Here is a 57671-nt window from a genome sequence, read left to right on the forward strand (position 1 = left end):
ACCCTACTTATATGATTTTATTGACTCTCAGGCGTTAACGCATTGGGTGCGTGTAGCGGCTGGACTAGATTCTATGATTTTGGGTGAACCTCAGATTTTTGGACAAATCAAAAAGTCAGTCAATCAGGCAAAAGCAGAGGGTTACCTTACCAATCATTTAAATTGGGTAGTTGAGCAGGTTTTTGCGGCGGCTAAGAGTGTGCGTAATGACACTGATGTTGGTACACAGGCAATCTCTCTTGGGTTTGCCGCTGCAAAACTGGTCACGCAAATATTTGATGATCCAACCGAGACTACTCTGTTAGTTATTGCTGCGGGCGAAATGAATCGTTTGGTTACTCAGCACATTGCAGAGCTTGGGGTGCGTCGCATTTTGATATGCAATCGCACACCTGAGCGGGCGCAACGGCTTGCTGCAGAGTTAAAACATCCTAATTTACAGATTGAAGTTCATCCACTATCTGAGTTATCAGAATTACTGCCTCATGCTGATATTGTCAGTAGCTGTAGTGGTAGCATGAACGTATTGATTGACAAAAAAATGACAAAACGTGCGCTAAAAATGCGCCGTTATAAGCCGATGTTAATGGTTGATTTGGCGGTACCTCGGGATATCGATTCAAGCGTTGGTAAGCTTGATGATGTTTATCTATACTCTATTGATGATTTGCAACATGTTATTGCAGGCAACTTGGAAAAACGTCGACAGGCAGCTGTTGAAGCTGAGCTATTGGTTAGTCACTTGGTGGTTGAGATTGAGCGACGCTATCAGGTACGCAAAGTGGGGCACGATATTTATGACTATCGTATGTTGGCGGAACAAAAAGCAGCAGATGTACTTGCTAAATCATTACATCGTTTGCATACCACTGAAGAGCCGGTTGAAGATGTAATGGCAGAACTAACACGTAGCTTGACACAAATGCTCTCTCATCCACCTTCCACCTTAATGCGTAAAGCAGCACGTGATGGTAACCCTGAGTTACTAGAAATGGTCATTTCAGGTTTAAAAGAGGCGTACCGTAGTAAGTAGGTTATATTAGGTCGTATATAATATAGCGTATAGCGGGCCAACATAAACAAGATACTTATAAAAAAAAGCACTTATAAAAAAAGCACTTATAAAGGCGTCTGACTTTATAAGTGCTTTTTTATGTCATTTAGACTGGCAGTCCGCGCTTATTATCCTTTAACTCAATCAAACTTAATAAGTGGAGTCGTTAGATCATTGGCAGTAATAGTTTTAACACGTTGATGGTTTCAACTGTATTTATTTATGAACTATATTGACAAATTAGGTGTTCTTTATGAGCAGTCATCAAAAGCTTGGGTTTAATAGAGCTGAAATAAAGTGCGGAATGACGTTTGGCTCTAAAGCTATCGTAGCAGCCATACCAAAAGCACCGCCCCATAAGTGAGCTAAATGATTGATATTGGAATTGCCTTTGTGATTGGCATAAACACTATAGCCAACATAAGCAATAGCAAAAACAATGGCAGGGATCGGGATAACCCCAAATATCAGAAGCGTACTCCAAGGTTTAATTAAAATAAAAGCAAAAAGTACAGCGGAGACACCTCCAGATGCTCCTAGACTTCGATAACGAGGATTGTCTTTATTCTGTAAATAACTCGGAATTATGGCGACGATAATTGCCAAAAGATACATAACAACAAAACCAAATCCGCCTAAATACTGGTTAAAAAAACTCTCCATAAATATACCAAAGGAGAACAGCGTAAACATATTAAACAGTAGATGGAAGCTGTCAGCATGAATAAACCCGTGCGATAAAAATCGGTACCATTGGCCCTTATTAACTTCTGGCGGATAAAAGATCAGTTTGTTTAACAAGGTTTTATTTTGCCATGCTAATAGACTGATAATAACGGTAATGACGACGATAATAGTTGTATGGTTATTTAATAAACGTTCCAATTAACTTCCCCAGTAATGGTTTAATTTGTATTATTCATGTATTTGTAACAAGGGTTAACTGACTATTAACCTAAATGTAACGGAGTAGATTTTAATTTCAGGTATTGTAATTCATAAGAATGATGAATAGATACTTAGTACTGAAAGTTTTAAGTAAATTGCTGACTTGTTTATAAGTGATCTTATAAAAAACTATTTGCTTATTTATTGATTTTACCATGTATATATGATATATGCTGGCATTGGTTTTATGATTAAGCAGCGTTCCAATTATTAATGATATAAGCAACTTATTAATGAGATATTTGTCATTGATTACTGCTTTATTAATAATAACTGGTTAGTTTACAACAGTATAATTTATCGTCATCATATATTTTTAATCAATTTAGGAGAATTTTTTATGGATGTTATCGGTCATTTAATACGAACCGTTACCCCTGCTGTTTTAGGTAATAATCGAGATCCAAAGAGCGAAAGTTTGCTTGAACAGTTTTACGCTATATTCGCAGCAAAATTAGCAGATGATGATTCATATAGTCATATTTCGACCCAAGAAGTATCTAATGACGACCTTGGACTATTTGATCGTGTTTGGACCGATGAGGCTCATAAAAACAGTATTACCCATGAACTTGCAGCGGCTAATAATGTTGAAGAGTCGTCAGTTAAAGGCTTAATTGCAACAGCAGCACCTCTGGTTCTTAACGAGTTAAAAACCTTAGCGGGTGCGACAACAGTACCACAGTTTTTAAGAAATAATCTATCTACATACCGTGACCTTATACCAGCTTGGGCAGCAGCAATCCTGCCCGCGGGTTATCTGGCAGGTCATCTTGACGAAGTAACCCCTGTTACAGGCGTTGATCCTACAGCTGCTCATGTTCAGACTGGCGAACGTATTTCTAATACTACAAGTACGGCACCCCTTCATCGTGAAGAAAAGAAAGAAAGTGGATTTTTAAAAGCGCTATTACCGATTATTGGTTTAATCATTTTAGGCGCACTGGCTTGGGCACTGTTAAAGGGATGTCAAGATAATCCGCAACCTGTAGCAGCACCAGCAGATACGGTTGAACAGTCAGCTGAAGAGGATGTTGCTGGCGAAACTTTATTAGAGCCAGCAGCCCTAACCCTTGCAACAGGAGAAGGCAGTGATCTGTATGCTTGCCGTATTAATGCAGGGAACGATGGGCTAGCGACTTCAGTCACGGATGCCGTTAAAAATGTGTTTGCTACTGAAGCGGATAAATGTCGTGCTGATATCAATGATGACTATGCTACTGATATGCCAGCTGCTGCTCATTTAGATAAAATCCTGCCTCTAGTTAAAAACACCCCTAACGCAAATGTCGTTATTAAAGGTAATGAAATCAGAGTAGATGCCCCAGATGCAACACAGCTAGATAAGCTTGTTTCAGATTTACAAGCCGCTGCGCCAGATATGAACGTGGTAGCAGAAGGCCCACTTAACTTAGACAATGAAATTCAATCTAGTATTGATGCGGCTACTGCTGCTATGGATAGACTAGGCGATAATCCAGATCCTAGAGATGTTGCTCGCGCTCTAAGCTTACAGGTAATCAACTTTGAAGTAGATAAAGCAATTATTCCTGATGTGAATAAAGCGGTTTTAGACCGTGCAGTTGATGTTATGAAGCAAGTACCTGAAATGAAATTGATGATTTTGGGTCATACAGATAGCCAAGCATCTGACGCCTATAACAATGAGTTATCACAGCGCCGTGCTCAAGCAGTGAAAGATTACCTTGTATCAAAAGGGGCCGATGAGTCTAAGTTGATGATCAAAGGTATGGGCGAGGCAGACCCAATTGCAACCAATGAAACTGAGCAAGGTCGTTTCCGTAACCGTCGTATCGAATTTAAAGTATATGATGAAACTATGGAGGCAGATAATGCCATTTTAGTCGCTGAAGACTCTAATGTTAAAGCTGATCCAGACATGAAGCCTCTTGATGCGAATAATAATGATGGTATGCCTGATCCAGACATGAATCCATTAGATGCTGATAATGACGATATTATGCCAGATCAAGATGATCCTTCTAAAACTCAATAATCTTTTAGAATTTAACAATCAGTAAATCATTGATCTTAAAAGTTAGTGGTTTAAAACTAACTGATAAATAATAAGATTAATTTGGAACCGCCTAACGCATGTTAGGCGGTTTTTTATGATAGTGACCCAACGATCAACTTGCTATTATTGAAATGATTTGAAGAAGAGACCTAAAAGTGATTTTAAAAGTGTTTTAAAGGAGTATAAAAGAGACTAAATCTTGATATTAAGCTTACAACAGTTACTTGGCAAACACAGATCGCTCAATCTACTATCTTGGGTAGTAGCGCAACCGTGCTTGATACTGAAATCTTTTAGACAACTTTGACTATACGGTATGAGACTTACTTAGTGGGTAGCAGGAACAATTTCCATTATTTTCATAAGGCAAGTTTTGATAAGGCAAGTTCAAAATTAACGACTATAGCTAGTAGGATCTTTTAATGGGTCATAGTTGCCATTGTCGTTAAAAAAAGCCTTGGTCACGTTTGCTTTTGATTTTTCCCAATATTCAAATTGTGAGCAGGTTTTCTCTAAGCTACCTAACCACTTTGGTATACCACTACGCATAGTGCCAAGACGGGTTTGATTGGGTTTGGGTAGGTCTTTTGCAGTTTGAATTGCGAGTAGCGCAGATTCTCTGTCATTACATACCAAAGCCATATCACATCCCGCAGTAAGCGCTGCAACAACCCTATCACCTACATCGCCTGCAACTTGCGCAGCCTTCATGGATAAATCATCTGAGAATAAGACCCCATCGAAGCCAAGTCGCTTACGAGCGATATCTTGTAGCCATATTTTTGAAAATCCCGCTGGTTTATTGTCTACTTTGTTAAAAATAACATGAGCAGGCATTAACGCATCTAACCAAGGCATACATTGAATAAAGGGCTGTAAGTCAACCGTTTCGATTTGTTCAAAACTCCGCTCATCGATAGCATCCGCTACATGAGAATCTGCAGCTGTAGCGCCATGGCCAGGGAAATGTTTTCCTGTCGTTGCCATACCTGCCGCTTTCATGCCCCGCATAAACTGCATAGATAAAGCCACTACGCCCTCAGTACGTTGATGAAAACTACGATCGCCAATTACCTGACTAATATTATCTATATCCAACACTGGAGCAAAGCTAATATCGATACCAACAGCCATAACTTCTGCCGCCATTAAATAACCACAGTCGTATGCTAAACTTAACGCCCTACAAGGATCCTTATTAAATAGGCTACCTAATTTACCCATTGCAGGAAGCGGGGTAAACCCTTGACGAAGTCTGGCAACTCGCCCCCCTTCTTGATCGACACCTATTATAATATGGCTGTCAATTTGGCGAATGTTATCGCACAATGCACGTATTTGTTCGGGCGTCTCAACATTTCGAGAAAACAAAATAATGCCGCCAACTTCAGGGTTTTTTAATACAGATCTGTCATCACTGCTTAAACAAATGCTTGCCACATCAATCATTATTGAGCCGAACATACTTATTACCTTTTGTATTTTAATCGATTAGCATACGCTATTTAGGAATAATGCTAATAGCTGATTTTAGTTAGTAAACCCGTTATCTTGAATTTAATAAATTTATAGTTTTACGTTTTTCTGAGTCAAATTTAACAACTATTTAAATCTATTGGGTTATTATTACAATAAAAGTTGCTAAGACCAAATGATATAACATTTGGTAAGAATGCTAATACAGTTTAAGACAGTCAATCTTCAAGTGTTATGCTAATATCTTCGCATAGTTGAGTGTTTATATAAAAAATAAGAGAGCTTTTCATGAATTTTAAACCATCACAATTGGTATTAAGTGTAGCTGCAATTGGTGTGGCAGGTATTGTCTTTTCTCAAAGTTACTCTATTGCTGCGGCTGCAGACTATGCCGAGTTTGTGGCCACCCCTGAGCAAAAACAAACCACTCGTCAAGTTGCTGCGCTGCTTGATAGAGGGCATTACTCTAATATCAGACTCGATGAAGAGATGGGTCGCAAAATCTTAAATATGTATTTTGATCGGTTAGATCCGAATCATACACTGTTTTTGCAATCTGATATTGATGAGATGACCGGACGTTATGGTGCTTCATTCGCTAGGTTATTGAAGCAAGGGGATTTGAGTGCTGCTCAGCAGGTATTTAATCGCTATCGTCAACGCTCAAAAGAGTTTTATCAGTTTTCTGATGCTTTTTTGAAAGAAGACATTAATTTAAATCGTAAAGATTATATTGTGGTAGATAGAGAAGAAGCGCCTAGATTTAAAACGAAAGATGAGCAGCGTAGTTACTGGGAGCGTCAACTGGCATTTCAGGTCATTAACCTGACCTTAGGTCAAGAAGAAGACAAAGCCCGTGATGAGCTTTATTTAAAAAACCCAGAGTTAACTCGCGGTAATGATTTAGTGCTGGGAGAAGATAGAACACCAAGTGAGATACTTTTAAATCGCTTAAACCGTCAGAAAGAGCAGATGGAGCGAATCAAAAGTGATGAAATCATGGAGTCTATATTAAATACGGCTACTTTAACCTATGACCCTCATAGTAATTATTATGCGCCTGTACAATCAGTGGAGATGAAAGTACAGTCTAGCTTGCAGCTTGAAGGCATTGGTGTATCTATCCGACCATATCGTAAAAATCCTGATTATACCCAGATTGTTACTTTAGTTGATGGCGGTCCAGCAGCGAAATCCGGTCAGATCCAGCCAAATGATCTTATTATCGGAGTGTCAAAAGATGGCGAAACAATGCAAGACGTTGTGGGTTGGTCAACGCGGGAAGTGGTTGCTCTTATTCGTGGTAAACGTGGGACCGATGTGACAGTTAAGGTAAAGCAGCCTAATAGCCCTGAATCTGCTGCTCGCAATGTGGTCATTACTCGTGATGTGATAGAGCAGGAAGACTCTGGCGTAGATCATCGTATTATTACACTGAAGCCTGATGGCAGTGATACAGAAAAACGCATTGGGGTACTTGAGATTCCAAGCTTTTATTTAAACTATCAAGCACGTCGTAATGGTCAGAATTATCGTAGTGTCAGCATTGATACTCAAAATGCACTTCAGGTTCTAAACAAACAACATATTGATGGTTTGGTAGTCGACTTACGGAATAACCCAGGTGGCTCGCTTGATGAAGTTGCCAAAATGCTGGGACTGTTCATTAAAGAAGGACCACTGGTTCAGATCCGTGATAATCGTGGTAATGTTCAGGTTTATCAAGATGAAGATGGTGGGAAACAATTATACACAGGCAATATGGTGGTTATTACCAACTTAGCTTCGGCATCTGCCTCTGAGATTTTTGCTGCGGCTATTCAAGATTATGGTCGTGGTTTAGTGGTAGGTAGCAGTACAACGGGTAAGGGCACCGCACAAATTCAGCTTGATAATTTAGCCCTTGGTTCTGCAACGCTGACACAGCGTAAATTTTATCGTATTACAGGAGGTAGTACTCAAAATAAAGGGGTTATACCTGATGTAAAGCTGGTAAATATTTATGAGGGAGCAGAGTTTAGTGAAAGTGATCAAAAAAATGCAATGGCATGGGATACTATAAAAACAGCGCCTTATAAGCCTGAAGGTAAGTTTACAAGTGAGACTTTAGCGACGTTAAATGATCAGTCATCTATACGTCAGACTACGAATCCTCAGTTTGTCTATTTAAATAGACTTAACCAAATACGTAACATGGAAGATGATAAGAAACCTATTCAACTAAATATTGATAATCGACGAGCGTATCAAAAAGAAATCGAGAATAAAACCCTGCAAGCTGAAAACGCACGTCGTATTGCTACAGGCGAAAAACCATACCCCAATTGGATAGCTTATCAGGCAGCAGTGGAAGCACGTTTTGAAGAAAGAAGCCGTTTAAAAGATAGTGAACGTCCTCAACTTCCAGAAAATGAAGCCTATGTTGTTGAAGCTGCGAAAATTATGTTAGCCGCTGATACGTTAAACTCAAAAAAAAATAAATAATTTCAATGTTAAATTCAGTTGAGGTAATATAAATAAAGGTAATGGCAATAGCATCTTGTTGTGTAAGCATATGCTTACACAACAAGACGCTATTGCCACTACTAATACTGCAGATAATTTGAGACTATAGCTCTACGGCATCAAGGATGATGACTCAAGGATTGAGCGCTCAGTAACGTGAGTACCGTATTATGGATAACTACTATTTGAACATTTATGTTAACTTACTGTTAACATGAGCGTTTGAAATAGCGGTCATGAGTACCAGATCTAGTATGATTTGGTGCGATGATAATTAGCAAGGATGTTAGTTCTAAGTTTTAATAACCTAGAACTGGTTTTAAGCAAGCCGAGCAGGATGCTCATTTATCATTTAATAATCTAGGATGGAATATTAAATGATAAGTAATTAGGATGATTAAAACAAAAGCCGTATGATTTAGATCATACGGCTTTGTTGTGTTTAGATAAACTGTGGGAGAGGTAACAAATTCATTTATTACCCCATGCAATGCAGGACAGAATTGGTATACTTATAGCAATTATAACTAAGCACGTATATAACTAAGCACCTATATAACTGATAGAAGTGCAATACAGTGATTAGCAATTTAATAAGTATATTAAAAATTAAAGACTACTCAATATTAATTAAAATTAGCCCTAAGGTTTAATCATATTTAAGATAACCATCAGTATGCTTTCAGTATGTCTATACAATATAAACGTTAATTAGACTAATAAACAGTTATAGGTCGTGTTTAGCGCGCCACTCACGAACTTCTTGTTCAACTTTATCTTTCGCTAAACCATAGCGTTCCTGAACTTTCCCGACCAATTTATCGAAACTACCTTCGATGTGAGATAAGTCATCTTCTGTCAGTTCAGCCCATTGCTGTTTAACGCTACCTTTAAGCTGGTTCCAGTCGCCTTTAATAGTTTCTTTGTTCATAGTAACTCTCTTCTTATGATCAGTAGAATTTGTTGTTATCAATATAAACATCAATATTGACTAGGCAAAGTCAGTTAAAGTTAATTAACACATTATTAATTAGATATTAATTAAATTAATTTATGCCTTAATTAATAATTGCATAATCTTTTATGCGATTATTATTATATAGACTATTGAATCAATTAACACTTCAATCTGTATGCTTCATGTTTGAGATAAGCTATAAATATTAGTGTTTTGGTAAAAATTAAAATCGAGTACAATCGCCTAGTTACCTTTGTAAGCATGGACTTACATATTTTATAATTTTACCTGTTATAGAATAATATTTGCTTTAAGAGTAGAGCACTTTTAAGAGTAGAACACTATAGGTAAAAGGATGACATTGCAAAATCACAGCAAGATAGCCTTCAAAAGATAAGGCTTGAGCCTTAATCAAACCATTGAGAAGGATGTTAGAGAATACCGATAAAAAAGGCGACTAGAACTGTGTAAAATAATAGGCAGGGACAATAACGGTAAATACTACTAAGTAGTAAAAGAGCGCTACTTACATAGGTCATTTATTTGCATACGTTATTTAAGAACCTGTCTTCACAACCTATAATTGGCTATTCTCGCTTAAAATAAGCCACTACTTCGTTAAAATTAGGATTAAATTCACGATTAAATAGAGTGACGATTCAACCCGAGCTTTTAACTTAATGATGCCTCGTATCGACTCAGTTTATTCTAAAAATTTCCTAACTTTGGCTTATGAATATATCTAATATTAAAGATAGCTTTAGAATATTATCAGGCTACCTTTAATTTTAATGATCTAAGTTTTAACGACCTAAGTTTTAATGCTCGGAATTTCCTGACTTAGCTATTACGTCCGACACTTACCTGTAAGGCTGATGGGAGATCTAAAACGTTCAGTTCACTTTCCGCTATGTGTTCGGGGCGAGCAACGACCAATGCTTCATATCCTGAGTCATCTTGATTGGCAACGGCATTAACTACTTGTATTTTATCTAAGGTGTTACCTGCGTTAGGTGTTTTTCCTTCTCCTTGGACTCGATGTAAAAAAGCTTTGGGGGCTGCCTTAAAGTAAATACGGGCAATCACTTCTTGTCCAAGGTAACAACCTTTGTCGTAATGCACGCCCCCACGTTGATGTAGACGCAGCTCTTGTGGCTGAAACATGCCTTGTGTGGCCTTGGTAATCCAATAGTTGCCTGTCGCTATGCTTTGACTCATCCAAGCCGATATATTTGATTCAGCTTCATTGGGCGTGAAAGTAGCTACTTCCTCTTTAACATAGGGGTAAATGTTCTCTGGCTCAGAGGTGGTAAATTTTGAAAATGCCCCAAATTTTTTTAGATGGCCTTGCAGGTCGGCCAAACAGTCCTCACTGATCACGACCATAAACTGTGTATCATCAATTTTCTTTACCCAGACGCCAAACTCTATCCGCCCTTTTAAATTAGCAATTGCTGTGGCTTGATATCTTGAATCGAGTTTATTGATATTAGCAGTAAGTTGGGATTGTAAAAAAGTGGCGACATCTGCACCTTGTAAAGTTATTTGTTTAAAAGTTGGTATGTTCATAGTTAGATATCCTAGTTTATTGTTTATTATTATGGTTATTAGCGTCGATTGTCAGTCCATATTGTATATAAAGATATTTGTTTGAGTAAAATACATATTTTCTAAATACACTCTACCTAAAAATGATAAAGGTATTGAGCGTAGTTAAGCAAAGTATTACCAATTAATATACAATACAAGCCAAAATTAACTCAACACTATTAGCGAGGATAAGATGAGCTTACCTAATTGCCCAAGCTGTGATTCAGATTTAACCTATGAAGATGGGGCATTATATGTTTGCCCAATGTGTGCACATGAATGGACAACTTCTGAAGCAGAAGAAGCTGAAGATGCAGCGCCAATTATCCGTGATGCCGTTGGTAATGAACTACAAGATGGCGATGCGGTAACCGTTATTAAAGATTTAAAGGTAAAAGGCTCATCCACCCCTCTTAAAGTAGGTACTAAAGCTAAAAGCATTCGCCTACTATATGATGCGCCTGACGATCACGATATAGATTGCAAGATTGATGGTTTTGGTCAAATGAAGTTGAAGTCATCAGTCGTTAAAAAGGCTTAGAGCCTTTATTCATAAGCTAAACTCAGAGAGTTTTAAGAATAAAATGAATCAATACAAGGCACTATTAAGTTAAAAGTTGGGGTTGAGTAGTCACTCTATTTAATCCTAATTTTAACGAAGTAGGGGTTTGCTTTAGGCGATAATAGCCAATGATAGGTCGTGAATACAGGTGCGAAGATCCAAGACAGTTAGGATTTATTGATTACTATTAATGCATAACTACTAACTAAATGAAACTATAAAAAACTACCATAAGTTAGCAATATCAGTCAATTATAGCGATACGGGAATTAAGTTTAGTAGCGTTCTAGCTTACGTTTACTCTTAAGGCTTAGGTAAAGCTAAGGCGAGATTTATAGCAGGTAATCATGAATCGACGGTTATACCTTTATAGAAATTATTAGATTCATAGAACCATCAATGGTACTAGATTGGTTGTCATTCAAGTATCAGCATCAATTTAGTAGAGTGTACATAGCCTAGCAGCATAGGGTATTTGCCCGTAAAATACACCTAGCCCAACCCCAGTGGGTCCATAATTGGTCAGCCCAATAGTTGAAGCGGGTACAACAGCAATGCTATTTATGCCTGTTTTTTTCTTAAGTAGATTGACGAATTGGTCATCTAAGCTTTTTTGGCCACTACTTAGTACATAGGCAAATGAGTCAACTCTTTGTACAATATCGCCTAATTCGTGAATAATATACTCTAGCGCTCTATTCAAATTGCGGGCTTTACTGACCGGAATGACTTGACCCTCTTGGGTGGCTTGTAAAATAGGCTTAATTCCTAATAAATTATTAAAAAAATCTCCAGATACATAGGGTTGATAGTTTGTTGAGTTCCGATTGAAACTTGCTAAATCTTCAACCGCAAATAACATCTGGTAGCTAGCACGCAGCTCATCCAAACGGTCTACAATCCTAGGCATACTATGGCCTTGATTCATTAAAGACTCTGCTTCTAACGCAAAGAGTGATTCGCAGCTGCCTAAGTCTTTGCAGTCATAGACCGTTATCGCCATGCTATCTTGAAAGCTTTGAGATACTTTTTTTATAAGGTTATAGCTATTACACATTGCTGAGGATAGGGTTGTAACAAAAACCTCTTTAACATTAGCACTCTGTAATTTGGTCAAAATTTCAGCAACTTCAATAGCAGGTGCGGATGCTATATATATAGGCGACTTACTTACTTCTTGCATCATATACTGCAAGGATTTAGTATTAATATTTTTGCCATCCACAAATTCCACATTATTGATATATATTCTTAGTTGAATGGTTTGAATATCACTCCGAATATTAAGATTATCAAGTCCAGTGGAAGAGGTGCTTAAAACGATGCGACTCATATAAGGGGTTCCGCTGCTTAGTAATAAGTATGTTAATCACATCTTTAACTAATAACTAAAGTTCTTACAGTGTATAAAAAATAATTATATATCATCCTAGTATATTTTAGTATGCCACCGATATTATCTAGATAATATTAATGGTTCATAGTCTAAGCTTGATTTTATCAAATGGATACTATCCGTCATCATTATTCAGTAATTTATTTTAGGTAATTGATGAGTAAGTTATCTTAGTTTCCCTTAAAACACAATAGTATCAATAGTCAATTATTTTTCATGACATTACTTGATTTAACATAATGCAATTTTAGAAATGTGATGACTTAGTCTTTAAAGGGTACTATATACTTTGCTCAATCTTGCTATAATAAATTAAAGGCTGAAAAGCTTTGAAGTTTTATTTATAACTGGAGGTGGATAATGTCTAGCAAATCAAAGAAAATTGAACACATTGATGATGACTATATTACAGATGAAAAAGGTATTGAAAAATACGAAACAAAAAAGAAAAAGTCTGGTGCTAATATAGCGACTAAAGAAGCTATTGATGACGTATTATTGAAAGATTTGAAAGAGGGTAATATCGATGGCATGTCGGAACATCTGCAATCGCTTATCGAAGATGCCTCTGCGGATGATTTAATTAAGCTTAAGAATTTATTTGCGAAACACGCCCTTGCTAACCATGTTAAAACAGGTTCTAAAAAAGATGACGAGTTGTCAGATAATTGGCGTGAAGGAGGATATCCTTATAAAAATCGTTTGTCACGTAAAAACTATGAAAAGCAAAAATATCATTTACAAGTTGAACTGTTAAAACTGCAAAAGTGGGTTCGACAGAACGATCAGAAAGTGGTTATTATTTTTGAAGGTCGAGACGCAGCGGGTAAGGGGGGTTCAATCAAGCGATTCATGGAACACTTAAACCCACGGAGTGCCCGAGTTATTGCCCTTGAAAAGCCTACTGAGCGTGAAATGGGTCAGTGGTACTTTCAGCGTTACGTACAGCACTTACCTACATCGGGTGAGATGGTGTTTTTCGACCGTTCTTGGTATAACCGTGCCGGTGTTGAACGTGTTATGGGCTTCTGTACTGATGAACAGTATGAGGTGTTTATGAAGCAAGTACCAGATTTCGAAAAACATCTTATCGAATCAGGCATTCACTTAATTAAGTTCTGGTTTTCAGTTAGTCGTGATGAACAGCGTCGCCGATTCAAGCAACGTGAAGCCCATCCTTTAAAACAGTGGAAATTATCACCCATTGATATGGCCTCATTGGATAAGTGGGATGATTATACCTTAGCTAAAGAAGCAATGTTTTATAACACAGATACTGCCGAATCGCCTTGGATTGTGATTAAATCCGACTGTAAAAAGCGGGCTCGTTTGAATGCCATGCGTTATGTTTTAAATAAGCTGTCGTACGATGGTAAAGATATGAAACAAGTGGGTAAACCAGACCCATTAATCGTTGGTCGTGCTGGTGCATTGTATGAGCTAGGCGAGAAAGATGATTTAGCGGTTGCTTAAATAGATGTATTTCACATACCTTATAAAATACCGCCTAATTTGAACCAAACCCCATAAGTTGGACACAACTTATGAGGTGTTTTTATGCGAATGCTAACGGATTTTGACGTCATATAACCTGGAGTCATAAGCCTACTTTGATAGTGTTTTTCTTAATGATACGCCTTTCGCAGTCATTAGATTTAATAATAGTTCCCTGATTTAATGTGTAAAAACACCTTCTTTTAACCTTAAGATATCTACGCTACCCATATCCCAATCTTGATGGCTGACAATTACTAAAATATCATCTTTTTGATGTTTTTGTATATTCTGCCACACCTGATTCTGAGTTTTATTATCGAGGCCAGCAAAAGGCTCATCGAGTAGTAAGACACGGCGTGGTTTTAACAAAAGCCTCGCTAGAGCGATACGCCTTGCCTGACCACCTGAAATAGCAGCGCCATACTCACCGAGAGGCGTATCTAAACCTTGCGGCTGTGCCTGCCGCCAATTTGCTAATCCCACTTTTTCTAACGCTTCAACAAGTTCATTATCAGTGGCATCAGACTTACCTAGACGTAGATTAGCGGCTAAGCTTTGGTCAAAAATATCAAGCTGTTGACCCAAATAACCAAGTTGATCTTGCCACTCATAATCCTGCCATAGGGCACCATTTAAGAGGACTCTACCAGAAAGAACAGGCAGTTCGCACGCTAACATGTGTAGCAATGTAGATTTACCACAGCCAGATGGCCCTTTAATAATAAGAGGTGTGCCTGAGACAATATCAATATTCACATCTTGAGCACCCACCAAAGCATTAGGGATTTTCGCATAGACATGTTTTAACTCAGCATACGATTTACCTTTGGGTAATGGTGTCAATGGATTATTACTCCCTTTTTGTTCAGGTTGATTCACAAGCTGCTGGGCTTCATTACTCTCTGGAGAGCCGGAACTAGGTGTTAAAAGAGCGTTTAAGCGGTTTTTAGCGGCAATACTATTACCGAGTGATAAATAGTGCTGACCTAATGGTACAACGACTTCTTGAATACCTAATAAACCAAGGGTAACAGCGAGTACTAAGGGGACATCAATCGTTGAAGGATCTAGTTGACTTTGCGACTGTTTAGCGGCCGTAAATAACACCACCATTAAGCTTATATAAAACAGCCACTGGATGCCTAACATATAAAATGAGCGTCTTTTTTGTGCCTGCCACTCAAGCTCTTGTAAAGCAATATCTCGATCGGTATAGGGCTTGGTTTGGGCCTGCCATTGTTGCCATAGTAGTAACTGTGTGATGATAGATAACGGTGCGAGAAGTTTATGGCGGCGAGATTCAGATATTGCTACCATCTGTTGGGCTTGATTAATACCCAAAATAGTGCCAAGTAGAGGCAATATCAAAGCGAATGCCAATAAAGAGAAAATAATAAGTTTTACTGGCAAAGGTAGTGGCAATACTATACCAATAAATAATGCTAATAAGACAACAGTAAGAGTGCTAATTAACCAAGGCGAAACGACACGCAAAATAAATTGATCAAGTTTATCAATATCACTGACTAATCTATGCATATATTGTGAGGCATGTAGTGCATGACGTTGTTGGGATAGGGGTAGAGCAGCCATTTGATTAAAAAAGCGCAGCCTAAGTGTTTTCAATAAGTCAAATACTGCATGATGAGATACCATAAGTTCACCATAGCGGCCAGCAGTTCGAGCGATTGCTAGCATACGAATAATACCAGCAGGCAACATGTAATTAAACGTATGTGAACCTACTGCAACCATGCCTGCTAGAGCGGCACTAGTAATGAACCATCCAGAAACCATTAATAGGGCTATCATAGAGAGGGTAAAAACGAGACCTAAAATCCACGAAAACACCCATAAATCCAGTGATGGTTTAAACATATCCCGTAAGCGAAATACGGGCTGGATGCCTTGATAGCGGTTGTTTTTTATAGTCTCATTAGATTGGTTCATCTAACTACTCCAGAATTTGACAACGCTAGGGTAGCAGAGGTGTTCTGAACCGTAGGCTGACCATCAATAGACGAGGGCATAGACAACTTAACGACTTTATCAATCCAGTCTAATTGCTCAACTGCATGCGTGACCCAAATGACGGTTTTATTTCTGCTAACGTGCTCTAATAAACGATTAATATGTTGTGCGGTATCTGGATCTAAATGCTCTGTGGGTTCATCAAGCAGCCAAAGGCTATCGTCACGTAGTAAAAGCTGGGCAATACCTAAGCGTTGTTGTTGCCCCCCTGATAAGCCTTGTCCCCTATCGCCAAGTTGGGTATCCATACCGTCTGGCAACCGTTGAATTAATTGCCATAACCCTACCACTTCAAGCGCATTAATTAATTCTTGTTCCGTTGCATTGGGGTTTGCTAAGAGCAGGTTATCACGTATGGTTATGGGCATAAGTGCTACTTGCTGAGCGAGATACCCCACATTTTGACGTATCATATCAGTATCAATAGCTTGGTAAGGGAAACTTTGAGTACTATCAGAACTTACTAAGTAAATGTCTCCCTCATATTTAACAAATCCCATTAGTGCTTGTAATAAGCTAGACTTACCGCTACCACTATCGCCGACCAAAGCCACTCTCTCGCCTGCTTTAATATCTAAGCTGACAGGCGCTAAGCGGGTTCTGTAAATGGGTAAGTCACTAACGTTTTTGTTTGATTCTGCCTTATGACTGTCATCTGCTGCTGTTAATATGGAACTATGAATACTTAGATGACGCAGTTGTAGTCCGAATGCTTTAGAAACATCAATGGTGTTAGACGTCTCGTCTTGATTAGCGGCTTTATGGTTGACAATGCTAACTGTGGACGTGCCGTTACTATCTATTTGGGACGATTTAGCTAACTGAGCTTGTTCGGCGGCAGTAATTATTGGTAGTAAGCTCTGCACAGCACCTTCTGCTTGTGCTTTTGCATGATAATCTGCCCCTAACTGGCGCAGCGGTAAGTAGAATTCAGGCGCCAGTAATAATATAAATAAAGCAGAAAAATAGTGAACAGGTATGTGACCTTTATCCCAAGGTAAAATACCTATCAATCCAAAGCCAAGATAAACCGCTACCAAAGCAATACTCAGTGCTGCTAATAGCTCGAGTACAGCGCCATTTAAAAACGCAATTTTTAGTACATCCATAGTACGGCGCCGATAGTCTTCACTGCTCACTGCAAGGTTGAGACTTGCTGTTTCAGTCGCTTGTAATCTTTTTAGGGTGGGCATACCGCGTACCCAGTCTAAAAAGCGCCCGCTTAACTGGGCTAGAGCGGTAAATTGATCTGCACTTTTACGTGCGGTTAAATGTCCGATTAAAATCATGAAAATAGGGACTAATGGTGCTGTCATCAGCAGTAGTATTGCAGCCAATAAACTTTGAGAGGCTACTGCGATTAATAAAATAAGGGGCGTGCTTGTAGCCACCTTTTTTTGTACGCTGAAGCTACTTATAAATCCATCTAGCGCATCGGTTTGGTCGATTATTTGGCTAGATAAACTGCCATCGCTACCAAAGTGTTTTAAATTGGGGCCGAGAGCTGCCATAGTTGTTAATAGAGACTCTCGCAACTGGCTACGTAATTTAAGGCTAGCACGGCTACTGATTAACTGTCGTCCGCTATTAAGTAAAGGGCGCATCGTAAAACAAAATATAAGCCCTAGAAACCAGTAGTTAGAGACATCAGTTGATAAAGGAAAAGCATTGAAGTAGTTGGTAAGCCATGTACTAAAAATGCGAGCAAGCAAATAAGCCTGCCATACAAATAAGAGTGTGCTGACTACGGTAAGTAACCAAGCTAAATTGAGTGGACGACTGACCGTAGAGACAAGTTGCTTTAAAAACCGTTTTTCGGCGTTTGAGAGAGTTGCCATAAGGTTGTCTATCGCAAAGGATTGGCTACATATGTAGCAAGAGTTTTTTATGTGTTATTGATTATAGAGACATACCTACTATTTTCAACAATGATTCGTACGATATTTGATGCGTCAAGTGGCGTTACTCATTCAAGTTTTAGATTGTCTAACTAGGTGTATTTAATCTTGATTATCAATCTTGCTTTATTTACCACTCAATAGTGACTGATTAGTGTTCATTAATTTTTTATCTTCTTCTCAATATCGGCAGTAAACTGTTTGTTCATACACCCTATCACTAAGGTTATAAGCGGTTATAAGCGACATGGGCACAATTGCTTAACTTAATGGATAAGCGTTAGCCCATATGAAGGTTTTAAATAGTTGAACAGGTTAGCTTTTTAGTTCTTGAGTTAGGGTATGGCAAATAATATACTAATATGTATATTATCCGTTAAATGTATATTAGTCTATTCTCACTATATAAATAAGCATCTTATTAAATTGTGAGGTGTTGATAGAGTCATTTATTATTGGCTTCTTTAAAAATAGGGTGGTTTAGGGTGTAAATATGCCAGCAGCATATATATTTATTGCCGAAAATAATCACTTTTAAAGTCGTTAAATCTTATGGGTATCTAGGGCTTACAGTAGGGTTGAAAGTTAGATCATATAGTTAGTTAGAGGGATGATGGCTTTACGACACAAGGGGCATGTAAAAGTTATTTTCTTTATTCAACTAAGTATTGTTTAACCATCTATTAGGCCCTTCTTTTTAGGAGGTTTAGTATGATTACTGAACATCTAGTAGATATATCCCGCTTGCAGTTTGCGGTAACTGCACTTTACCACTTTTTATTTGTACCTTTAACCTTGGGCATGGTTTGGATTCTGGTTATCATGGAGTCTGTGTATGTCTCTACGGGTAATCAAATATGGAAAGATATGACCAAATACTGGGGAAAGCTCTTTGGTATTAACTTTGCATTAGGGGTAACAACGGGTATCACCATGGAGTTCCAGTTTGGTACTAACTGGGCTTATTATTCACACTATGTGGGCGATATTTTTGGCGCACCTCTGGCAATTGAAGGTCTCATGGCATTCTTTTTAGAGTCTACCATGGTGGGTCTTTTCTTTTTTGGTTGGGACAGACTTTCACGAGCCCAGCATCTTGTGGTAACTATGTTAATGGCGTTAGGTACCAATTTATCAGCTCTATGGATTTTGATTGCCAATGGTTGGATGCAAAGTCCTGTTGGTGCAGCGTTTAACTACCAAACCATGCGAATGGAAATGGTCAGCTTCACTGAGATCCTATTTAATCCAGACGCTCAAAATAAATTTGTGCATACGGTATCGGCGGGCTATGTGGCTGCCTCCATGTTTGTTCTATCAATTTCCGCACTTTACTTGCTGAAAAAACGAGATGTAGCATTTGCAAAGCGTAGCTTTCAAGTTGCTTCAGCATTCGGTATTGCCTCAATTCTAAGTGTCATTGTATTGGGAGACGAATCGGGTTATTCAATCGGCGCTGCACAGCAGACTAAAATGGCAACTATTGAAGCGATGTGGCACACCGAGCCAGCCCCAGCGGCGTTTAACTTAGTTGCCGGTATTAATGAGGCAGAAGGGAAAAACGATTGGCAAATCCAAATACCGTATGCAATGGGTATTATAGGTACCCGCTCTTTTGATAAAGAGATTCCGGGTATTCATGACATTAAAGAAGTTAATCGGGAGCGTATTCAACATGGTATAGCTGCAGTCGGGCTACTTGAACAACTGCGTGAAAACCCTAAAGATGAGACGTTAAAGGCACAGTTTGAAGTCGTAAAAGATGATCTGGGCTTTGGGTTATTGCTCAAGAAATATACCGAAGATGTGTCACAAGCAACCCCTGAAATGATTCAAAAAGCGGTGGACGATACGATTCCTTCAGTGCTGCCTATGTTCTGGTCTTTTCGCGGTATGGTAGGCCTAGGCTTCTTAATGCTCGCTCTATTCATAGTCAGTATGTGGTCTACCGTTAAGGGTACTTTTGCTGAGAAAAAATGGTTATTAAGATGGGCAGTGATTATGCTACCTGCCCCTTGGATTGCCATTGAACTAGGCTGGTTTGTAGCGGAATATGGGCGTCAACCTTGGACTATCTATGGTGTGCTACCTACTCACTTATCAGTGACAAACTTTAGTGTGGCTAATGTCTATGGGTCACTGGCTGGGTTTGTCGGTTTCTATACGATTCTACTTATCATTGAAGTTTACTTAATGGTTAAGTATGTAAAGCTAGGGCCAGCAAGTTTAGGTACCGGCCGTTATGATGGTGAGACACCACGTGATGTTACTCCTGTTAGTGTTAAAGAGGAGATCGACCATGCTGTTTGATTATGAAACCCTGAAAATAATTTGGTGGTTACTTGTTGGCGCATTACTTATCGGCTTTGCTATTATGGATGGGCACGATATGGGTGTGTGTTCTCTGCTCCCTTTTGTCGGTAAGAATGATGATGAACGTCGTGTCATTGTCAATACAATAGGTCCTCATTGGGAAGGTAACCAAGTCTGGTTTATCACTGCTGGTGGTGCCCTATTTGCAGCTTGGCCAATGGTATATGCATTGGCATTTAGTGGCTTTTATTGGGCAATGATGGCGGTACTGTGGGCATTATTTTTCCGACCAGTTGGCTTTAAATATCGCAATTTGATTAAAGACCAACGGTGGCGTAACGCATGGGACTGGGGTCTGTTTGTTGGCTCATTCGTTCCAGCAGTGGTGTTCGGTGTGGCGTTTGGTAACCTATTTTTAGGGGTGCCGTTTAGTTTTGATAATACGATGCGGTCAACCTATACCGGTACGTTCTGGAATTTATTAAATCCATTCGCTATCCTCTGTGGTCTGGTTAGCGCCACTATGCTTATTATGCAGGGGGGTACTTTTCTGGCTCATCGAACTGAAAATGGAATTCAAGCACGCACAAAGAAATACACCATGATCACTGCGGTAGCGATGGTGGTATTATTTGTTGCAGCAGGTTTCTGGATCCAGTCTATTGATGGCTACGCTATTGTATCGCAAATTGATCCCGCTGCTCAGCCGAACCCACTAACCAAAGAAGTGGTGCTGCAATCTGGTGCATGGATGGCAAACTTTGAGACGTACCCTTGGGCATGGGCATTCCCAGTACTGGGTGTAGTGATGCCGTTGATAACAGTAGCGTTATTAAAAGTAGGCAAAACCTTAACCGCCTTTGTCACTTCAAGCGTTGCTGTTCTTGGTGTCATTATGACAGCGGGTATTGCTTTGTTTCCATTTATTATGCCGTCATCAACCTATCCAAGTGCCAGCTTAACTATTTGGGATAGTGTGTCTAGTCATCTTACTTTGATGATTATGTTATATGTGGTGGTTCTATTACTCCCGCTCGTCGTTTTTTATACTGGCTGGGCCTATAGTGTGATGCGCGGTAAAGTTACCGTTGCTTATATACGTGAAAATGATCATACCGCATATTAATACCAAACCAAAAGCTAAAGGAGCTTGGTCAAACTCGTTTAGCCTTAATTTTGGCCATTGGTATAACTAAATTTAAATATAAGATTAAATGGAGAACACTATATGTGGTACTTTGCTTGGATATTAGGATTAGGTTTTGCCGTCCTCCTTGCCATTGTTAACGCTATATGGCTGGAAAACGAGCAAGGTCGTCTGGATTCTGTTAAGGCCGAAAGGGAACGTAGAAAAAACCTGAATCATGACTAATGATTGTCATTCAATTACCGTGAAATTTTTGATAAATGATAAATAGATAAAAAGTGAGCTCTTAAGGGCTCACTTTTTTTTGGTATGATATTGGTAGCAGACCTTAGTAATAGCTGTTGGTATTGAAGGTTAACATAATATATAGTCATGACATTTAAAGCCTGTGACAGTAGTAGCCTATTTAAATGTATGACATCGACACATCTCTCGATGGCCTATAACAGCATTAAATTCAATTAACGAAAGCTACCACATTGTGAATGAGATTAACCCATTTAATTAATAAAAAGAGTTTTGATATGAGTACTAAAAACGAACAATTATTTTTACAAGCCAAAAAACACATTCCAGGTGGGGTTAATTCGCCAGTTCGTGCTTTTTCAGGTGTGGGCGGCACACCTATCTTTATACACAAAGCCGCCGGTAGCAAAATTTATGATACTGAAGATAACCCTTATATTGACTATGTTGGCTCGTGGGGTCCAATGATTTTGGGGCACGCACATCCAAAAGTGATTAATGCTGTTAAAGCCGCTGCCGAGGACGGCTTGAGCTTTGGTACACCGACGCCGTTTGAGACGACAATCGCTGATATTATTTGCAATATTGTGCCGAGTGTTGATCTCATTCGTATGACCAACTCAGGTACGGAAGCGACTATGAGTGCCATCCGTTTGGCACGTGGATATACCGGCCGAGATAAAATTGTTAAGTTTGAAGGCTGTTATCATGGCCACTCAGATAGCCTATTGGTTAAGGCAGGCTCTGGTATGTTAGATATTGGCGAGCCGACATCAAAAGGGGTGCCCGCTGACTTTGCAAAACATACCATTACCCTGCCTTATAATAATCCCCAAGCCATCATAGAGTGCTTTGAGAAGTGGGGCGATGAGATAGCCTGTGTTATCGTTGAGCCAATCGCGGGTAATATGAACATGGTTATTCCAACGCAAGAGTTTCATAATACCTTACGTGCAGAGTGTACTAAAGGCGGGGCGGTACTTATATTTGATGAGGTAATGACCGGGTTTAGAGTAGGGTTAGGTGGTGCACAAGCTCACTTCGGTATTGATCCTGACTTAACCTGTTTTGGTAAGATTATTGGGGCAGGTTTGCCCGTCGGTGCATTTGGGGGTAAAAAAGATATCATGGAATGTATTGCCCCCATGGGCGGTGTATATCAAGCGGGCACGCTATCAGGCAATCCACTTGCTATGCGAGCTGGTATTGCCATGTTCGAGGACTTAACAGCGGATGGCTTTTACGATACAGTTGCTCAAAAGGTAGATTATTTAGTAGATGGCATTCAATCCGCAGCCGATAAACAGGGTATCAATTTACGTACCAATAAGCTTGGTGGTATGTTTGGGGTATTCTTTGTTAAAGATAGCAATACAGGTACGCCGCAAAATTTTAACGATGTTACCGCTTGCGATATGAATAAATTTAACACCTTTTTCCATGGTATGTTAGAGCGAGGCATTTATTTAGCGCCATCCGCTTATGAGGCCGGTTTTATGTCATCTAAACATTCAACTGAGGATTTAGACATTAGCATAAAAGCGGCTGATGATGTATTTACTGAAATGGCTAAAAGCTAACACTATTTCAACGTACTGAGTCATTAAAAGGCCATCCAAATTTTGGATGGCCTTTTTGCGGTTGTTAATAAATCATGACGGCATATTATCTGTGAATAAACATGACAGGGTAATAAATAGTGGGGCAAATCTAATAATATGATAAATCCAGTTGGATTTTATCTATATCAAGTTTTATTCTTATCAGTTTTTATTGTTCAATGTTAAGCTGAAAATTAAATTATCGTAAATTTAATACCGGTAAAGCTTCAACAACCTCCCAAAATTTAATTAAATTATAATTAGTCTCCAATTGCGTCTAAGTTACCTTGCCACTTTTTAGCATAAGTGATTTAATATTAGTGTCGTCCATTACCGTTAAATCTTTTGAACATAAAGTACCTAAAATTTTTTTAAAAAGTCTTTGAAAGAGTCTCTCACTCATCTTATCGTCCCCTTATTTTTACGCATTAGAGGTATCTTATTTTCACATGTCTACTAATTTTCTCGCTAATAATGAACTCATGGCCGCTATTGATATTGGCTCAAACAGTTTCCACCTTGCGATTGCTCGCTTAGATCATGGAGAAGTACGCAAAGTTGCGTCGATGTCTGAAAAGGTGCAACTAGCGGCAGGTCTAGATGAGAATGACATATTAGATGAAGACGCTCAGCAGCGTGGACTTGACTGTCTGACTAGATTTATGGGGCGTTTGGAGTCTGTATCCCCAGATAGACTGCGTATTGTTGCTACGAATGCGCTGCGTCAGGCCAAAAATTCTAAAGACTTTATTAGCCGTGCTAACAAAATCCTGCCAAAACCGATAGAGATTATTGCTGGGCGCGAAGAAGCCCGTTTAATTTACTTAGGGGTATCACATACGAATGCCAGTAGTGATAAGCGATTAGTCATTGATATTGGTGGTGGTTCAACCGAATTTATTATTGGTCAAGAGTTCGAGCCGATATTAACTGAAAGTTTGCAAATGGGCTGTGTTGCTTATACTAAGAAATACTTCGATGAGGGTGAGATTAATGAAAAGCAGTTTGATAAAGCCGTGGTTGCTGCTCGTAAAGAAATTCTAGCGATCAGTAGTGCCTACCAAAAAACAGGTTGGACGAGTGTGGTAGGTTCAAGTGGGACTATCAAAGCGGTGCGTAATGTGTTGGTATCCCAAGGTCTTACAGATGATCAAGAACGAATTACGTATCAAGGTGTAAAATCTTTACAACACCAACTGATTAAGTGTGGACATATTGATAATATCAATTTAGAAGGGGTTAAAGAGCATCGTAAAGCAGTTTTCCCCGCTGGCGTTGCGGTACTGCGTGCTACTATGAAAGTAATGGGAATAGATAAAATAACCTATTCAGATGGCGCTTTACGAGAAGGTGTCATGTATGACATGCTTGGTAGGTTTGCCAGTGAAGATGTCCGAGACAGAAGTGTCCAGGCTTTAATAGAACGTTATTCCGTTGATAAGATACAAGCAAAACGAGTTGTGAAAACTTGCCACCAGCTATTTCAGCAAGTTCAGCATCGTTTAGGACTTAATAATGAAGATGCCGATTTATTACGGCGTGCTGCTTATTTACATGAAATAGGATTGGCTATTAGCCATAGCGGTTATCATCGTCATAGTGCCTATTTACTTGAGCATTCCGATGTACCAGGTTTTTCACAAGTCGATCAGATGCGCATGGCTCAACTGGTGCTTAATCATCGACGCAAGCTAAAAGCAGAGATGTTTGATCAGGCCCAGATGATCGGGGGGAGTAGCTTAGTTAATTTATGTTTATTATTACGCCTCGCTGTTTTAGCACACCACAGCCGTAGTGATAATGATCAAGATTTACTCTCTCTTTCTATAAAAGATAATGACCGATGGCAAATATGCCTTAATGCTTCTAGTGACTCTCGTCCATTAATATTTGCTGATTTAAATGAAGAAGTCGATCAGTTTAAGAGATGGGGGATTGATCTTATAGTTAATACCGAGAATGATGGTGGCTAGTTTACGCACTGGCTAAGACACATAAATTAATCAATAAATCACTCATCAACAGGATGAATGATATATAATAAGTTTACAACTGTTCGCCAAGATTTAGAAAGAACCTAAAGTTGGCAGAGAGAAAAAAGGAAAATATAAGGATATATAATGAGTGTTGTTTGGGAAAGTGTTGGTTTAGCAAGACATACAAAGCGTCCTTTATTTATGGACTATGCTAGCCAGATATTTACAGAATTTGATGAATTGCACGGCGATAGAGCATTTGCTGACGATAGGGCTGTTATTGGTGGTTTAGCGAGATTTAATGGCGAGCCTGTCGTAATTATTGGACAACATCGGGGGCGTAGTACTCGTGAGCGTATTGCCCATAACTTTGGCATGGCATATCCAGAGGGTTACCGTAAAGCAATTCGATTAGTGAAGCTTGCTGAACGCTTTAATTTACCAGTTATGACTTTTATCGATACGCAGGGGGCTTATCCTGGTGTTGGGGCAGAAGAGCGTGGTCAAGCGCAGGCGATTGCAGAGAGTATTGCTACCTTTAGTAGCCTGAAAACGCCTATCATTGTCACGATTATTGGTGAAGGTGGCTCTGGCGGTGCACTGGCGATAGGCGTTGGCGATAAAGTAAATATGCTTCAAAATAGTATTTATTCTGTTATATCGCCAGAAGGCTGTGCTTCCATCTTATGGAAGACTGCTGAAAAAGCGTCTGAAGCATCTGATGCGTTGAAATTGAATGCAAGCAACTTGTATCAACTTGGATTGATCGATGCGGTCATTGAAGAAGGTAAGGGCGCTCATATTGACGCTAAACCCATAATGGATAAGCTTAAAAATCTATTAACAGAGCAACTAGCAGAATTAAAAGCATTGACTATTGATGAGTTAGTCGAGCAGCGTTACCAACGTTTAAAAGGCTTTGATTCCCTAGTAAGTCTGTAAGTTTTGCCTCGCTAGGCTTAACTGCGAAACTATTTTATTAAACTATATTCTTTATGAAGACAGGTTTTGAGCCTGTCTTTTTTAATGGCGAATGTAGCAACTTATCTATCTATTCTATAAATAATCCTTTCTTATAAACGTTCCTGTTTTATACCCGTATATAATTAGAACTTATTTAAATGTATTCAAATTGCTAATAGAACTGACATTGATTGGTAGTTTGACCTATACTAAATATAATTTCTGACTAAATATATATATTCATTCATGATTGAAATGAGAAGTGTATTGGGTAGTGTTCATCCCTAAACTGCCTATCAATTGCTCGATTATACCTGCTTCTAAATATGATATACCGATGAGGTTTACCATGCGTAAAATACCTGTTTATAATCATCCTGCTGCTGGCTGGTCTGCTTTAGTAGAATGTGCTGGTGTGTTGATGGATTACAAAGCCTTTCTACGTGGTAGCTATAGTGTTTTAAGCAGTAATCAACCTGAAGGCGGCTTTGATTGCCCTGGTTGCGCATGGCCAGATCATAAAACACCCAAAATGATTGATGTCTGTGAATCGGGAATCAAGGTACTTGCAAGTGAGACCATGAGTACGTGTGCAGATTCCGCATTTTTTGCTAAGCACCGTGTCAAAGAACTGCAAACATGGTCAGGTTATCAGCTAGATCAGGCAGGTCGCCTATCACAGCCTATGCGCTATGATGCCGAGCAAGATAAGTATGTGGCTATATCATGGGAAGATGCTTTTTCATGTATCGCACAGCAGTTAAACAGTTTGGGCTCGCCAAATGAGGCGCTGTTTTATACGTCGGGTCGAGTGACCAATGAGCCGGCATTTATGTATCAACTGTTTGTGCGTCTATTTGGTACCAATAACCTACCTGACTGCTCTAATATGTGTCACGAGCCAACCTCGGTAATGCTGTCTAAGCAAATAGGGGTAGGTAAGGCCACTGTCGTTCTGGAAGATTTTGAGAAGGCAAAACTCATTTTAATGTTTGGTCAGAATCCAGCAACCAATCACCCGCGTATGCTTGAGATGTTAGCGTATGCTCATGAACAAGGGTGCCGAATCATTTCAATTAACCCAATGCGCGAGCAGGGGTTACGCCGCTTTAGAAACCCGCAAAAAGTAACCCATATGGTGGCGGGAGGCAGTGATGAGATGGTGGATGAGGTGGTACAAATCCAAATTGGGGGTGACACTGCGTTGCTTACCGGCATGGCAAAGTGGCTTATTGAAAATAACAAAATCAACCAAGATTTTATTGATAAGCAGACAGCAGGCTTTAACGAGTTTAGCCAGTGGATACAAGCACAGAGTTGGGATGATATCGAACTAGGATGTGGTATTAAACAAGCTGATATCATTAGTGTGGCTCGCTTAGTAGCTGATAGTCCAGCTACTATTTGTACGTGGGGAATGGGTATTACCCAGCATGTGCAAGGTGAAGACAATGTGGCAATGATTACGAACCTGTTACTGCTTATGGGAATGATAGGTATAGAAGGTGCTGGTGCCTCACCGGTACGCGGACATTCTAATGTACAGGGCGATCGTACTATGGGGATTCACGAGAGTCCCGCCCAAACACTATTAGATAGCTTGGAGCGTATTTTCAAGTCGCCCATGCCCCAAGAACCTGGCTATGATGTTGTCAAAGGTGCTCAGGCAATGACGCAAGGTAAGATAAAAGCCTTTATTGCTATGGGTGGGAACTACTCAGTTGCCGCACCAGATAACAAAGCAATTCAGCAGGCGCTCGCTAATAATCAGCTGAACGTGTTTGTGGCCACTAAACTCAATGAGACCATGCTGTATCCAGGTGTAAATAATATTATATTGCCTTGTTTGAGTCGTACTGAACGCTTTAGCACAGTTAATGGGAATCAGTTTGCCACAATTGAAGACTCTATGTGCCAGATTGTGCCGACGCAGGGGCGATTATCCCCTATTAGTGACTCCCTTAAATCTGAAGCACAGATTGTCGCTGGAATTGCGATGCATTTATTCGGAGAAGATAGCGTTATTGACTGGAAAGCACTGAGTGAGGATTACGATCTGGTGCGTGATTATATTGCCCAGACTATCGATGGGTTTGAAAATTTTAATATGCGTATACGAGAAAACAAGCGTGGATTTCATTTGTATCATCCTGCCCGCCATTATGAATGGCATACAGAGAGTGGTAAAGCGCAGTTCGAAGTGCCCCTGTATCCTATCACTTATGTGGCTAAAGAGATGCATAATAAAACAGTGGCATACACTCAGAAGTCATTACCTCAACACGAAGTTGAGAATCAAGGCTCGCAGCAATCCATTTGGCAATTTACCAGTGTCCGTAGTCACACCCAGTTTAATACCACTATCTTTGGTCATGAAGACCGTTACCGGCAGACCAAACGCCGAGATGTACTATTTATGCATCCTGATGAGATGAGTAGAATGGGTTGGAGTGAAGGCGATAAAATCAAGGTCATCCGTGAGGATAGCCAAGGTAAAAGGCGTACCCTAGGGCCATTAATATTGACTAAAATGGATATCGCAGCCAATGCGGTCGCTGCCTACTACCCAGAATGTAATGACTTAATGGACTTAGACAGCCATGCACCTGAGTCGCATATTCCTTCCTATAAATCGGTAACCGTTGAGCTACAGCACATTACGGAGGCAGCGTCTGCTTAGCCAGCTTCTTGACCGAAAGTTTTCATAACAAGGTTAGCGTCAATGTAGGTCGTAAGCCGCTTCATGCCTATGTGCTTAATGGTCGTACGCTTCATGACTATGTTTCTTGCACCACACATTTCCAAACATTGGCGCCCCACAATTACCCTATACAACGGTATTTCGATAGCAGACAATGCGATGATAGTTGACAGTGTAAAATCACATCCTATAAAAAAGAGTGTTGATGAAGAGCTTGCATTAGATGCTGCTCATAAACAGGTGCCTCTTGCTCGTCAGCACATGACGCAGCGAGATTTTTATCGCTTAACTGAGTTAAAGCAAGCGAGATCGGCTCAGTTAAATGTCAGCTTTACCCCTGAAAGTCTGGCAGTAGAAGCGGCAATAGCCATTGTGATCAATGGTATCCATTATGCGGTGCTTATGGCAAGTCCTAGTGAGCTTGAGTATCTGGCTATTGGGTTTTTATTCAGTGAAGGTCTGATTGAACATAGCCATGAGCTGCTAGATTGGGAAATTACCCAGCTAACGCCCTCTTCAAGCTTGCAAGACTTTACCAGTCGAAGCTTTGATGAGCCGGCGACATTTGCGGCTCTGGTGCAACAATTACAGTATTATGATGCCTATGTGGTTCAGCTAACCTTAAGCCAGCGCCGTCATCAGCGTATTCAAGCACAGCGCCGTCAACTTGCTGGGCGTACTGGTTGTGGTATGTGTGGTATCACAGGGCTGAAGCAAGCTCTACCCGATTTAAGTGCATATCAGCACGATTTTGCCTCTAAGCCTAATTTAGATGAACTGCTCAGACTGCGTGACCAGATAACCAAGGCTCAGCAGACGCACCAGCTCACTGGCGCTGTTCATGCAGCAGCGACTTTATATAAAGATGAGCTGCAAATTTTTGAAGATGTGGGCCGCCATAATGCACTGGATAAGTTGATTGGCTGGCAGCTATGTCATCAGGCTGAGCTTGACTGCGTGGTCATGACCTCAAGGCTGTCGATTGAACTGGTTCAAAAAGCAGTCCGTTGTCGATTACCTTGGTTAGTGGGTATGTCGGCGCCTACCAGTACAGCGGTACGAGTAGCACAGCAATATGGTCTTGGATTAGCAGGATTCTTAAGGGATAATAGAGTAACTTATTATTCTGGAAGCTTTGTTCCTAGAGAGCTATAGTTCTCATTAGTTGTCTTTTTAGCACACCTGCTAATTTCTTAAACGCTTCTTTAATAGTCCTTATTTATGATTGCCTTTGCAGCCCCTTTAATATCAGCCTTAATAACAAGTCTCAATCAGCATCGACAACAGCTAAACGGCAAGCGTATTTGGCTGGCGTGTAGTGGTGGACGTGACTCATTGAGCTTAGCAATGCTGTGTCGTCAGTTATTTGATGAAGGTCGATTGCCTTTTCTACCCCAGCTATTACATGTAAACCATGGTATGCAAGAATCAAATGTAGCATGGGCAAAGCAGGTAAAAGACTGGGCAGATAATAACCACATGTCTTGCCATCTATTAACCATTCACAGCGATATTAAAACTGAGCAATCTGCTCGGCAAGCTCGTTATGAGGCTATGATAAATGCGATGAATTCGGATGATGTGCTTATGTTAGGTCATCACATGGATGACCAAGTCGAGACTGTATTAATGCGCCTATTTAATGGGGCAGGGGTAAATGGCCTTAGCGGCATGGCTGACTTCTCTATTAAACGTTTCATGTTAAATGAAGATCATACTGATATAAAAAAATGTGCATCCGATAAAGCCATCCATTTATGGCGGCCTTGGTTGACGGTAAATAGGTCGCAGATTACCGCTTATGCTAAAGCCAGTAGACTACTCTATATAGATGACCCAACTAATGTGGTTAACTTAACTAGCGAGACTAATCATTCAAAGGCTAATTATTCAGAGTTTGGTGCCACTTTAAATGTAAATGATAGGGCATGGCTACGTAGTGTACTGATGCCGATTGTTACTGAACGTTATCCGCGGGCTGTTGAAGCTATATTTAGAACCAGCCAGCATATGCGTGATGCTAGTCATATTATTGATGAGCAGATTGAAATAGAATTAAACCGCTTATCCATAAACCCTCAAAGTATTCATACCCTTACCGATATGCAGTCGGTCATTGATATCAATAAACTGCACAAATTATCGTCTGCTATGCAGTCAGCAGTGATACATGCATGGTTGAGTCCAACCAGTTTAGAGTTACCACCCGCTAAACACTTGGTAAATGATGTGTTGAGACTGTCTCAACGTACAGATAACAATCATCAAACCTGTTTATTTTGGGACAATAGCTTATATAAATATGAGATTCGCCGTTATCAACAGCGGTTATATCGACTTAGAATGGATTGGCTCAACTGGCTTGATGTTAAGCCTGAAATAACAGAAATAAAGGTTACTAATCATACAGCTTCAACTATACCTGAGTATCATGAATTAAAAGCTGATAAATCAAATTTTGTGTGGCGGGTTGGTCACATGCCCAAACTAATTGAATTCATTTTTGAAAAAAAGTTAGCATCTGATGCGGATAAAAATTCAAATTGGGTGTTACGTTTTGAGTTATTGCCTCGTGATATAAAGCTTGCCTTAGCAGGTAGGGTAGGAAGAAAGTCTGGCAAAAAACTATTGCAATCAATCAATCAACCTGCGTTCATGCGTGACTCTGTGGTGTTGTGTTCCTTAGTCAAGCAGAGGGATAACGTAAGCTGCTATCAAAATGAAACCCTTTTTCCGCTGTTTATAGTGGCAATCAATGATATTTATCCAATACAAAGTGAGTTTGTGGATAAGATAATAGGTTTGAGGAATAATCATCAGCTTGTCACTCAAGTGGTATATTCTGAGACTGGCTAATCATCACTTAATCAGTACTTGGGCATTGGTTAGCTATATGAGTTCTATAAAATAAGTTTTATAAGGTGTCATTTTTGCGAAAGAGTTTGCAAGAGAATCTGCCAAGATACTTTATGAGAATAAGCGGTCAAAAATAGCCATATGAAAACCATCAAAGCGATATGTTACACTAAGCAGCATTTTGATTTTAATAGTGCTAAAAGTTTAGTGTACGTATTTTCCAGCAACAATATCAAGAATAGGCCTATCAAAAATGGCATATCAAGAATAGAGAAAGGCTTTTTCCGAATAAGCTGCACATAAAGGATGGCTGAGGGTGTTATGAAAAATATTTTAGATAAAAAAAAGATTATGTTTATTGGCGGCGGTAATATGGCTCAAGCCTTAATAAACGGTTTGCTTGGGAGAGGGGTTAAGCCTAAAAACATTATTGTTTCTGATCCACATATCCAAAAAAACGACCTTGTCACAAGTCGAGGCATTATTGGAATTGATCCAAAATCGCCTGAGGTTAAAATATATCTTCAGGATGCTGATGTGGTATTACTAGCGGTAAAACCTCAAGTTATGAAAGCAGCTGTAGAAGATTTTGCTGACGTATTGGAGACTCAATTAGTTGTTTCAGTGGCAGCTGGTCTTTCAATGCAAACCCTAAGTAATATGTTAGGTGGATATCAAAAAATAGTACGTACTATGCCAAACACACCTTCGACAATTCAAAAGGGTGCATCAGGGCTGTATGCAACCGACATTATTAAGCAGGAAGACAAAAAATTAGCCGAAGCCGTCATGGCAGCGTCAGGTTTAGTCAGCTGGGTAGATGACGAAGTGTTATTACATGCGGTAACCGCTGTATCAGGTTCAGCACCTGCTTATTTCTTTTACATGATCGAATCGATAATCAATGCAGGTATTGAGTTAGGCTTAACTGAGAAGCAAGCAGGAGCGCTTGCCATGCAAACGGCTTTAGGTTCTGCACAAATGGCCATCGCTAGTGATGAAACACCTGCCCAGCTTCGACATAAAGTTACCTCGCCAAATGGTACGACACAAGCAGCTATTGAATCCTTACAAGACAGTCATTTTAGTCAGATAATGCAAAAAGCAATGCAAGCTTGCTATGACAGAAGTGAAGAAATCAGTGAAGAGCTACGCAATTAGATTGCCGATAGATCTTTATAAGGTAGTACATCCCATTTATTTTAAGCCCAATTAGTAAGAGTATGCTGAATGACTAGTCCTATTTTTACCATATTTAATATGGTTATAAACTTTGCCATGTTGCTTGTTTTTATCCGATTTATGTTACAGTTCTCAGGAATTGAACGTACTAACCCTTACGTTGAGCCAGCGTATAAAGCGACCCAAATCGTTGATGTGTTTGGTCGCATCTTTCCAACCGTAGGTGATGGCCGTATTAGTCTGGCCGCGGTCATGCTATTGTTTTTGTTAAAGCTCGTTGACATATCGGGCAATGCCGCGCTACTGGGTCATGGTTACACTCCGGTAAAGCTGTTTTTTGAAGGCACGCTATCACTTATTTTAGCTTTCTTACGGGCTGCTCGCTATTTAATTATTGGCTCAATTATCATTAGTTGGATTGTCGTGTTTACCCAAAAAATGCATCCTATTTTAGGTATTATCATGCAAATGGCAGAGCCGATACTTGCTCCATTCCGTCGCATTACTCCAAACCTTGGTATGCTTGATTTATCGCCAATGATCGCTATTTTTGGTTTATTATTAATTGAAATTATTGTGACTACTATTGCAAATAATTTGGCGCCGATGTTTGGTTAAGAAGATGTTATGTATTTTATAGATGTACAGTGATTATGGCTTGGCTGAACAGCATTTATGACAGACATGGACTTATTTAAGTTGATTCTCTATGTGCTGTGTTAATGAGTACAATACTGAATTAGTTAGTAATAAGCGTAAATCAACCTTGCAAAGCTAGATTATTTTGCTATAATACTCGCCCACGACATGATGCAATAAGCTGGATTCTTTAGCTTTTACATAGGTCGTGGTCTATATCGTCAAGGTGAAGTGGGTGAGTGGCTGAAACCGCACCCCTGCTAAGGGTGTATACGTTAACGCGTATCGAGGGTTCGAATCCCTCCTTCACCGCCATTTTTAAATATATAATTTAATTAGTGTTGCAATTTATAGTTATAAGTCATTAAATTCAACAGTTGCTAAATAAATAATTAAAAGTGATTGACTAAATAGAAATATTGGCTATAATAGCCACCCTGTTAAGAGCAGTACCTCGCCTTTAATAAGAAGTATGGCTGTTAATAAGAAGTAAAGTAAATAACTTCTTAAATACCCTTAGTAACTCTTTCACTCTATTAAAGATGAATGTTATTTATCAAGTGTATTTATAGGAAGGTTTCAGAAAACTTATTAGATAATTATGCGCCTTTAGCTCAGCTGGATAGAGCACTTGGCTACGAACTAAGGGGTCGGGAGTTCGAATCTCTCAAGGCGCACCATCTAATGTAAAGAGTCAGAACTGGTATAAAATTCACTATCATTTTAAAGTGTCTATTTTATCTGACGGCTGATTTACCTGATCTCATTTATCGTTCCCACCTAATATTTATCGTTCTAACCTAACGTTTATGGTTCTAACCTGAGTAGTTACTATATTTTAATCGCCCTAAGTTTTGGCGATTTTTTTGTGCATGTATTTTTTGTATGCCTGTGTGTTAATCAATATTTTTGACTCCGCCTTATGAGTAAAAATACGCTACAATGTTAGACTTATTATGATTATACTATTTTAGGTTAACTTTATTTTATGAAAAAATCACATCATATAAAAAAAAGTAAGGTTAATACAGCTCCTATTAATCGTAGCAAAAGCGATAATAAGAAATCTAGACCGAGTGGTATTGAAGGCGTGAGTATATCGGGCGAACCTGAAGTGGCGGGGGCAGGTTTGCGGATGATTGCAATTATTTATGATGGTATGCTTATTCTCGCCCTATTATTTTTAGTGGGTACAGTACTCACTGTGATAGGAACTATGATGACTATGGAGACAGGAGTTACCTCAGATCAAGCACAAACGCTACCGCAGTGGTATCAAAATCTCGTATTAACGCCAGCATTCATCATCACTCTCATCGGGTTTTATGGGCTATTTTGGCGCCGAGCTGGTCAAACGCTTGGTATGCAGACTTGGCGATTAAAAACAGTAACTAGCACGGGCCAGCTGTTAAATTGGGGACAAACGGTTAAACGCATTTTGGCGGCATGCCTCGTTCCCGTATTATGTGGCTTAGTTGGTTTAGCATTACATGGGTCGCGAAGCGCTATGTTAGCGAGTGCCATTATAGGCATCATTTTTAATTATGTTTTTTGCTCATTCAATCGGCGTAGTTTGGCGGTACATGATATTTTATCCAATACGGTAACCCTTAAGATGCCAAAAATTCATCACCAAGGATTATTTAAATCACTCAGAAAGAAACAATAGCCTTTGTCAGTGGCATAAGTGCATAGTTAAATTGTATACCGATGGCTTAATCCTGAGATTAAATGTAGTTCATCTTGCTGATTTGTTATCAGTTGAATAGATATAAGTAAGCACTGCTAGCATTATTCAAACGTTCATACAAAACTTATGCTAACTATGACGGTAACTGCGTAGATTAATCGGTATAATCTAGACATGAAACAAACTGTCGATCGTGTGATTAGGAGATAACTATGAGCAAGCAAAATAATATCAACCTTAAGCAAGATATTTTTGCAGCGTTGATAGCTAAGCATGAAGTTCAACGGGACTTATGCGATAAGCTTGAAGCCACTGATAATAAAGATGAGCGCCTATCTATCTATAATGAGCTTAAGCTTGAATTACAAGCGCATGCAGCGGCTGAAGAGCGTCATTTATACGTTCCAGTTATGCAGCACGATGATGGTTTGGAGTTATCGCGCCATGCTATTACTGAGCATCATGAAATGGATGAAATGATGGAGACGTTAGATGATGGGCGTGTTAGTATTGATAATTGGAATGATACTTGTGCTGATTTAATCCATAAAGTACGACATCACTTAAAAGAAGAAGAGAACGAGTTTTTTAAAGAAGCTAGTCAGATACTTGATGACGATTTGCAGCAGCGCCTTGGTGCTTTATATCAAGTTGAGCATGATGAGTTTGCACTAAACCACAAAGATATGTAGCGTAGACCGTACACATAAAAAAGCACTGCTATAGCTTAGCGGTGCTTTTTTATGTGTATTGTTCGTTCGTTCATTTGCCAAACGGCCAATTCAGTCAGTAATGGGTATTTAATATGTTTCTTGAAGTATTTCTGTGTCAAACTGACTAAGCCTACTATTTTACTCACTTGTATCCATTTTATATCTTACTTTAATTTTGGGGTTAGCTATGCCAAAACTTACTTTATTAATAACCGTTAGTCTATGATCTTCAAATTCAGCAAGCTTGAAGAATTTATTCCGCAGTAAAGACGGTTAAGTAAGCGCCTTTTAATCAAGAGGTTCTAATTAAGCGCTTTTTTGCTGAGTGATTATTATAGTCAAAGAAGTCTAAAATGGTTACAAGGCAACCGAGTGCAAGTACTACTGGAGTAGGCTTAACGAGGTTAACGCCGTAACCGTTTAGTAGTTCGCTGACTATAGTATGCAATTGGTCAATTAAGTAAGCGAAGTTAACCCTAACCAAATAGAATATCCTATAAAGGCTGCTATTAAAATAACGCCACTTTTTAGCTTAAGTTGATTTTGATGTTTAAAGGCAAAAATGGATAGAACAAATAATAATAGAGTAGAAATACTCACCATTAGCATATCTCGGGTTAGAATTTCAGGTTCAACACTCATGGGGCTAATAATAGCGGCGAGCCCAACCACGGCCAATGTATTAAATAGGTTGGATCCAATAATATTACCCAGTGCCATCTCATGTTTACCTCGCCTTGCCGCCGTTATACTAGCGACTAGTTCAGGTAATGAGGTGCCAATGGCTATAATTGTCAAACCTATAATAAGCTCACTAATGCCCCAGAATCTGGCCAGTTCAACAGCGCCCCATACAATAGCGCGCGAGCTAGCAATTAATAACCCTAAACCAACAAGCACAGTAAAGAATGCTTTAGTGGTGTTAATATTATGACTACGCTCAATTTTGCTATCATAATTACTACGAATACTCAAAAAAATTTGAGTTAATAACACAATAATCAGGGCTGCAATAAGAACCACACCATCAATCAATGATAGGTTTCCATCGGTTAGTTGCCAAGCCGCTAATAGGGTTATTATCAATAGCAAAACCATATCGTGTTTTACAACCGAGCTGGAGACTACGATAGGACTAATCAGGGCAGTGGCACCGAGTACTAAGGTAATGTTAATAATATTAGACCCATAAGCATTACCTAACGCCAACCCCGGACTACCTGCATAGGCAGAAAGAGCGGAGACCACCATTTCAGGTGCTGAAGTGCCAACACCAAGTATCAAAACACCCACCAAGAAGCTAGGCATATTAAAGCGTAACGCTAAATCAGTGGCCCCATCGATAAACGTATCAGCACTCCATATCAAAATCACAAGACCGATAACAATAGCGATTACAGCTAGCCCCATAAGGCTTCCCCTTTTGTTTATTTCAATAAAAAACGCCATACAATTGTATTGTTTGGCGTTTATAAAGCCTGACTAACGTTATGCTTTAAGATACTTGCACAGGAATAATGTTAGCGGTGTCTTTAACGGTATTATCTTCATTACAATAAACCAATTTAGGCTTGTGTAAATCAGCTTCTTGTTCGTCCATTTGGGCATAGGCACAAATAATGACAATATCGCCTAAGTCCGCTTGATAGGCTGCGGCACCATTTAGTGAAATAATGCCAGAGCCAGCTTCAGCTCTTATCGCATAAGTACGAAAACGTTTACCATTACTAACATTATAAATATCAATCGATTCATTCTCACGGATACCTGCTAAATCAAGAAGGTCGCCATCAATACCGCAAGATCCTTCATAATGTAAATCTGCATGAGTAACGCGCGCTCGGTGTAATTTGCCTTTAAGTAGGGTCAACAACATAAGCAGTTCCTTGGAATCAATTAAATAGTCTAAATGGTGTGCATGCTAAATTAGCCATTTGAGCGTTTTGCAAACGGCTATATTTATATAAATTGGGCAAAAATAAAAGTTTTAAATAGCGGGTTAATCAATATCAACAAAAACCTAACATTAAAATTAATACGGTTTAAGTCATTGAATTTATATCGAAGGTAATCTAAAGCCATTAATTTGAGTGCGCGCCTTTTCGATATTACCAGTAACCATAAGTTCAAGCGAGTGCATTGCTGCATCTAATGAGGCATTAATTGCAGTTTGCTCATCAGTTGAGGGCTTGGATAACACATGCCCACTTACTTTAGATTTATGACCTGGATGACTAATACCAATACGCAAACGATGAAAGTCGTTGCCTAAATGCGGTGTGATATCTTTGAGGCCATTGTGACCACCATGCCCACCTCCCGTTTTAAGCTTGATACTTCCAGCGGGAATGTCAAGCTCATCATGAGCTATTAACAGCTCTTGAGGCTTAATACCATAATAATTAACCATAGGCACAACGGACTGACCGGATTTATTCATAAACGTCGTGGGTAGAAGTAAACGCACATCTGTATTATATATGAGTCCGCGACCGGTTAAGCCATGAAACTTTTTATCACTGGTCAGCTCAATATTAAACTGGTCAGCAACTTGGCACACAAACCAAAAACCAGCATTATGCCGTGTTTGGGCATATTGCTGGCCTGGGTTACCAAGCCCAACGATTAGTTTAAGTTGGGACATGGCTTTCTCACTTTATTATGTCTTGAAAGGTTTAGGTTCAAACTTGTCATAACTATAAAGTAGGTCATAGAGGACAATTACTCGTCGTCTGTACCTGCTTCTTCAGAACCTTGTTCAGTAGCTGGTACATCAGCGGCATCAACTGCTTCGGCATCTTCATCAACTTCTTCAACAGTTGGTGGCTGCATGTTAGCGACAGTACGGTCTGTACCTTCCTCGTTTTCAAGCTCTACTAAAACAACACCTTCTGGAAGCTTGATGTCTGATAGGTGGAGGGAATCACCAATCTCCATTTCTGACACATTAACTTCAAGATATTCTGGAAGTTGTGACGGTAGGCAGATAGTTTCCAAATCTGACACTAGAGTAGATAATACACCACCAGCTTTAGTACCTGGGGCATCTTCACGACCAACAAAATGAACAGGAATATTCATGTGGATCTTCTCGCCTTTAACAATGCGTTGGAAATCTGCGTGCATTGGGTAACCCTTTGAAGGATGGCGCTGTAGGTCTTTAATAACGGCTAATTGCTCGTCATCGCCTATCTTAATAGTTAAGATATTTGAGAAGAAGGCTTCGTTCTCTAACAGCTTCCACAACTCATTATTTTTAATAGAGATAGCAGTGGGCTCATCGTTACCGCCATAAATAATGGCTGGAACTAAGTTTTGCTTACGCAGGCGGCGGCTCGCACCTTTGCCCTGCTGGTCTTCAGTACGGGCAATGCCCTGAACTGTGTATAATACGTTACTCATAGGAGTATCCTTGAAAAAATTAGGTTGTTGATGTTGTACAGCACGTTTGCGACCAACGAGACAGTACAAGAATCAGGTAATCTGAATTTGCGTAGAAAGGCAATAAATGCATTTCACACAGATACAGAGGCCGTATTATACGCATTTGTCTGGTTAAAATCCAGTACAAAAAACCGCCATCAATAAGATAGCGGTTTCAATCGAATAATAGCGGAAAATAATAACCGCCAGTAATAACGAGAAGCAAATTAGCGGCTTTAGAATTTAAATATCAATGTATTCAAACATTGCGCTAATAGACTCTTCATTATTAATACGGCGTAAGCTTTCAGCTAATAAAGAGGCTATAGTAACTTGGCGAATCTTATCACAGGCTTCAGCTTCAGCCGTTAACGGAATGGTATCAGTTACCACAAGCTCATCCAGTACTGAGTTACTGATTGTTTCAATAGCTTTACCCGATAGGACAGGGTGAGTAATATAACCCAGTACACGGCGCGCCCCATTGTCTTTCAATGCTTGTGCTGCTTTACAAAGCGTACCAGCAGTGTCCACCATATCATCAACAATAACACAATCACGATCTTTTACATCGCCAATGATATGCATGACTTGCGATTCGTTTGCACGGGCACGACGTTTATCAATAATCGCTAAATCAGTATCGCCAAGCTCTTTTGCCATGGCTCGAGCACGCACAACACCACCAACATCGGGCGACACAACCATTAGATTGTCATAGCCTTGTTTTTGTAGGTCTTTTAATAACACAGGGGTAGCGTAAATATTATCTACTGGGATATCAAAGAACCCCTGAATTTGGTCTGAATGCAGGTCAACGGTCATAACTCGGTCAATACTAACGATGTTTAGCATGTCAGCGACTACTTTGGCGGAGATAGGGACACGTGCCGAACGCGGACGACGGTCTTGACGAGCATAGCCAAAGTAGGGCATAACGGCAGTAATTCGGCCAGCACTTGAGCGACGAAGTGCATCGGCCATTACCATGATTTCCATTAGGTTATCGTTAGTTGGAGAACAGGTAGGTTGTAAAATGAAGACATCTTTACCACGGACATGCTCTTTTATCTCAACTGCAATTTCGCCATCGGAAAAGCGGGTAACATCAGCTCTACCAAGAGGAATATGTAGATGGTCAGCAACCGTTTTTGCCAGCTCAGGGTGGGCATTACCCGTAAAAATCGCCAGATATGGCATGGTTCAAGTCCTATTTATTTGACTTAAGAGAGGAGCAGTAGAGACTGCACAAATAAAAAAGAGAAGTTGAACGTTCAGAAAATGGTAGGGGTAGCTGGACTCGAACCAACGGATGTCAGGATCAAAACCTGATGCCTTACCAACTTGGCTATACCCCTATAACAAATAACAATCATCAAGATACTTGTTCATGCTCTTATAAGAACAAATTTAACATTCTTCTTGATAATTAGCTATTAGAAGGTTTCTTATTTTTTAAAATAACTTCTAATATTGATATTGCTTTTCGATAACGTTCGAGGCGAACTATACCGAAAACTAACTAGACATGTCAATAAACTAAATCGTTTAAAACCACTATTAAAAACGACTTACAGTATGACGAAAATGGTAGGGGTAGCTGGACTCGAACCAACGGATGTCAGGATCAAAACCTGATGCCTTACCAACTTGGCTATACCCCTATATGGGCGAGTTATTATACAGTACAAATTGATGATTGCAACTGTTTTTAAGTTTTTTTGCAACAGAGAAATTATGCAATCTACTAACGGTACTAGCCAATAAAAGATCTAAGCCACAATAGAGTGAGTAATTACCCAGTGGCATGGTGGAACATGGACATGCTCAATATAATGTTCTATCTCATTAAGCTTGCTACTCGGAATAGGAAGATATACGCTGCTACCCGTGCCGGTCATTCGAGCGCTACTTTGAGTAATACGCTCTAATCCTATTAAATACTCTAAAGCGCATCTGACCTCTGGAACTAGCTTTATTACGATGGGCTCAAAAACATTACCAAATGGTGTTTTGAGCTTGCTAACAAAGCAGCTTTGTTGCTCAATTATCTCTATATGAGTGAGGTTAATGACGTCTCTTTTAAGCTCAGGGTGAGCAAACAAAGCTTGTGTTGAAGCATGTGCATTTGGATTTAAAATGAGATAATTTTGCTTTGGTAGCGCAATCGGAGTAAGCACCTCACCGATACCTTCGGCAATGGCATCTTTACCAAATAAAAATATAGGGACATCTGCCCCAATACTTGCACCAATCTCCATGAGTGCGGCTTGGTCTATGGGCAGTCTCCATAGTTTAGTTAAGGCCAATAGAGTGGTTGCGGCGTTAGAGGAGCCGCCCCCCAACCCTGCGCCTGTGGGCAAGTTTTTATTTAATCGAATGTGAATAACCGGTAAGCTTTCTAAAACGCTAGAGAGTAGCGAACTGGTAGGTAGTGGTATATTATTATTTTTTACCCAATTGATTAGACCATTAGCGGCTTTAACAATCAAGTTATCGAGTAGCTTATCTGTCAGTTGAACATTGCAGCTCAGGGTTATGGGCAGGTAGGTCTCGCTGATAGGCTCAGATAATTGAAACGGCTTTTCTGTGACATAAAAATCAAGGGTATCGCCCCAATCGAGCAAGCGAAACACAGTTTGCAGATTATGATAGCCATCTTCTCGCTTGCCTATAATATGTAAAAAAAGATTGATTTTAGCTGGGGAAAACAGGCTGAGCTGAGGTATTGAAGTCATAAGCGACACCCTATATTTATGGTAATTTCACATGACTGCATTATGAGTCTAATAACATGAGTCTAATAACATGAGCTTAGTAAAATAGACCAAGTGACAAAGCTTGCCCTAATGGCTTGCCTTTATGGAGAGGGCTAAAAATGAAGGTTTATCCCTATTGATTCAAAGTAGCTTAACTTAGCGTTCTTAAGTTTAAGGCTGTGTGTGGATAATCGTCATAATAACTCTATGTCCATCGTCACGCTGTACTTTAATCTTGTTGGGTAAGGTATCTTGAGCATTATAACTAAACGTTGCTAACCAATTGGTATTAGTTGCAGTTTTTAAACGACCCATACTGTCTTGCGTACTCTTACTATCAGAAGGGGCAGGATGTCCAGATATCCAGTAAGGCATCTGGGATATGGGCGCAGACCAGCCAGTGGCTTTGTATAATAATTCTTCAGGACTCGCAGCACTCATTTCTCCTGTCTGTTCACTAACCAGCTTTGCCGTGTTGCCGTTATACTCGATAGTGGTATGACCTATGCCTAAAGCGCCGGTAAGATCGATTGCAAATCGATTATTATCTTGAGCCCAGACGTAGAAAGCACTACCAGACTGCGCTGCTTTGCTGTTATTTTGTGGTGTGGTTACACCAATTTTTCCCCGTATATTAAACTTAGGGAGCACTGTAGGCGTCATTATCTGGCTACTTGAATCATGGGGTGCAACCGGTTTGATAGTTTGGCAACCTGAGGTTACAAGCGCACAAGCGATCAAGCTGACTGCCAGTAAATAATGGCTGTCGGTAACTTTTTTCAGTCTGCTTTTGGATACACTCTTGGTTGAGTGTGTGGTTGAATATTTAGATAAGTATTTTTTTGAAAATATTGACATGATAATTCCTAAGTCTTAATCACAATAGTGACGGGCTATTTTGCTAGATTTTATCAGCCCCGGGTAGGGGCAGGGCATAATGGAATGATATATAGTCGAATGGTATACTAGCCTCTAGTAAGCCTGTAAGCGATCACTGATATCTTTTTGACCCAATCCAAAACGATTTTGTAAGTCGGTTAATAATTTTGATACCTCATTATCACGCTCTAACCCTTGATAAGCACGTAATAAAATTATACCCGTATCAAGGGTTGGGGATACTTGATAAGGCACTTCTAAATAATTGACCACGGCTTGGTAACGCTGCTTAGATAAGGCGTCTGCTGCTATTAAATTTAGCGCCATTAAGTAATTGTCTTGACTATAAAATGCTGATTCAAAAGGTAAATCTAATATAGATTGCGCAATCTCAAGTGATTTATCAATATCTTGCTGGTTATCGCTTTCAAATAAAAGTACAGCTAAAGTAATTTTGTAATCGGGATTCTCAGGGTTTAGAAGAATTAACCGATTTAAAAGGCTGCGTTTTAACGTCGCATCCTTATCATTATCGAGTAATTGTGCTCTGGCAAATAATAATTTAGTATCGTCAGGGAAGCGCAGATTTGTGTCGGCTAATATTCTCAGTGCGTCATCAATTTTGTTTTGTTGGCGTAAAATATCTGCCTGCATAATGGCACTATCAGGCGCATAGACATCAAACTGCTCGCTAAATAACTTTAGAGTATCTAAAGCACGTTCAGGTTCGTTTTGTAGTAGTTGAATAGCCACAAGCTTTTTACGGGCTTCTAACACCAAATTTTCTTGCATCACTTTGGATAAGAAGCGCTCAGCTTTGTCATAGTTACCTTGGCGCTCAGCACTGATACCTAAATAATAATAAGCTCGATCAAGATAATAAGGCGAAGAGGCTAGGCCAGAGAGGAGCTCATCAGCTTTTTCATAGGCTTCGATATCGATACTGACCAAAGCTGCAAGTAAGGTTATTTCATCATCTTGGAATAAATCGTGTGCTTCTAGAAGAAGTGCCCAAGCCTCTTTATTTTGACCAAGCGATAAGCGATAGCGAATTTCATATAAATACAAAGTTTTGTTATTAACAAATCTTTTTCGTTCCTTTTCAATATAGCTTAATACTTCTGGATAGGGTTGTAGCTGTTTTATGATATCTGCTTTAAGGGTAATATAAGGGGCATTATTAGGTTGAGCTTTTAAGGCTTTACTAATGCTAACGTAGGCCTTTTCTGGTTGCCCAAGCTGTGACATCAAACCCGCCTCCATCACTTGGATGGATGAGTTTTCGTGGTCTGGTAGGGCTTGCAATGTTTCAAGTAACTTACGTTTATCTGCTGCGTTGGTTGGGTAGATACCAATGAGGATTTCGCTCAAATCTGCTTGAGGGTCGTACTCTAAGATTTGAGTTAGTATATTACCTGCTAAGCTATAATCATAAGCTTTGAGGGCTAAATGAGCGACATAAAATTGAGCAGGGATATGCTCAGGATTCTGCTGCTGCCAAGATTTTGCAAAGCTTAGCGAATCTTCAACGGGCTCATATAACAGTGATAACGAGAGCGCGCGTTCAAAAACGCTAGTGGCATCATTTTTGAATGCTTCTGCTTTATAAATAGACAGCGCTTTGTCTATGTCACCACGATTAGCCAAGAATTCGGCGTGCATCACATTCATAAGACTTGGTCTTTTACGCACTATGGTTTGGTCAGGTGTGACTTGAGATCCAGTGCGATTGTCAATTTTTGACTGCTCTTCCGCTGCTGAACCTGAACTTTGGTTTGTATTTGCTCTATAGTCTACCTTTTTATGCTCTTTAGAGGGCAGTAAAACACGTATGATCGGATCAAACACACCGGCACTGGCTGGTAGTGAATAAGTGGTTATACCAACAACTGTAATGACCAAGCAAACCTTTAACATACGGCGACTTTTTAATCTACTTTTGAGAGTATCAGGTAATTTATATTTAGACCCAGCTTTCTTTTTATTTGACTTATTTGAGCTAGATGAATAAGTGAAATGGGGTGCCCACAGACGTGTGCTAGCACAACGAAAATAGTTTTCGCATTCTATATTATCGCCTTCAATGAAGGTTTTAGACGGATTTAAATGGCGTAGGAATATCATAGTGAGCCGATAATAATTAAGTATAACCAAAGTCATTTTAAACGCTTACCCTAGTAACGTCGCTTGCTGTACCCAATTTAATCAATCAGCGACTATCTAAGCTCGGTTGTTTTATAACCATTTATTAAGGCAACTTCTTATCAAGGTAACTTCGACTATAGACTATTCCCTAAAGCGGATAGTGAGTAGCAAAAATAAAACATTCAATGTTGAACTTGATTTAACTAGAGCACAACTAAGAGAATATAGCTGAGTAGTATAATCAGTTTACCAAGTAAAGTTCGTATACTGTGCAACTGTAATGGACTAAAGACATTATACAATTACTAAAAAAATACTTAGACTAAAAATTAAGTGAGTAATAATAAGTACGGTGTTCACAGCCAGACCAACCGAGACGGCGTTACTAGTAAGAGTGGTTTGACTACATATGATAAAACCTATTATGACTTTATGCCTTAACTCTATCTTAACTATCGATTGTTAACTATTAATATTGGTATATTATCATTTTAGATAGTTATTTCATCGGGTAATTACTTTTGACGTGTCCATAACCAATCGGCCAATCCGTGCAAGTAAGTATAGTTGCCAAAGGTTTGGGTAATTGCATTGTTTGCTGAACTAAATAGTGTTTGGGCATAGTTTTGAGCGTCGTCAACACCCATTAGCTTAACATAGGTAGATTTATTTAACGCTTCATCGCTACCAGCAGGTTTGCCTAAATCTTGGGTATTGCTAATCACATCTAAGATATCATCCTGTACTTGAAACGCTAAGCCAATGTTAGTAGCAAACTCTTGTAAAGCCAGCAATTGACTGTGTTTATCACTGTTTTCATCAGCTTCAGTTAAGGCACATAACCCACCCATCAATGTAGCCGCTTCAATCAGCGCGCCTGTTTTGTCACGGTGTATGGCCTCTAGTGCATCCTGCTGTACTGTTTTGTTCTCTGCGTTTATATCTAGCATTTGACCCATTACCATGCGACGGGCACGGGGGGTAAAGACTTTCAGGGTATCAATAGACTGTGTAACTGATACGGGTTCAAAATCAGCAATGTCCGCTGTCAATACTTCAAACGCTAAGGTTTGCAGTACATCACCTGCTAATAGGGCTGTCGCCTCATTAAACTTAATATGGCATGTGGCTCGCCCACGACGTAAGTCATCATCATCCATACAAGGCAGATCGTCATGAATGAGTGAATAGGTATGTAGTAGTTCAACAGCTAGCATAGCACGGCGGCAAGCGTCGTTTAAAAAAAGGATATCAACTTGAGCATTTGTTGTGGTTTTCATCACAGTTTGGTAGCTGGCGGCAACCAGTAAAGGCCGAACCCGCTTGCCATTGCCTTGGATTGCATAAGCACAAGCATCCCTTAAGGGACTGGGAATATTGGCATGTTTTAGGACGGTTTCGATGTCCTTTTGTAGAGTCGTTAACACTATCTCTGATAAGGCCTTGAATTGGGCTATAGCTTGAATCTGGTTGTGAGTCTTATTAGGAAAGCGGTGTAGAGTGTTGGGTTTTGTCATGAGGTTATAATGAGTCTTATGTAATGATTTTTGGATAAGCCAGTTTTGAGTATAAGCTAGGATCAATGAGCTAGAGAAGTCTTGAGTTCAACTTATTTAGTAAGCATCTCAACAATGGGTTTTAATAGTAATTATTATTTAACATATTGTTTTATAAAGCATTTTTAAATTATATTTCTTAAGTTATATAAAGATATATGATATATAGGGGTATCTGGGTAATGGGCTAGTTTAGCATGAAGCATAAAAAATTATAGTAGAGATTATAACCATGAACTTGGGCTCTTTTTATTAAAAAAAGGTTATATTCATTGACGGTAAGTACTTTGATAACATTCGTTAAATCGTACTTAAACAGCTTTCAGGTAATTAAGTACTAGAAAAGCAAAGAGTATAAATTATACGTAGGGCGTGTCCTCAATTCGTACAATTGCATTTAAATGGGCTAAAAATAGCTAAATCTTGTCATACCACGTCAAATAACGGGGAAATATCTCGATATTTACCTATTATTTTCCTTGTCTGACTGCGATTTATCTTATTTTTATCTCCATCTTCAAAATGAGGACACGCCCTAATGAATAGGGTTAGTTAATTAGATACGTTTCATGCTTTGATATTGGATATTTGCGCATACAAAATAGATTAAGTATGACCTATGAGTCAAGCATTGCGCTTTGACATGAGTATCATATTGCACCAGTATCCGTGGTTAAGTAATTTCGTTTAAAACCTCTAACCAAAATTTATAAAATCTAACTAAACCTTCATAAATATTGTTTAGAATCTAATGTATGTCGACTGTATGTATTAGAGCGTCTCTTCATTTATAGTCAGTTATGCGTTAATAATCTAAATGAGGACACGGCCTAGAATACAATCAAAAGTTTGATAAAACTTCTATCTATAAGAAATAAGGGGATTTACATGATATATCAAGGTAACCGTATTATCGTATCGATGTTAGACGATGGTATCGCTAACATGCAATTTAATGCAGAAAACGAAAGCGTTAATAAATTTGACGCTGATACGAATAAACAGTTTGATGAAGCGGTAACTGCTTTAGAGCAGTCAAGTGACGTTAAAGGTTTAATTGTGACCTCAAGCAAAGGCGTGTTTATTGCGGGTGCTGATATCACAGAATTTGTGGGGCATTTTAACAAAGAAGCGGCTGAAATTGAGAAGTGGATTGTTGAGATTAATGATGTATTCAACCGCTTTGAAGACCTTCCTTTCCCAAAAGTTGCGGCAATTAACGGTGCAGCATTGGGTGGCGGCTGTGAAATGACGCTAGTCTGTGAATACCGTGTGATGGGCCAAAAAGCTCAGATCGGTCTTCCAGAAACTCAATTAGGTATTTTCCCAGGCTTTGGCGGTAGTGTGCGTACCCCACGTATTATCGGTATTGATAATGCGTTAGAGATGATCGCTACGGGTAAAGCTAAAAAGCCAGAAGAAGCCTTAAAACTGGGCTTGGTTGATGCGGTTGTGGCACAAGATGATTTAGAAGCCGCTGCTGTGGATTTAGTCAAAAAATGTATCGCAGGAGAGCTTGATTGGCAAGCCAAACGTGATGAGAAGTTAAACCCAGTTAAGCTAAACCAGCTTGAGCAAGCCATGGCATTTAATAGTGCCAAAGGTGCAATTTTTGCTAAAGCCAATCCAAAACAGTATCCAGCCGTTGCTATTGCGGTTGAAACCATCGAAAAACACGTTAATTTACCACGTGATAAAGCAATTTTGGTTGAAGCAGCTGGTTTTGTAAAAGCCGCTAAAACACCACAAGCTGAAAGCTTAGTTGGTCTATTTTTAAACGATCAAGCCGTTAAGAAATTAGCCAAAAAGCACAGCAAACAAGCACATGATATTAATGAAGCGGCTGTACTGGGTGCTGGCATCATGGGCGGCGGTATTGCCTATCAAGCGGCGTCAAAAGGTCTGCCTATTATCATGAAAGACATTAAGTCTGAGCAATTAGACTTAGGTATGGGTGAGGCGAGCAAGCTATTGGGCAAAATGGTTGAGCGTCAGAAGATGACCCCAGCGCAAATGGGTGAAACGCTAAGCCGTATCCGTCCAACGCTAAACTACGGCGACTTTGGTGAAACAGATATCGTTATTGAAGCGGTTGTTGAAAATCCAAAAGTAAAACATGCGGTATTAAAAGAAGTCGAAGGCTTGGTTAAAGAAAACGCTATTTTAGCCTCAAATACGTCGACGATTTCTATTACTTATCTGGCAACTGTGCTTGAGCGTCCTGAAAACTTTGTCGGTATGCATTTCTTTAACCCCGTACACCGTATGCCATTAGTCGAAGTCATTCGCGGTGAGAAGTCATCTGAAGAAGCGATTGCCACGACTGTTGCACTAGCGCAGCGTATGGGTAAAGTGCCCGTTGTGGTTAATGATTGCCCTGGCTTCTTAGTGAACCGTGTGTTGTTCCCATACTTTGGTGCCTTTGACTTGCTATTGAAGCAAGGTGCAGACTTCGTCCATGTGGATAAAGTTATGGAGAAATTTGGCTGGCCAATGGGTCCTGCCTACTTAATTGACGTGGTTGGTTTAGATACCGGTGTACATGGTGCGGAAGTGATGGCGGAAGGTTTCCCAGATCGCATGAAGCCTGACTATAAAGGCGCAATTAAACACTTATTTGAAAATCAACGCCTTGGTCAGAAAAACGGTGTTGGCTTCTACAAATACGAAAAAGACAAACGGGGTAAGCCTAAGAAAACAGCAGATGACGCTACTTATGAGCTGTTAAAAGAGACCACAGATAGCCAAACTCAAGAGTTTGAAGATCAAACCATTATTGATCGCATGATGCTGGCTTTCTGTAACGAGACCGTTCGCTGCTTAGAAGACAATATCGTCGCAACCCCTGCTGAGGCTGATATGGCGATGATTATGGGTGTTGGTTTCCCACCATTCCGCGGTGGCCCATGTCGCTATATCGATCAAGTCGGACTTGATAACTACTTAGCATTATGTGAGAAATATGCATCCCTTGGCAAAGCTTATGATGCACCGCAGAAGATTCGTGATATGGCAGCAGCTGGCGAGACTTTTTACCCAAAAGCATAACGTTTACAAGCTTGATATGACCAATTAATAAACAATTAATGAGCTATCTGCTTAACCAGTATTCATAATAACTTTTAAAACATATGACGCACAAAGACATGACATAAAAACTTATGAGTCTGTTCATCTGGCTTAGGCAGATACACAAAAATTTAAGGAGTATTAAATGACAACTTTAAGTCCAAAAGACGTGGTCATCGTAGATGGTGTACGTTCTGCAATGGGTAAATCGAAGAATGGTATGTTCCGCAATGTACGTGCGGATGACCTATCAGCTGAGCTGATGCGTGCTTTAATAAAGCGTAATGATTTTGATCCCAATGATATTGAAGATGTCATCTGGGGTTGTGTGCAGCAAACACTAGAACAAGCTTACAACATTGGACGTAACAGCGCTTTAATGGCAGATATCCCAAAAACAACGGGTGGTCAAACGGTCAACCGTCTTTGTGGGTCTTCTATGCAAGCACTTCATACTGCTGCTGCTCAAATCATGACCAACCAAGGTGATATCTTCATCGTTGGTGGTGTCGAGCATATGGGTCACGTTGGCATGATGCACGGGGTGGATATTAACCCCGCTGCGTCTAAGCACTTCGCCAAAGCGTCATTTATGATGGGCCTAACGGCAGAAATGCTAGGTCGTATGAATAATGTCTCACGTGAAGAGCAAGATGCTTTTGCGTTTGAGTCCCATCGCCGTGCTTGGGAAGCGACAACTGAGGGTCGTTTTGACAATGAAATCGTGGGTATTGAAGGGCATGATGAGAAAGGTCGTTTGCAGCTGTGCACCGTTGACGAAGTCATCCGTCCTGATACTACGATGGAGTCACTAGCGAAGTTGCGTCCTGTGTTTGATCCTGCCCATGGTACAGTGACTGCTGCCACCTCTTCTGCGTTATCAGATGGTGCCTCTGCTATGCTGGTTATGAGTGCACAAAAAGCAAAAGACTTAGGCTTGAAGCCACGTGCCCGTATCCGCAGTATGGCAATTGCTGGCTGTGATGCCGCTATTATGGGTTATGGCCCTGTACCAGCGACGCAAAAAGCACTGAAACGTGCTGGCATGAGTCTTGATGATATGCAAACCATTGAGCTGAATGAAGCCTTCGCTGCTCAAAGCTTGTCGGTATTGAAAGCGCTTAACTTAACAGATAAGCAAGATATCATTAATATCAATGGTGGTGCAATTGCCTTAGGTCATCCACTGGGCTGTTCTGGTGCCCGTATTACGGTAACGCTTCTAAACGCTATGGAGCAGATGGATACTGAAATTGGTCTGTCTACCATGTGTATTGGCCTCGGTCAAGGTATCTCAACCATTATCGAGCGTGTGTAACTGTCGTATTTGTTTAAAGTGATGACAAATATACTATAGCGATTGAGAAATCATATTTTCTTGCATAAAAAGCACCTCTAGCGTAATGTTAGAGGTGCTTTTCTCCTCTAATTATTCTAAACAACCTAACAGTGGGAGAGTGTATGTGATTAAAAGTAATAAAACCAAGAGGTCAAATTTGAAGCCCAAAAAAGTATTTCCCATCGTACTGTTAGCATCACTATTTTCTGGTGTTACTGCGATGTTTGTCGGTCAACTAGCCATCGCAGATAATACTATTGTAGAGAGCACTATTAAGGTCAAAAACAGTACCGCTAACCTCAAAGATACTACTCAGATAAAGGGTGCTAGTGACTTAAAACCGCATACTTTAACCGGTCATATTACAAAAACACTAGAGCAGTTTAGTCTCACGACTGATGATGGTCTTCAGTATCACGTTTATGATCCTAATCATGTCCTCGATAAGCTTGCTAAGAAAAAAAATATACAGAATAGCTTGTATGAGATGGACGGGGTAAAAATTAAAGCAATGATCAGTGGCGTTGGCAAATACGGCCATATGGGATTTTATAAGCGTCAGATTACTATCCTTACAGTTAGCGGATAAATAATTTACGATGCATCGGGCTTATTACCGATAATAAATATTTGCCTAAATAACGTGTATAAGTAAAGGGCTTGACCACTTCCGTTAAATGTTACTTAATAAGCTAAATTAAATATTCCAATTTTTTCGCAGATACAAGGAGTGTATTATGGAACATACCTATACCACAGACAAAACCTATCGCATCAAGCGTGATAATTGCCAAGCTATCATTATTGATGTGCAAGAAAAACTAACGCCACACATTTATCGCCATGAAGACATCCTTAATAAAACGGTTACCTTGATTCAAGGCTTGCAGGCATTAGAGATTCCAATTTTGCTTAATGAGCAGTATAAAAAGGGGTTAGGCAATACCGTGCCCGAAATTATGGACGTGTTAGACACCGATAAATCCCAAGCGGTAGAAAAGGTCACTTTTAGTGCGTGTGATAATGCTCAAGCATGGAATTATTTAGCACAGCAAAACAGAACGTCCGTATTGGTGTTTGGTGTAGAAACACATGTTTGTGTGATGCAAACGGTGCTTGACTTGCTTGATAATGGCATGCAGCCTGTCGTTATTGCTGATGCCACGGGTTCACGAAGTGCGTATGACCGTAAACAAGCCATCCGCCGCATGCGCCGAGCTGGTGCGGTTATTACTACCACAGAGGCTATCTTGTTTGAGCTATGCCGTTCAAGCAAAGACCCAGCGTTTAAGACCATCAGTAACTTGGTTAAGTAATCTATTTTACTATTAGTATCAGTTAACAAAGCCCATTATGTATAATGGGCTTTTTGATTTACCTTTTATCATGATAAATAAAATTGAGTTTGAATGATGAATGTCTAAAACTGTCTGATTAGCGAGCCGACTATGCCACTTACTCAAACCAATAACATTAATATCAACAATGTTACTCATTTTCTATTGCAGCTAGATGCCCTTAAAAGGGTCGATCGTCGTAGTTATGTGACACAGACTACTCGATTAGAGAACTCAGCAGAACATTCATGGCATTTAGCCATGGCGTGTTGGTCTATTGCTGAGCTATTTAAACTGGATGTGAATCATGAAAAACTACTTAAAATGGCATTAGTGCATGACCTAGGCGAGATAGATGCAGGGGATACGTTCTTATATGCTAATACTCGAAGTGAAGCTCATGTAGAGGAGCGAAAAGGCATTGAACGGTTGCAAGCTGAGCGTGGCAATGGTATTTACAATTTGCTCGATATATGGGAGGAGCAAGAGACTGGAGTAAGCAGAGAAACCCAGCTATTAAAAGTCGTTGATCGTCTGTTGCCCTTTTTACTAAATCTAAATACTCAGGGTAAAACATGGGTGGACTTAGATATAAAACGTAGCCAAGTGGAAAAAGCACATGCGTTTATAGCCGATAGCTTTCCTGCTATAGTCAGCGAAGTTAAAAATAGTCACAGAGCCAAAGGAAATAAAAGAATAAAGTATCGATGCAGTCTATCCTCCAATCTTTGCGTTTACGTTTGACCCAAGCCCAGACCTGTTCAATAGGGTTTAGGTCTGGACTATATGGTGGTAACCATAAAATGGTATGTCCTGCATTTTCGATTAGCTCTTGTATATCTTGTCTTTTATGAAAGGTTGCATTGTCCATTACAATAACACTTTCATTAGGCAATTGAGGCAGTAATAACTGCATTACCCAACTATGAAACACATCACTATTAATACTACTGTCGTAAAGTCCGACACTGAACAGTACGTTGTTGTAGATAGCTCCAATAGCATTCGTCTGATTCTTTAGTTGCCAATTGTACTCACCTAAGCATGGTTGACCTTTGTACGAGTAGCCATGAGGTCTGTTGTCATGAGCCTTAAACCCACTTTCGTCTAAATAGATAATAGGTCTACCGTCACTTTCAAATTGCCACAATTGTTCAAGAAATATCTGTCTTCTTGCCTCGTCAGCCTTCGGATGGTGTAGTGTCTTTTTTTTGAGTGATACCTAAACGCTTTAAGGCAGTTGCTATACCTCTGTCGCTACAATTAAAGCGTCTTGCTCGCTCATAATGGTAGTCATCAGGATGTGCTTTAACGTCAGCGATAAGTGCCTCGTTGTCTATTTTCGCTGGTGCTCGTTGGTATTTCTTTGGTTCAGGGTTTTTCCTCCAGCGTTGAATAGTAGTGGCACTGATCTGATATTCTTCAACAAGCTCTCGGTAGCTGTAGCCTGCTTCTAGGTTGTCTAGTATCATTTGTCTGTAATCTTTGGAGTATGCCATAGACTTTAGTGTAACCCTTTTTCGATTCGCTGACTATATTCATAGCTGGATATCGACACAAATTGATTATGCGACTAGCCAAGGTTGGTTGAGGCGTAGTTAAAAAATAGGGTACATAAGGAAAGACAAATGATGCGCTTATTAATCAACAAGACCATATTTAAGATGGTCGCTTTTATCAGTCTATTTGTCGTGTCTCAGATAGTCCAGGCAAGCGGTTTTTTGAGTAATGGTAATAAATTGGCAGAAGATGCCAAAAAACAAATTGGCGTAACCGTCAGTTACGACCCTGCGTATCGTCGTTTAGAATTTCCTCGAGGGGATGTGCCACAATCAACGGGTGTTTGCACAGATGTGGTCATACGAGCGTATCGCTTGCAAAATATTGATCTGCAGCAATTGGTCAATTTTGATATGAAAAACAACTTTGCAGATTACCCCAATATTTGGGGATTAAATGGCACTGATAAGAATATTGACCATCGCCGTGTCCCCAACCTTGAAGTGTTTTTTGAACGAAATGGACAGACTTTAAGCACCACCGACCAATCCAGCTTTAAGGCAGGCGATATCGTCACTTGGCGTTTACCAAATAACAACTTACCTCATATCGGCATCGTTTCAAACAAAAGCGCAAGCGATGGCACGCCTTTGATTATTCATAATATTGGAAGAGGCACACAAGAAGACAATGTACTGTTCCGTTTCCCGATTAAGGGGCATTATCGCTATTAGGCTCAAACAGTGTCAATAACCATGAATATGCTTCGATAAATGGTTTTGCTTATTGTGTTGATTGACTCTGTACTGTACCCAATAGCTGACCCATTTTAACCACTGATCCATGTGCCAGATCTTGGTGCCATGTCACACCAGTTGACTTTGGCATAATTAAAATAGCCGTAGAACCTAAATAGAAACGACCCAGTTCCTCACCTTTTTTTAGGTCCATATCGTGTGTTTGCATTTGAATGTCTTTACTACGCTTAATCTTACCAGTAGCCACTGTCTCAATACCCGCAACAATCATTGCGCCGACCAATACCACAATGGCACGACCATACTCAGTGTCAAAGATACACACTAAGCGCTCATTACGGGCAAATAAATCGGGTACGTTTGCAGCAGTCACATTATTCACAGAAAAAAGTGTGCCCGGCACATAGCGGGTTTCGATAAGCTTACCATCAAATGGCATGTGGACACGATGGTAATTGCTCGGCGCCAGATACACTGTTGTAAAACTACCGCCCTCATAATAATTACCAGACTCAAGTTTGGTATCCGCTATTAATTGACCCACATCATAATGACGCCCTTTCGCTTGTAACAACTGATTGGATTCAATGTGCCCGATTTGAGAAATCATACCATCAGCTGGCGAGACAATACCTGTCATACTGGTGTCGATAGGGCGGGCGTTGTCATCTAATTCACGGGTAAAAAAATCGTTAAAACTGTCAAAGTCGCTTAAATTTTTACGCCCATAGTCATCTAAAGTGATGCCGTAGGCTTTAGCAAAAGTCGTTACAAATGCCTTTTTAACCAGCGGATTTTGGCTTGAAGCCAGTTTGCCAGCAACTTCACTAAGCTTTTGCTGCGGCACCATGTGTTGCAACGTGGTAAAGAGAGTGTCTTTAGTAGCAACTTTTTTTAAGGTGTTTTTTATGTCAATTTTTATCATAGTCATAAGTAAGTTTTTAGGTATTAATGAGTGTCACACTCAATTAATAAGATAGAGAAAGGGAGTGTAAGGCAATAGTGTTAGAGTAACAATGTCAGAGTAATGATGGCAGAGCAATAGTAGCATAGTCAAAGCAATCTTAAATAGTTTTAGAGGACGTTATAAAAAGTTACTTTCACTGGTTATACTTTTTGTAATTTACAGCTTTTAGTTCGCAGTTTTAACCAAAAAGCTAATGTCTACTCTCGGTTGTCCTCTACCGTCTTTATCTTTAATTGTTTCTCTAGACAACTTTGATGGTAATTCGCTTGATTTATAAGATAAAGTTTATCATGATTTGATGACTATGAAACTTAGATGACGGTTTTATAGGCCTATTAATTAAGTGTTTTTTTAAAGTATATTGTAAGGTAGGGCGAATGAAAGCATTAATACAGCGAGTAACTCAGGCGAGTGTGCAAGTAAATGGCGACATGATAGGGCAGATTGAGCAGGGTATATTGGCTTATATTGGTATTGGCCATAATGATAGCGTCGACACTGCTAAAAAGTTAATCGATAAAATATTGAACTATCGCATTTTTGAGAATAAAGAGGGCAAACTTGACAAAAATGTGCAACAAGTAGACGGCGGCTTGCTATTGGTGTCGCAGTTTACTCTGATGGCAAAAACAGACAAAGGGCGTCGTCCCGATTTTGGCGGTGCAATGAAACCTGCTGATGCCGAGGCTTTATTTAATGAGTTGGTGGCATATGCTCAAGCCCAGTATCAGAACGTCGCCACTGGGCAATTTGGTGCATTTATGCAGGTAAAATCCACCAATGACGGTCCGATAAATTTCATATTAGAGATTTAAAAGTTAAGTAGCTGCTGTGTCAGCATAGATCATCTTATGCACAATGCAATTAAAGTAAATTAAAGTAACTTTAGCCATTAAATAATAAGCGACTTTGACTCTTCAATAGGACAAAAATCATTAAAAGTATTCATTAAAAGTAACTAAACTTACCTTTTGTCATCTCACTGTCATATTTCTACGTTGTAATATAACCGTCATATTTCAGTCATCAAATTGGCTTTGGTCACTTTAACTCGTCGGTTTTAAACTCGCTATTAAACAAGTTAGTTTAAACCAGCGATTTTACAGACTGCTCAATCTGAGATGCTTTTAAGGGGTATTTTAAATGAATAATGAAACCGTATTAGTGGTTGAGGATGAACCAGCCATTCGTGAAATGATAGTTACCACGCTTGAGATGGCGGGGTTTGAATGTCTGCAAGCAGAAGATGTGAGTGAAGCACACCATCAGGTAGTGGATCATCGCCCTGCTATCATATTACTGGATTGGATGTTACCAGGGGGGCAATCTGGCATTGATTTTTGTCGTCGATTAAAAAAGGATGACTTACTATCAGAGATTCCCGTCATTATGTTAACCGCAAAAGGTGAAGAAGATAATAAAGTCCAAGGTCTTGACGCTGGGGCAGATGATTATATTACTAAACCTTTTTCAACGCGTGAACTGATATCTCGAATTAAGGCAGTACTGCGCCGTAGCAATGCCTTATCGGGTGATAAACCCATTGAGGCTGAAGGATTGAGCCTTGATCCAGTAAGTCAGCGGGTAACGGCTGATGGCACACCAGTAGAAATAGGACCCACTGAATATCGTTTACTCGCCTTTTTTATGAGTCATCCTGAACGTGCCTATACACGAACCCAACTTTTAGACCAAGTATGGGGTGGTAATGTGTATGTGGAAGACCGCACAATTGATGTTCATATTAGACGTTTGCGTAAGGTGCTACAGCCACATGACTATGCGGGGTTTATTCAAACGGTACGCGGCACGGGTTATCGCTTCTCAACAAAAATTCATGGCTAGTCAGTAGTCAGTTAGCGTGATTGGTCAGTCGGTGTTAGTAGCTGGGGCATGGCTTAGCAACGTGGCCTATTAATAGGGCTTTTAAATATGGACTTTCTACCGGTATTTTTGATA

The 57671-nt window shown here is 39.8% G+C and carries 45 protein-coding genes and 4 tRNA genes (1 of these 49 only partly in view); 28 read left to right on the top strand and 21 right to left on the bottom strand.

Going from position 1 to position 57671, the window contains the following annotated elements; translation table 11 throughout:
• Window positions 1–1033 carry the 3' portion of a glutamyl-tRNA reductase gene (hemA, locus tag AC2SLN_RS00250; RefSeq protein WP_486548983.1) on the top strand. Its footprint begins 308 nt before the window's first position, so the window shows 1033 of its 1341 coding nt (coding positions 309–1341); its start codon lies off the left edge, out of view; it ends in the stop codon at window positions 1031–1033.
• A 285-nt stretch (window positions 1034–1318) separates the two neighbouring features.
• Here hemA and AC2SLN_RS00255 read toward each other — a convergent pair whose 3' ends face one another.
• The gene (locus AC2SLN_RS00255; protein ID WP_486531577.1) at window positions 1319–1939 is read right to left on the bottom strand and encodes a rhomboid family intramembrane serine protease; all 621 of its coding nucleotides are present in this window, start codon (window positions 1937–1939) and stop codon (window positions 1319–1321) included.
• A 403-nt stretch (window positions 1940–2342) separates the two neighbouring features.
• Here AC2SLN_RS00255 and AC2SLN_RS00260 point away from each other — a divergent pair, with 403 nt between their 5' ends.
• A complete protein-coding gene (locus AC2SLN_RS00260; protein WP_486548982.1) occupies window positions 2343–4019 on the top strand; it encodes an OmpA family protein in 1677 nt (558 codons plus the stop codon).
• 414 nt (window positions 4020–4433) lie between these two features.
• Here the strand turns inward: AC2SLN_RS00260 and nagZ are convergent, their stop codons facing one another.
• On the bottom strand, window positions 4434–5504 hold the full coding sequence (gene nagZ, locus AC2SLN_RS00265) for a beta-N-acetylhexosaminidase (RefSeq protein WP_486548981.1): 1071 nt from the start codon (window positions 5502–5504) through the stop codon (window positions 4434–4436).
• 300 nt (window positions 5505–5804) lie between these two features.
• Here nagZ and AC2SLN_RS00270 point away from each other — a divergent pair, with 300 nt between their 5' ends.
• Window positions 5805–8000 (top strand): carboxy terminal-processing peptidase, encoded by a 2196-nt coding sequence (locus AC2SLN_RS00270; protein WP_486548980.1) that lies wholly within the window; start codon window positions 5805–5807, stop codon window positions 7998–8000.
• A 748-nt stretch (window positions 8001–8748) separates the two neighbouring features.
• Here the strand turns inward: AC2SLN_RS00270 and AC2SLN_RS00275 are convergent.
• Window positions 8749–8952 carry a CsbD family protein gene (locus tag AC2SLN_RS00275; protein WP_486548979.1) on the bottom strand — a complete coding sequence of 68 codons (204 nt, stop codon included), beginning with the start codon at window positions 8950–8952 and terminating at the stop codon, window positions 8749–8751.
• A gap of 867 nt (window positions 8953–9819) precedes the next feature.
• Entirely contained in the window at window positions 9820–10548 is a 729-nt protein-coding gene (gene ygfZ, locus AC2SLN_RS00280) for a CAF17-like 4Fe-4S cluster assembly/insertion protein YgfZ (RefSeq protein WP_486548978.1), read from the bottom strand.
• A gap of 214 nt (window positions 10549–10762) precedes the next feature.
• On the opposite strand from ygfZ, the gene AC2SLN_RS00285 reads away from it, so the two are divergent.
• The gene (locus AC2SLN_RS00285) at window positions 10763–11110 is read left to right on the top strand and encodes a zinc ribbon domain-containing protein YjdM (protein WP_486548977.1); all 348 of its coding nucleotides are present in this window, start codon (window positions 10763–10765) and stop codon (window positions 11108–11110) included.
• Between the two features lie 460 nt (window positions 11111–11570).
• On the opposite strand, the gene AC2SLN_RS00290 is transcribed toward AC2SLN_RS00285, so the two are convergent.
• Window positions 11571–12464, bottom strand: coding sequence for a DegV family protein (locus AC2SLN_RS00290; protein WP_486548976.1), 894 nt, complete (start codon window positions 12462–12464; stop codon window positions 11571–11573).
• 423 nt (window positions 12465–12887) lie between these two features.
• On the opposite strand from AC2SLN_RS00290, the gene ppk2 reads away from it, so the two are divergent.
• A complete protein-coding gene (gene ppk2, locus AC2SLN_RS00295; RefSeq protein WP_486548975.1) occupies window positions 12888–14000 on the top strand; it encodes a polyphosphate kinase 2 in 1113 nt (370 codons plus the stop codon).
• A 201-nt stretch (window positions 14001–14201) separates the two neighbouring features.
• On the opposite strand, the gene AC2SLN_RS00300 is transcribed toward ppk2, so the two are convergent.
• Together AC2SLN_RS00300 and cydD are read right to left on the bottom strand one after the other, a co-directional pair.
• Window positions 14202–15974 carry an amino acid ABC transporter ATP-binding/permease protein gene (locus AC2SLN_RS00300; RefSeq protein ID WP_486548974.1) on the bottom strand — a complete coding sequence of 591 codons (1773 nt, stop codon included), beginning with the start codon at window positions 15972–15974 and terminating at the stop codon, window positions 14202–14204.
• On the bottom strand, window positions 15971–17893 hold the full coding sequence (gene cydD / locus AC2SLN_RS00305) for a thiol reductant ABC exporter subunit CydD (RefSeq protein ID WP_486548973.1): 1923 nt from the start codon (window positions 17891–17893) through the stop codon (window positions 15971–15973). The genes AC2SLN_RS00300 and cydD overlap by 4 nt, the downstream gene beginning before the upstream one ends.
• 771 nt (window positions 17894–18664) lie before the next feature.
• Between cydD and AC2SLN_RS00310 the strand changes: the two genes are divergently transcribed.
• The 15 genes from AC2SLN_RS00310 (at window position 18665) to AC2SLN_RS00380 (ending at window position 35959) form a co-directional block, all read left to right on the top strand.
• Window positions 18665–20263: a cytochrome ubiquinol oxidase subunit I gene (locus tag AC2SLN_RS00310; RefSeq protein ID WP_486548972.1), complete on the top strand. Its 1599-nt coding sequence runs from the start codon at window positions 18665–18667 to the stop codon at window positions 20261–20263.
• Window positions 20256–21392, top strand: a complete 1137-nt coding sequence (gene cydB, locus AC2SLN_RS00315) for a cytochrome d ubiquinol oxidase subunit II (RefSeq protein ID WP_486549095.1) — start codon at window positions 20256–20258, stop codon at window positions 21390–21392. The genes AC2SLN_RS00310 and cydB overlap by 8 nt, the downstream gene beginning before the upstream one ends.
• A 102-nt stretch (window positions 21393–21494) precedes the next feature.
• Window positions 21495–21638: a cytochrome bd-I oxidase subunit CydX gene (cydX, locus tag AC2SLN_RS00320; RefSeq protein WP_486548971.1), complete on the top strand. Its 144-nt coding sequence runs from the start codon at window positions 21495–21497 to the stop codon at window positions 21636–21638.
• Window positions 21639–21937: 299 nt separating this feature from the next.
• The gene (hemL, locus tag AC2SLN_RS00325) at window positions 21938–23239 is read left to right on the top strand and encodes a glutamate-1-semialdehyde 2,1-aminomutase (RefSeq protein ID WP_486548970.1); all 1302 of its coding nucleotides are present in this window, start codon (window positions 21938–21940) and stop codon (window positions 23237–23239) included.
• Window positions 23240–23709: 470 nt separating this feature from the next.
• A complete protein-coding gene (gene ppx, locus AC2SLN_RS00330) occupies window positions 23710–25233 on the top strand; it encodes an exopolyphosphatase (RefSeq protein WP_486548969.1) in 1524 nt (507 codons plus the stop codon).
• Window positions 25234–25380: 147 nt separating this feature from the next.
• Window positions 25381–26178, top strand: a complete 798-nt coding sequence (locus AC2SLN_RS00335; RefSeq protein ID WP_486548968.1) for an acetyl-CoA carboxylase carboxyltransferase subunit alpha — start codon at window positions 25381–25383, stop codon at window positions 26176–26178.
• 370 nt (window positions 26179–26548) lie between these two features.
• Complete coding sequence (locus tag AC2SLN_RS00340) at window positions 26549–28879, top strand: FdhF/YdeP family oxidoreductase (RefSeq protein WP_486548967.1); 2331 nt, start codon at window positions 26549–26551, stop codon at window positions 28877–28879.
• 93 nt (window positions 28880–28972) lie between these two features.
• Window positions 28973–30055, top strand: coding sequence for a formate dehydrogenase accessory sulfurtransferase FdhD (locus tag AC2SLN_RS00345; protein WP_486548966.1), 1083 nt, complete (start codon window positions 28973–28975; stop codon window positions 30053–30055).
• Window positions 30056–30121: 66 nt separating this feature from the next.
• Entirely contained in the window at window positions 30122–31756 is a 1635-nt protein-coding gene (gene tilS / locus AC2SLN_RS00350; protein WP_486548965.1) for a tRNA lysidine(34) synthetase TilS, read from the top strand.
• A gap of 306 nt (window positions 31757–32062) precedes the next feature.
• A complete protein-coding gene (gene proC / locus AC2SLN_RS00355) occupies window positions 32063–32917 on the top strand; it encodes a pyrroline-5-carboxylate reductase (RefSeq protein ID WP_486548964.1) in 855 nt (284 codons plus the stop codon).
• A 69-nt stretch (window positions 32918–32986) separates the two neighbouring features.
• Window positions 32987–33556 (top strand): YggT family protein, encoded by a 570-nt coding sequence (locus AC2SLN_RS00360; RefSeq protein WP_486548963.1) that lies wholly within the window; start codon window positions 32987–32989, stop codon window positions 33554–33556.
• A gap of 246 nt (window positions 33557–33802) precedes the next feature.
• Window positions 33803–33892 (top strand) — tRNA-Ser (locus tag AC2SLN_RS00365).
• 288 nt (window positions 33893–34180) lie between these two features.
• Window positions 34181–34257: transfer RNA gene (locus AC2SLN_RS00370), tRNA-Arg, on the top strand.
• 308 nt (window positions 34258–34565) lie between these two features.
• Window positions 34566–35246, top strand: coding sequence for an RDD family protein (locus AC2SLN_RS00375; RefSeq protein ID WP_486548962.1), 681 nt, complete (start codon window positions 34566–34568; stop codon window positions 35244–35246).
• A gap of 233 nt (window positions 35247–35479) precedes the next feature.
• Window positions 35480–35959, top strand: a complete 480-nt coding sequence (locus tag AC2SLN_RS00380; RefSeq protein ID WP_486548961.1) for a hemerythrin domain-containing protein — start codon at window positions 35480–35482, stop codon at window positions 35957–35959.
• Window positions 35960–36436: 477 nt separating this feature from the next.
• Here AC2SLN_RS00380 and AC2SLN_RS00385 read toward each other — a convergent pair whose 3' ends face one another.
• The 11 genes from AC2SLN_RS00385 to AC2SLN_RS00435 all read right to left on the bottom strand — a co-directional run bounded on the left by AC2SLN_RS00385 (window position 36437) and on the right by AC2SLN_RS00435 (window position 46703).
• Window positions 36437–37390 (bottom strand): calcium/sodium antiporter, encoded by a 954-nt coding sequence (locus AC2SLN_RS00385; RefSeq protein ID WP_486548960.1) that lies wholly within the window; start codon window positions 37388–37390, stop codon window positions 36437–36439.
• A gap of 85 nt (window positions 37391–37475) precedes the next feature.
• Window positions 37476–37856, bottom strand: a complete 381-nt coding sequence (gene panD / locus AC2SLN_RS00390; RefSeq protein ID WP_486531603.1) for an aspartate 1-decarboxylase — start codon at window positions 37854–37856, stop codon at window positions 37476–37478.
• Between the two features lie 180 nt (window positions 37857–38036).
• Complete coding sequence (gene pth / locus AC2SLN_RS00395) at window positions 38037–38624, bottom strand: aminoacyl-tRNA hydrolase (RefSeq protein WP_486548959.1); 588 nt, start codon at window positions 38622–38624, stop codon at window positions 38037–38039.
• A gap of 77 nt (window positions 38625–38701) precedes the next feature.
• Window positions 38702–39382: a 50S ribosomal protein L25/general stress protein Ctc gene (locus tag AC2SLN_RS00400; RefSeq protein ID WP_486548958.1), complete on the bottom strand. Its 681-nt coding sequence runs from the start codon at window positions 39380–39382 to the stop codon at window positions 38702–38704.
• Between the two features lie 264 nt (window positions 39383–39646).
• A complete protein-coding gene (locus tag AC2SLN_RS00405; protein WP_486531606.1) occupies window positions 39647–40603 on the bottom strand; it encodes a ribose-phosphate pyrophosphokinase in 957 nt (318 codons plus the stop codon).
• An 82-nt stretch (window positions 40604–40685) separates the two neighbouring features.
• Window positions 40686–40761 (bottom strand) — tRNA-Gln (locus AC2SLN_RS00410).
• A gap of 230 nt (window positions 40762–40991) precedes the next feature.
• Window positions 40992–41067, bottom strand: a tRNA-Gln gene (locus tag AC2SLN_RS00415).
• Between the two features lie 108 nt (window positions 41068–41175).
• The gene (ispE, locus tag AC2SLN_RS00420) at window positions 41176–42141 is read right to left on the bottom strand and encodes a 4-(cytidine 5'-diphospho)-2-C-methyl-D-erythritol kinase (RefSeq protein WP_486548957.1); all 966 of its coding nucleotides are present in this window, start codon (window positions 42139–42141) and stop codon (window positions 41176–41178) included.
• Window positions 42142–42333: 192 nt separating this feature from the next.
• The gene (gene lolB, locus AC2SLN_RS00425) at window positions 42334–43020 is read right to left on the bottom strand and encodes a lipoprotein insertase outer membrane protein LolB (protein ID WP_486548956.1); all 687 of its coding nucleotides are present in this window, start codon (window positions 43018–43020) and stop codon (window positions 42334–42336) included.
• A 114-nt stretch (window positions 43021–43134) separates the two neighbouring features.
• Window positions 43135–44958 (bottom strand): tetratricopeptide repeat protein, encoded by a 1824-nt coding sequence (locus AC2SLN_RS00430; RefSeq protein WP_486548955.1) that lies wholly within the window; start codon window positions 44956–44958, stop codon window positions 43135–43137.
• Between the two features lie 743 nt (window positions 44959–45701).
• On the bottom strand, window positions 45702–46703 hold the full coding sequence (locus AC2SLN_RS00435) for a polyprenyl synthetase family protein (protein WP_486548954.1): 1002 nt from the start codon (window positions 46701–46703) through the stop codon (window positions 45702–45704).
• Window positions 46704–47630: 927 nt separating this feature from the next.
• On the opposite strand from AC2SLN_RS00435, the gene fadB reads away from it, so the two are divergent.
• From fadB to AC2SLN_RS00460, 5 genes are all read left to right on the top strand, one after another.
• The gene (gene fadB / locus AC2SLN_RS00440; protein WP_486548953.1) at window positions 47631–49790 is read left to right on the top strand and encodes a fatty acid oxidation complex subunit alpha FadB; all 2160 of its coding nucleotides are present in this window, start codon (window positions 47631–47633) and stop codon (window positions 49788–49790) included.
• A 166-nt stretch (window positions 49791–49956) separates the two neighbouring features.
• On the top strand, window positions 49957–51129 hold the full coding sequence (gene fadA, locus AC2SLN_RS00445; RefSeq protein WP_486548952.1) for an acetyl-CoA C-acyltransferase FadA: 1173 nt from the start codon (window positions 49957–49959) through the stop codon (window positions 51127–51129).
• 178 nt (window positions 51130–51307) lie between these two features.
• Entirely contained in the window at window positions 51308–51739 is a 432-nt protein-coding gene (locus AC2SLN_RS00450; RefSeq protein WP_495057346.1) for a hypothetical protein, read from the top strand.
• Window positions 51740–51887: 148 nt separating this feature from the next.
• Window positions 51888–52466 carry an isochorismatase family protein gene (locus tag AC2SLN_RS00455; protein WP_486548950.1) on the top strand — a complete coding sequence of 193 codons (579 nt, stop codon included), beginning with the start codon at window positions 51888–51890 and terminating at the stop codon, window positions 52464–52466.
• A gap of 132 nt (window positions 52467–52598) precedes the next feature.
• Complete coding sequence (locus tag AC2SLN_RS00460) at window positions 52599–53231, top strand: HD domain-containing protein (RefSeq protein ID WP_486548949.1); 633 nt, start codon at window positions 52599–52601, stop codon at window positions 53229–53231.
• Here the strand turns inward: AC2SLN_RS00460 and AC2SLN_RS00465 are convergent.
• Together AC2SLN_RS00465 and AC2SLN_RS00470 are read right to left on the bottom strand one after the other, a co-directional pair.
• A complete protein-coding gene (locus AC2SLN_RS00465; protein ID WP_486548567.1) occupies window positions 53149–53652 on the bottom strand; it encodes an IS630 family transposase in 504 nt (167 codons plus the stop codon). The two genes, AC2SLN_RS00460 and AC2SLN_RS00465, sit on opposite strands and share 83 nt — an antisense overlap.
• 16 nt (window positions 53653–53668) lie before the next feature.
• Window positions 53669–53986 (bottom strand): IS630 transposase-related protein, encoded by a 318-nt coding sequence (locus AC2SLN_RS00470; RefSeq protein WP_486548337.1) that lies wholly within the window; start codon window positions 53984–53986, stop codon window positions 53669–53671.
• Between the two features lie 132 nt (window positions 53987–54118).
• Here AC2SLN_RS00470 and AC2SLN_RS00475 point away from each other — a divergent pair, with 132 nt between their 5' ends.
• Entirely contained in the window at window positions 54119–54721 is a 603-nt protein-coding gene (locus AC2SLN_RS00475; RefSeq protein ID WP_486550324.1) for a DUF1287 domain-containing protein, read from the top strand.
• Between the two features lie 49 nt (window positions 54722–54770).
• Here AC2SLN_RS00475 and asd read toward each other — a convergent pair whose 3' ends face one another.
• The gene (gene asd, locus AC2SLN_RS00480; RefSeq protein WP_486550322.1) at window positions 54771–55670 is read right to left on the bottom strand and encodes an archaetidylserine decarboxylase; all 900 of its coding nucleotides are present in this window, start codon (window positions 55668–55670) and stop codon (window positions 54771–54773) included.
• A gap of 419 nt (window positions 55671–56089) precedes the next feature.
• Here asd and dtd point away from each other — a divergent pair, with 419 nt between their 5' ends.
• Window positions 56090–56527, top strand: a complete 438-nt coding sequence (gene dtd, locus AC2SLN_RS00485; protein ID WP_486550312.1) for a D-aminoacyl-tRNA deacylase — start codon at window positions 56090–56092, stop codon at window positions 56525–56527.
• A 328-nt stretch (window positions 56528–56855) separates the two neighbouring features.
• A complete protein-coding gene (phoB, locus tag AC2SLN_RS00490) occupies window positions 56856–57557 on the top strand; it encodes a phosphate regulon transcriptional regulator PhoB (protein ID WP_486550310.1) in 702 nt (233 codons plus the stop codon).
• The last annotated feature ends 114 nt before the right edge of the window (window positions 57558–57671 follow it).

The organism is Psychrobacter sp. CX90, assembly GCF_057396305.2.

Excerpts from the sequence above, each read along its gene's own strand:
- AC2SLN_RS00260 (WP_486548982.1), top strand. The coding sequence starts at position 2,343 with ATGGATGTTATCGGTCATTTAATACGAACCGTTACCCCTGCTGTTTTA.
- nagZ (WP_486548981.1), bottom strand. The coding sequence starts at position 5,504 with ATGTTCGGCTCAATAATGATTGATGTGGCAAGCATTTGTTTAAGCAGT.
- AC2SLN_RS00270 (WP_486548980.1), top strand. The coding sequence starts at position 5,805 with ATGAATTTTAAACCATCACAATTGGTATTAAGTGTAGCTGCAATTGGT.
- AC2SLN_RS00275 (WP_486548979.1), bottom strand. The coding sequence starts at position 8,952 with ATGAACAAAGAAACTATTAAAGGCGACTGGAACCAGCTTAAAGGTAGC.
- ygfZ (WP_486548978.1), bottom strand. The coding sequence starts at position 10,548 with ATGAACATACCAACTTTTAAACAAATAACTTTACAAGGTGCAGATGTC.
- AC2SLN_RS00285 (WP_486548977.1), top strand. The coding sequence starts at position 10,763 with ATGAGCTTACCTAATTGCCCAAGCTGTGATTCAGATTTAACCTATGAA.
- AC2SLN_RS00290 (WP_486548976.1), bottom strand. The coding sequence starts at position 12,464 with ATGAGTCGCATCGTTTTAAGCACCTCTTCCACTGGACTTGATAATCTT.
- ppk2 (WP_486548975.1), top strand. The coding sequence starts at position 12,888 with ATGTCTAGCAAATCAAAGAAAATTGAACACATTGATGATGACTATATT.
- AC2SLN_RS00300 (WP_486548974.1), bottom strand. The coding sequence starts at position 15,974 with ATGAACCAATCTAATGAGACTATAAAAAACAACCGCTATCAAGGCATC.
- cydD (WP_486548973.1), bottom strand. The coding sequence starts at position 17,893 with ATGGCAACTCTCTCAAACGCCGAAAAACGGTTTTTAAAGCAACTTGTC.
- AC2SLN_RS00310 (WP_486548972.1), top strand. The coding sequence starts at position 18,665 with ATGATTACTGAACATCTAGTAGATATATCCCGCTTGCAGTTTGCGGTA.
- cydX (WP_486548971.1), top strand. The coding sequence starts at position 21,495 with ATGTGGTACTTTGCTTGGATATTAGGATTAGGTTTTGCCGTCCTCCTT.
- hemL (WP_486548970.1), top strand. The coding sequence starts at position 21,938 with ATGAGTACTAAAAACGAACAATTATTTTTACAAGCCAAAAAACACATT.
- ppx (WP_486548969.1), top strand. The coding sequence starts at position 23,710 with ATGTCTACTAATTTTCTCGCTAATAATGAACTCATGGCCGCTATTGAT.
- AC2SLN_RS00335 (WP_486548968.1), top strand. The coding sequence starts at position 25,381 with ATGAGTGTTGTTTGGGAAAGTGTTGGTTTAGCAAGACATACAAAGCGT.
- AC2SLN_RS00340 (WP_486548967.1), top strand. The coding sequence starts at position 26,549 with ATGCGTAAAATACCTGTTTATAATCATCCTGCTGCTGGCTGGTCTGCT.
- AC2SLN_RS00345 (WP_486548966.1), top strand. The coding sequence starts at position 28,973 with ATGACTATGTTTCTTGCACCACACATTTCCAAACATTGGCGCCCCACA.
- tilS (WP_486548965.1), top strand. The coding sequence starts at position 30,122 with ATGATTGCCTTTGCAGCCCCTTTAATATCAGCCTTAATAACAAGTCTC.
- proC (WP_486548964.1), top strand. The coding sequence starts at position 32,063 with ATGGCTGAGGGTGTTATGAAAAATATTTTAGATAAAAAAAAGATTATG.
- AC2SLN_RS00360 (WP_486548963.1), top strand. The coding sequence starts at position 32,987 with ATGACTAGTCCTATTTTTACCATATTTAATATGGTTATAAACTTTGCC.
- AC2SLN_RS00375 (WP_486548962.1), top strand. The coding sequence starts at position 34,566 with ATGAAAAAATCACATCATATAAAAAAAAGTAAGGTTAATACAGCTCCT.
- AC2SLN_RS00380 (WP_486548961.1), top strand. The coding sequence starts at position 35,480 with ATGAGCAAGCAAAATAATATCAACCTTAAGCAAGATATTTTTGCAGCG.
- AC2SLN_RS00385 (WP_486548960.1), bottom strand. The coding sequence starts at position 37,390 with ATGGGGCTAGCTGTAATCGCTATTGTTATCGGTCTTGTGATTTTGATA.
- panD (WP_486531603.1), bottom strand. The coding sequence starts at position 37,856 with ATGTTGTTGACCCTACTTAAAGGCAAATTACACCGAGCGCGCGTTACT.
- pth (WP_486548959.1), bottom strand. The coding sequence starts at position 38,624 with ATGTCCCAACTTAAACTAATCGTTGGGCTTGGTAACCCAGGCCAGCAA.
- AC2SLN_RS00400 (WP_486548958.1), bottom strand. The coding sequence starts at position 39,382 with ATGAGTAACGTATTATACACAGTTCAGGGCATTGCCCGTACTGAAGAC.
- AC2SLN_RS00405 (WP_486531606.1), bottom strand. The coding sequence starts at position 40,603 with ATGCCATATCTGGCGATTTTTACGGGTAATGCCCACCCTGAGCTGGCA.
- ispE (WP_486548957.1), bottom strand. The coding sequence starts at position 42,141 with ATGACTTCAATACCTCAGCTCAGCCTGTTTTCCCCAGCTAAAATCAAT.
- lolB (WP_486548956.1), bottom strand. The coding sequence starts at position 43,020 with ATGTCAATATTTTCAAAAAAATACTTATCTAAATATTCAACCACACAC.
- AC2SLN_RS00430 (WP_486548955.1), bottom strand. The coding sequence starts at position 44,958 with ATGTTAAAGGTTTGCTTGGTCATTACAGTTGTTGGTATAACCACTTAT.
- AC2SLN_RS00435 (WP_486548954.1), bottom strand. The coding sequence starts at position 46,703 with ATGACAAAACCCAACACTCTACACCGCTTTCCTAATAAGACTCACAAC.
- fadB (WP_486548953.1), top strand. The coding sequence starts at position 47,631 with ATGATATATCAAGGTAACCGTATTATCGTATCGATGTTAGACGATGGT.
- fadA (WP_486548952.1), top strand. The coding sequence starts at position 49,957 with ATGACAACTTTAAGTCCAAAAGACGTGGTCATCGTAGATGGTGTACGT.
- AC2SLN_RS00455 (WP_486548950.1), top strand. The coding sequence starts at position 51,888 with ATGGAACATACCTATACCACAGACAAAACCTATCGCATCAAGCGTGAT.
- AC2SLN_RS00460 (WP_486548949.1), top strand. The coding sequence starts at position 52,599 with ATGCCACTTACTCAAACCAATAACATTAATATCAACAATGTTACTCAT.
- AC2SLN_RS00470 (WP_486548337.1), bottom strand. The coding sequence starts at position 53,986 with ATGGCATACTCCAAAGATTACAGACAAATGATACTAGACAACCTAGAA.
- AC2SLN_RS00475 (WP_486550324.1), top strand. The coding sequence starts at position 54,119 with ATGCGCTTATTAATCAACAAGACCATATTTAAGATGGTCGCTTTTATC.
- asd (WP_486550322.1), bottom strand. The coding sequence starts at position 55,670 with ATGATAAAAATTGACATAAAAAACACCTTAAAAAAAGTTGCTACTAAA.
- dtd (WP_486550312.1), top strand. The coding sequence starts at position 56,090 with ATGAAAGCATTAATACAGCGAGTAACTCAGGCGAGTGTGCAAGTAAAT.
- phoB (WP_486550310.1), top strand. The coding sequence starts at position 56,856 with ATGAATAATGAAACCGTATTAGTGGTTGAGGATGAACCAGCCATTCGT.